The organism is Micromonospora sp. ABR4_055 (assembly GCF_056160425.1).
The window spans coordinates 1-57,671 of sequence record NZ_JBSWXD010000011.1; the positions used below are offsets into that span (position 1 = coordinate 1).

The following is a 57,671-nucleotide window of genomic DNA, read 5'->3' on the forward strand; positions in this document are numbered from 1 at the left end:
GAAATCGGTGCAATGGGTAGTACATCCTAGGATCCCGGTGGCTGGGGTGTTGGGCGGCGCTTCCCCAGCTGGTCTCGGATTCCCAGTCCAGCAGGTCCGCCACCGCCACGGCGGCCAGCGGGAACTCGGCCAGCAGCTGCGGTGCCGGCCCGGACATCGCGTACCGGGCAGCCTCCGCCGCCGATCCCGCGACGTCGCCCGGCGAGCCGGTCCGCGTGGCGGTCGGGGCGGCTGCGGCCCACGGCGGGGCCCAGGAGTCCAATGCCGGCAGCGACGCTGGGAAGGTACGGCCCGCCTCCCGGACCAGGATCGGCACCAACTCGCCGGCCTGCTCCCGCAGCGTGGTGATCAGCGTCGGCAGCCAGGGCAGCAGCACCGGGTCGGGAAGCTGGCCGAACGCCGCCGACAGCACCTCCACCACGAACGGCGCCAACGTCGGCACCGGCTCCAGCGCCTGCACGAACCCGCTCAGGTAGTGCGGGAACGCGCCGACGGTGAGCGGGCTGGCCAGCAGATCGGCGCACCGGTCGCGCAGCTCGGCCAGCGGCAGCTGACCGAGCTGGGACTGCGCCGCCCAGCGCAACGCGATCTTCGCCGGTGCCTCCGGGTGCGACTGGCGTACCGCCAGCTCCAACTGGGTCCGGTCGCAGCCCAACGCCATGGCGACGCTCTCCATGGTCATCAGGAAGCCCAGCATCGCCGCCACCTGCCGCAGCCCGGTCTCGTCGTCGACGAACGCGGTCGGCAGCAGGGTGCAGTAATGGGCGTACCCGGTGCTGACGAAGTCCTGGCACCAGGCCGGCAGCTCCGGCTCACCGCTGGTGCGGTAGTACGCCAGCAGCTGCCGGATCCGCTGCAACACCTCCGGTGCCCCGTCGGCGGTGCGTTCGGCGGCGAGTAACTGCACGGCCCGGGCACCGAGCTCGTCGGTGAGCCGCCGGTTGCTCAGGAACAGCAGTGAGTCCTCGACCGCCGCGAGGGCGTGTGCCGCCGTGGCCTGCGGATCCCAGGCCGCGCGGCGCAGCCGCTGTTCGAGCACCTGCTCGATGGTCACGCCCTCGTAGCCGAGCTCGATGATCGACCGCTGGTGGCGACCGATCGCGACGTCCCAGCTCTCCTGGACCGACTTTTCGCCGAGCCGCCGCTCGCCCATGATCGGCCGGACCACCTCCGGTGGCAGCAGCCGTCGCAGCATCCACAGCAGATCGGAGCAGGGTCGCAGCTCCGGCTGCCCGTGCAGGTCCAGCAGTGCCCGCTGGACGGTACGCCGCTTCGGGTCCAACCCGATGGGTGCCAGCCGGTCGTAGACGTCCCGGGCCAGCGGCGGCATCGCGTCGTAGCCGACCCGACCGATCCGGTCACCGCCGAACATGATCTCGCAGAGCCGGCGGACGTCGCGCCGGCCCGGCACCACGTCCTTCTCGATGCAGGTGACCGCGGCGTCGGCGAAGTCGTACGGGGTGGGCCGGCGCCGGTTGCGCATCCCGGCCAGCAGCACCGCCGTCTCGAAGATGGCGATCGCGTCGGCGGTGCTGGCCAGGTAGCCGTTGCGCCGGGCCAGCCGGACGATGTCGACCGACCAGCCGCGCAACTCGGCCTCGTCGAGCTCACCGGGCCGGCTCGGGGCGGCCAGGAAGCCGCTGAGCCGGTCGTCACCAGGGACCGCGGCCCCCGCCGTACCGCCGCCGTTGCCGGTCGCTGGCCGCGCCGCCTTCTTCGGCTTGCGGGCCGAACTCTTGCGCCCGCCCTGCTGCCCGGCCAGCCGGTACGGGGTGACCCTGCTGCCGGTCAGCGCCTTCTGCCAGGTGCTGGCGGCGATCGACACCGTGCCGCCGGCCAGCCCGAACTGTGCCTCGATCGCCGAGTGGCTGGACGGGATCAGCCCGTACCGCCACTTGGTGCCGGTCGGCGCGGTGATCTCGAACGGCGCGGTCGACCGGACGCCGAACTGCTCGACCCGGCTGGCGGCGTGGAACGCGCCGCAGACGTACAGGCAGTCGGCCGGGTTGGCACCGTAGGCGGCAAGGTGTTCGCGTATCCGGGTCCACATGTAGCGTTCCCGGTCCTCGTCGCGGTCGAGTCGCGCCGCGTCGCTCGGCCGCAGCCGCCGGAACAGACTGCCGATCATGACCATGACCTGCCGGTACGTGTCGTGGTCGGCGCCGATCAGCGGCTGCTCGACGTACTGGTCCCACCATTCCGACCAGTGCCGCACCTTGCCGTGGTGCAGCAGGTACGCCTCCAACTCGGCGAACCCGGGGCGTAGGTCGCCGATGCCGACACCGACGGCGTCGCCGTGCAGCGCCTTCTCGTCGTCCTCGCCGGTTGCCTGGCCCTGCTGCTGACTCTGGCCCTGCTGCTGGTCCTGCCGTGCCGGTTCGTCGTCGCCGTCCGCCGGGGCGGCCGGGTCCGTCCGGTCGTCGGACTGCCACTGGAAGATGTGGTCGGTGGAGCGGTCCACCAGCAGCAGCTCCACGCCCGGTGTCTCCAGCGCGTACGCGATCGCCTGGTATTCGGCGGACGCTTCGGTGATCGGCGCGATCACGCTCAACGGACCGGCCCCGGCGGGGAAGCCGTCCAGGTCGCTGGCGAAGGCCTGCAACGCCACCGGCAGCTCGCAGTTGCGCAGCTCGATCAGCAGCGGCTGCAGGTCCTCGCACAGCTCCACATAGATCACCTTGGGCTGTTTGTCGCGCAGCCGGCGGACCATCGCCAGCGCCGACGACGGGGAGTGATGGCAGACCGGAAAGATCTCCAGCTCCTCGCCGAGCGCGTGGTCGACGTCGTCGACCAGGCCGGCGAGGATGTCGGTCAGCGCGTCGGGCGAGTCGGCGAACGTCGTCGCGGCGTCCGCCAACTGCTCCCGCAGTGCCCCGAACCGGCTGTCCGACGGCGCACCCGTGATCGGCGCACCCGTGATCGGCGCACCCGTGACGGGCTCGCTCATGACAGGGTCGCGATGCTCTGCCGGCCGCCTTCGAGGAAGGCCGGCCACTCGCCACCGTCGGCCTTGCTGCGCGGCTCGATCACCCCGTGCCAGAACTTGTTCAGGATCGCCAGGTCCTCCGGGCTGCGCCGGGCCAGCGAACCGACCATCGAGCTGGCCAGGGTCTCGGCGCGCAGCGTCCGGTCACCGAAGAACTGACTGTGCAGGATCGCGTCCTCCAGCACACCGATCTGCTCGGCGGTGGACAGCGCAGACTCCAGCTTCTCGTCGTCGCTGGTCGCCGAAGCGGCGGCCTTGCGCAGGTCGGCGAAGCTCTGCAACAGCACGTCCAGCAGGGTGGGTGGCACCTCCAGCTCGATCTGGTGGCGACGCAGCAGCTCGGTGGTGCGGAACCGGACGATCTCCGCTTCGCTGCGCCGGTTGGTGATCACCGGGATCCGGACGAAGTTGAACCGCCGCTTGAGCGCCGACGACAGGTCGTTGACGCCCCGGTCGCGGCTGTTCGCGGTGGCGATGATGGAGAACCCGGGCTGGGCGAAGACGATGTTGTCCGAGTCCAGCTCCGGGATGGAGACGTACTTCTCGGACAGGATCGAGATCAGTGCGTCCTGCACGTCGCTGGTGGAGCGGGTCAGCTCCTCGAACCGGCCGATGACGCCCTGCTCCATCGCGGTCATGATCGGCGACGGGATCATCGACTGCCGGGACTGGCCCTTGGCGATGACCATCGACACGTTCCACGAGTACTTGATGTGGTCCTCGGTGGTGCCGGCGGTGCCCTGCACCACCAGGGTCGAGTTGCGGCAGATCGCGGCCGCGAGCAGTTCGGCCAGCCAGCTCTTGCCCGTGCCCGGGTCGCCGATCAGCAGCAGCCCCCGGTCGGAGGCGAGGGTGACGATGCTGCGTTCGACGAAGCTGCGGTCACCGAACCACTTCTGCGGGACCTCGCGGTCGAGGCCGTCGGCGCGTTCGGAACCGAGGATGAACAGACGCACCATCTTGGGGCTCAGCCGCCACGAGTACGGCTTCGGGCTGTCGTCGATCGATTCGAGCCAGTCGAGCTCCTCGGCGTACTTGATCTCGGCGGGGGCGCGCAGCATCTCTGCGGTCATGGTGCGGTTTCTCCTAGATTGAGGCTCGGGGGATCGGTACGGCGAGTCGAAAGGGTGAGCGGGCGAAGAGTCAGGTCAGGTGAGGAAGTTCTTGAGCTCGACGACGAGTTTGCGGACGTGCCCGGACAGCACCGGGGTGCCCTGGTCCTTGAGCCGTTTCCGGAACCACGGGTTGACGCTCTGCTGGCCGCCGCTGGAGACCGAGCCGACCGGGATCAGCCTGGCTCCGCTGCGGTGCACCGCCTGCAGCCCGTCGAAGACCTCCTGCGACTTCCACTCGTAGAAGTCGGAGATCCACACCAGGACCGTGTTGCGCGGGTCGGCGATCTTCGGCCGGGCCAGCTCCAACGCGGCCATGCCGTCGGTGCCGCCGCCCAGCTGGGTGCGCAGCAGCACCTCGAACGGGTCGTGCACCCACGGCGTCAGGTCCAGCGCCCGGGTGTCGTACGCGACCAGGTGCACGTCGACCTTGGGCAGTCCGGCGAAGATCGAGGCCAGGATGGTGCAGTTGACCATCGCGTCGACCATCGAGCCGGACTGGTCGACGACGACGATCATGCGGGCCGGGGTGGTCCGCTTCGCGGTCTGCTTGTAGTAGAGCCGGTCGACGTAGAGCCGCTCGTCGGCCGGACTCCAGTTCGGCAGGTTCTTCCAGATGGTGCGGTTGAGGTCGAGGTTGCGGAACACCCGCTTCGGCGGGACCGACCGGTCGATGGTGCCGACGCTGGTCTGCTGCACCTGGGTCTTGAGCACCTCGGCGACCTCGTCGACGAACCGCCGGATCAGCGCCTTGGCGTTGGCCAGCGCCACCCCGGACAGGTTCGACTTGTCCCGTAGCAGCTGCTCGATCAGCGACATGCTCGGGGTGAGCTGGCTGGCCAGCGCCGGATCGGCCAGCACTTCGCGCAGCCGCATCCGCCGTACCAGGTCGGCTTCGATGGTGCCGAGCACCCCGTCGCGGCGCCCCGGTGTGGCCCCGCAGGCCTGCTGGTACCAGCCGGCGTCGGCCTGCCAGCCGGCCAGCTGACCGGCCGACACGTCACCGCTGCCGGTGGCGAAGACGTTGAGTAGCAGCTTCGACGCCAGCGCGGCGCGGCGTACCTCGTCGGCCCCGACCTGCACCGACGACTCGCCGGCGGCCTGGTCGTCCTCCGAGCCGCACGCAGCCGGCTGCTCGCCGATGCTCTCGTCCTCAGCCTGCGGCACGAGCAGGCCGGGCAGCTCGTCGGCCAGCTCGGGGAAACGCTGCACGACGGTGTCGATGGAGACCGACGGGTCGAGCAGCGCGGCCGGCAGCCCCAGCTCGTCGACCACCGCCATGCTGGTGCGTTCCAGCGCGGCCTGCTCCTGCCCGTCGAACAGCCGGGCCAGCAGCCGCCAGTAGAGCACCTGGCGCCGGTTCTCGTGATAGTTGATCATCGAATCGGTCATTTCCGCAGCAACCGTCCCGCCCGCTCCCGGAGCATCGCGATACTGTCGCCGGAGCGGGCCACCGCCTTGGCGATCTTGGCGTCGGTCGGCCCCTGCGCCCAGTCGCCGGTGTGCAGGTCGACCTGCTTGCGCTTCACCGTCGTCTGCATGCCGATCGGCTGCACCGACCAGCCGGGGCCGGCCGCCGCGTCACCGTCCCAGCGCAGCAGCCCGATGCAGGCCGACGACTTGGCCAGCAGCTCGGCGGTGATCGGCCCGCAGCCGGGCAGCCGGTCGACGTCGACAGCGACCCGGGTGCCGTCGACCTCGAAGCCGAGCCCGGCGTCGTCGGTGACCACCGTGTAGCCCTCCAGCAGCACCGGCTCGGCGATGGCGACCGGGTGCCGGTCCAGCGGCGGTACGGCCGGGGCGACCGCCTCGCCGAGCTGCACCCGGGCGACGGCGAACGGGTCGGTCGGCTCGCCGGGGCGGGCCTGGTCGTCGCGCCAGAGCAGGTCGCCGCCGGGCAGCAGCGGCAGGTCGGTGACGTCGAGGCTGAGCCGGCCGGCCAGGGCGGCCAGCAGCACCGGATGCTCCGCGAGCAGCTGCCACACCACCGGACCGACGATCGTGTCGACCTTCGCGGCGGACACGCTGACCCGGACCAGCCGGGACCGGTCGGCGTCGCCACCCCCGCCGCCGGCTTCCAGCACCGCGTGCACCTGCAGCTGTACGGCGGTCGCGTGCTCCTGCACGTCGGCACCGACGATCAGCAGCCGGCCGGAGACCGTCTCCGGGGTCACCGGCCCGCCCTGCGGGCTGGTCAACAGCATCGCGCGGGTCCACAGGTCGGCCCAGCGACGGGCCGGGATCCGCTCCATGGTGGCCACCGGGCTGGAGTAGCGCAGCTCGTCGGCGAGCCCGTCGAGCAGCACCGCGATCCGGCGTCGGGCCGGGTCGGCGAGCAGCGCGGTCAGCGCCTGCTGGCTGGCCGACACCAGATCGTGGTCGACGTTGCGCCAGCCGGCCAGCGCCAGCTCGGCCAGCCAGGAACGGGCCGCCAGCAACCGTCCGTCGGCCGGGGCGGCGGCCGTGTTCGGTGCGGTCCACTGCGCCCGGTCGCGGCCGAGCGTGCCGTCGAGCCGGTCCCGCAGCGCGTCGTGCACCGCGCCCGCCACGGCCGTACGGGCGGCGGCCAGCAGCAGCAACTGTTCCTCGCCGACCGAGCCGGCGGTCACCTTGTCGACGGCTTCGGCCGCCGCCGCGCCGAGCGGAGTGGCCGAGACCGCGCCGGCCAGGTCGGCCAGGGCCGCCGTACCGTGCGGGTCGAGTCGGCCGAAGCCGCCGGTCATCGCCTGGTCGAACCGGTCGACCACGTCGAGCGCTTCAGCGACCCCGGCCGGTACGCCGTCGCGCAGGTCGTCGAGCTGTGCCCCGCGCATCAGCGGGCCCCCGCCCCGGCCGGGAACCAGCTCAGCTCGGGCAGCGGCTCGACCGCCCCCGGCAGATCCAGGTAGGACAGGTGGTGCAGGAACCGGCTGAACACGGCCGCCGCCGGCGACGCGCCGGCGAGGGTGGTCCGGCCGATCGCCCAGAAGATCTCGTTTCCGCTGGTCACCTCGTCGTTGGTCTCCAGCCGCAGGAAGCGGGCAACGCGGTCGCCGCCGTACTGCACGACGGCCTCGTCGGCGAGCGCGGTCAGGTGGTTGCACGCGTAGTCGCCGCCGCGCAGCCCGCCGCACGGCCGGTTGTTGTTGGTGCTGCAGCTGACCTCGTAGCTGCCGGCGGCGACCGACGACACGTACACCCGCCCGATGTCGGAGCCGCTGGAGACGACGCCCTGCAGGCGTCCGTCCGCCATCTCGACGAAGGGGACCTTCGCCAGCTTGCGGGGTCGTGCGGTGGGCACCACCCGTACCATGCTTCGCCGCTGCCAGGCGGCGTCGTCCGCGTCCACTGGGTTGCCCTCCAGGAGTGTCGACCGCAGCCGTCGTCAGCCGTCATCTCAGACGGCGGGCTGCGGACCGGTGATCCGTACCCGAAAAGTTGTATCGCCCCGGTGCGACAAACCGGGGTGGCGGGCGGTGACCGGCCCGGATCGTGGTCGGCGACCAGCTGATACGCTAAACTTCCCTGCCGTACATCGAATAGATGCTGATGGGGAAGAATGGCGAAGTCGTGGCTCTCGGTGGAAGAAGTCGCAGAGCAGCTTGACCTGCACGTGCGTACGGTGCGTAGTTACATCCGGGACGGACGGCTGCCGGCCGTACGGATCGGCAAGCAGTACCGGATCGCACCGGCCGACCTTGACGCGTTCACCGGCCGTCCGGCCGGGTCCGCAGGCTCCGCCGAGCCGGCCGACCCGGTGGTCGAGGTCTCCGCGGTGGTCGACGTCGACGGGTTGACGTCCACCGACGCCGACCGGTTGAGCACCCTGCTGGTCGCCGGGGCGCAGGGCGGCAGCCGGGCGTCGGCCACGCCTCCGCTGCGGCTGCAGACCGGGTACGACCCGGCGCGAGACCGGCTGAAGATCGTCGTCTTCGGTGGCCCGGACGCGGTCGCGGAGATCCTGTCCACGATCGACGCGGTGACGCGGGCGGGCAGCGGAATGTTCCGAACGGACAGCGGGGAGAGGGCGGGAGACGATGGCTGACGAGATCGTCGAACTGGCCGGCGTGCCGGTGCTGGTCTGCGCCGCCGACGGGCCGACAATCGCCAGCGAGCAGGATGCGCTGGACGTGATCGGCCAGACGTTCGCCGGTGCCGAGATCGTGGCGGTCCCGGTCGCACGGCTGGACGAACGCTTCTTCGCGCTGCGCAGCGGGCTGGCCGGCGGCATCATGCAGAAGTTCGTCAACTACCGGCTACGGCTGGTCGTGGTCGGCGACATCACCGGCCACACCGCCGGCAGTACGGCACTGCGTGACCTGGTCGTCGAGTCGAACCGGGGCAACCAGGTCTGGTTCGTCGACGACCTCGACACCCTCGCCGCCCGCCTCAGCTGAGCCGGGTGCCTCAGCTGAGCCGGGCGATCGGATGCGCCTGGTCTGACACATCCCCAGCGTGTCAGGTCGACCAGCCGCTGTGGATCATCAGCAAGCGAGTGCGGCGACTACATGTACTGAGCGGCGGTCTGCTCGCCTTCCTGGTAGCGCTTCCTCGTATCAGTTACGAAGGAGGCAACCGCCCGGATGAGGTCCCTCAACTCTTGGTCTCGCCGCAACTTCGCTATCTGCCTACTGGCTATCTGGCCTGTTCTGTGGATCGCGATACGCGCTACGAGGCCCGACAAAGACCAGGTTGCCGGTTGTCGATAGACCGGTTCGCCGAGGTGGGTACGGGCAAGCGCACCAGCCGGGTTCGGGCCAGGTCCGGAGTCTGGCCGCCCACCTGCCGGAGGTGCAGGTCGGTGGCGTTGCGTGACGGGTGTTGCCGAGCCAACTGTTGCCTCGGCTTCCCCTCATGCCGATGTGCGGAACCTCTGTCCGTCAAGTCTCGGTATGCCATCGAGTGGAGGGCTCAGGAACGTTATTCGCGCGAATTACGTGCCTGAGCCCTCCACTCGACGCAACGGCAGCAGCGGCCCGGCGTCCGCACGTGCCGATCAACACACCGATCACCCAGAGTCACCAGCCCGCAGTCAGGTTCCGATAGAGCCGTATGCCCATGTCGCGCATGACCTTCTCGCGTACGCCGGCAACTCGCCGCCCGGCCCGACTCCGCGTACCTCCCGTTCGACCTGGTGGTACGCGACGACGCGTCTCCCCGCGATGTGCTGCGAACAGTCACCGGCGCAGGACGATTGTTGTGCGCCATGCTGGCCGCATCCGACCCGTCGGTACGGGGCTGGCACTGGGGACCGACCGACGCAAGCGGCTTCGCGGCACTGGGCGTGAACGAGACGCTGGTGCACACCTACGACATCGCCGAAGGGCTCGGCATCCACTGGCATCCGCCGAGATCACTCTGCAGCTCCGTGCTGACCCGGATCTTTCCTCACGCCCCAGCCGGCGATCCGGTCCAGGTGCTCCTGTGGTCCACCGGGCGCACTGACCTCCCCGGCCGTCCTCGACCCACCTCCTGGGTCTTGAATGCGGCGATCGAATAGTCCACTTGCCGCACATCGTCACTCATGCCGCAATCCAGGAGCCGGGTCACCTCCACCGTTACTCATCGTGAGTAGCGGATGTTGCGGGCTTCGACGTACACCGTCCAGTCACAGGCGGCCTGGCGTGCCCATGCGTTCGCGTCGTTCTTGCAGCGACCGCCCCTGGTCGTCGCCTCCATCAGGGTCCTCGATGAACAGATCAGGCCAGGCTGACGAGACCTCGGACGCCGACCGGCCAGGATGCGATGGGGACCGGTGAGTGGGGTCTGAGAGTATGTTCGCCTCGTGGAAGTCTCTGGGGACTTTGCGAGGCTCGTCGAGGACCAAGCTTCGTCCGCCCATCCCGCTGCCGCGATGGCGCGGGAGTTCGGACTGCTCGGTGTCTACGGCACCCTGGGGATCTCCTTTCTCATGTCAGAGTCGGGCGAGGTGTTCATCGACGAAGACGACGGTAGGTTGCGCCCCGCCGATGCCAACGAGTACGAGTTCGCCCATGTTCAGGTGGCGCGCCGCTACCCGGAATTGAGACATCTCATGCCGGACCGGCCGCCCTCCGCTTCGACCTGCCAGCTGTGCGCAGGATCCGGCGAGGCTGTGTTCGGAGATGGGCGAAACCGGATCTGTTGCCCTGACTGCAACACCCGTGGATGGATTCCTGGGCTACCGGGGGCCTGCTGGGCTGCTGAGTACTCGTAGCTCGTCCAGGAAGGCTAGCGCCTCAGGGTGCTTCGGGTACTGCTCCTGCAACAGTTGCCCTAGCTCTCGGGAGCACATGAGGAGTGACGGTAGGGACCTGCGGTCGCCCGACAGCGCTTGTCGGCCGTAGGCCACTGCCTCCTGAATTTCCCCTCTCCGCGCCGCTACCACGCCTAGCGTCAAACGAGCCTCGGCGTTCCTCATGGGCTTCCGTTCGGTGCCGTCTGGGTCGGTGGAAGACCGTATGACTTCATGAGCGTAAATCTCGGCGAGCTGATCTTCTCTGGCCAACCGGTAGCAGTCCATCGCGTAAAAGTCGAACTTCGACGGGTCAACCACAAAATGGTGGTCGGTATCCTCTGGGTAGGGCAGTGACTCTAGGAGTGACCGGCCCCGATCAAGTGCCGTCTCTACTTTTCTGCGGTCTCCGATACGTGCCCATGCCTTGGCCTGCTGCGCTGCTAGTTGCACAGCAACGCTTTGACCGGGGACCTTTGTCACCCCTATATCAGCGGCGGCTATCGTTCCCCGGTAGTCACCCTGTGTTAGCGCGTACCATGCGCGCATCTCGTGCGCCCACCCGACAACTGCAGCGTCGCCCGCCTCCTCGCCGAGGGCCAGCGCCGCCTTACGGGTGCTTTCCGCTTCCCGCCGTAGCCCTAGGTCGTATTCGACACACCCGACGAGCAAGGCAACCAGACCAGCAAGCGATAGAACCTCTTTGTGCTGCGCGAGCGTTAAACGGCGATCCATGAGACTCATGAGGCGTCGAAGCCACGCCTTTCCCTCGACATAGAGCTGATACGGGGGAGCGTAGGGGTACTCACAGCAGAGTCGATCGGCCGCAATGCGAAGTGCGTCAAGCATAGCTGCCGAGACATCCGAGGCGCGAATGCGAGAGAGAATCTCCAGGGTTTCCAGGCCACTGTCTGCCAGCAGGTCCGCTTCGATATTTGCCCCACCCTGGCGAGGGAAGAACGCTGCCGTGACGGTACCGTAGGTCTTGGCAATCAGCGTCTTGTAAAAGACGTCGGGCTCGGAGCTACCAGCTTCCCACCGCTTCCAGTTGCGCAACAGGGCGATGTCGGAGGGCAGTGGTTCGGATGCGTGCGCCCTGAGCGCCCGTACCGCGTCACTCTGGGACCACCCCCGGGCAGTTCGCTCCGAGCGAAGCCGTTGCGCCCACGCCGGCCGGGAGTCTTCCTCAAGCTCATCCCTCATGGCTTCGAGTATCCACCACCCAGGGGTGATATGGCAGGGGACTCTGCCCTGTCACCGCCGTGACACCTGCCGCCTATCAAGATCGAGTGGGATCGTTGCTCTATGGACATCTGATGGTCAACCAGAAGGCGCGGAAGATCTGGCTTGGTGCCAGGTGAGTTGGTGCTAAACACGGCGGCGGCCAATTGGCCGCCCCAGCCAATGGGAAGGGTTGATCATGGTGGCGCTTGGTGCCCTGGTTTCCGGAATCCTGCTCGGGTTCTTCGTGGGGTTGTTCAGTTTCAAGGTCAAGTCGCGGTGGTGTCCCGACTGCGGTCGGACGACGGTGCCGGCGGCTGATCGGTAGCGTGCCGGACGACCGGTCCCCGGCCGATCCCCGCCCCGGTGACGAGTTGATCATCGATGGTCGGGCGAGTGTGCAGTTCGCGGCCGGGCGGGGTTTCCGGTTCCGGGTGACGACAGTAGACAAAAAGCTGACGTACGACGGCTGGGTCTGGCTCACCGGCTACGTGTTGGCAGCCGACGGCGAGGCCCGTGAACGGCGGGAAATCTTCGTCCAGCGTGACGGTCTCCGCTGGGCGCCCCGCCCGCGCCGGCACCGCTGACCAGCGCGGCGGCACCACTGCGACGCGAACCGTGTGCTCTCCATCCGTACCCCTTGAAGGTTTTCGACTGTGTGAAAGGTGGTTCCTGCTGTGCGTAGGTTCTTTGACCTGTTCCGCCGGGTTCCGGTGCGGAGTCGGCGTAACCGGCGGTTGCTCGCCGAGATCGCCCGCCACAATCGGCGGCCGACCGACGTCGCGGCCGGGCCGCGTCCGTCGGTGCGGTCCGCCCCGAACGCTGCCGGTCACTTGTACGGGCGGGCGGTGCGGCCGTCGATCAGCCCCGGCCTGGTCCGCGACCGCGCGTTCGGCGACCGTGTCCGGCGTGGTTGCGACCCGGTCGAGGTGCGGGCGTTTCTGCACCTGGTCGCCGACGAGTTGACCGCGCTGCGCGCCGAACTTGGCTCCACCCGGGAGGAGAACGCCCGGCTCAAGCAGGCGTTGCGGGACTGGCAGTCGGAGCAGTTCGAGCGGTCGCACCGGTTCGGGGCGGGGGTGGCGGCGTGAACGGCGTCAACAAGGTGCCGCCCGGCTCGCTGCACATCGTCGGCGTCGGCGCGGACCGGCGGCGGGCGCAACGCGTGTTCACCGTCGCGAACCTCGACACCGGGCAGGTGGCCTCGACCAGTCTCGTCCCGGGCTCGTTTACCCCGTTGCCGACTCCGGGTGGGACGTGGTGGTTGCCGTACGCGCCGATCGTCGCCGACCTCGCCGCCCGTGCCGGGGTGGCCGCCGCGACGTTGCGTGACCCGGACTTCCCCGACGAACCGGGCCGGCTGCCGTCGTCCGGGTTGACGCTGCCCCGGCAGTGGCAGCCCACCGTTCCGCAGTCCGACCGGCTGCGGTGGGAGGCTGCGGCGCTCACCAACCGGCTGGTGTCGCCGTGGCTGGTGCTGATCGGCCGCAGCGTCGAGCCGCCGCCACCGGGCGACCCGGCCCGGCTGCTCGGCCGGTTGTGTGCGCTCGCCGACCAGTTGCACGTCGACCTGGTCCTCGAAGTCCGGCCCAGCTCCATCGGGCGTGGGCTGAGCTGGGACGTCCGGTTCGAGCATGCCGGCGGTGCGGTGCCCGACTACCAGCACCGGTGGATCGCGGACCTGCCGACCGCGCTCGCCACCATCCCCGCCGAACGGGCGGTGACCGGCTTGACCGTCGCGAACCCGCTGCTGCCCGCCCACTACCTCACCGAGGCTGCCCTCACCGGGCGTGCGGTGCCGGTCGGGTTGGACGGTCACCCCGGCGGCCACGACCTCGACCAGGTCGAACGCCGCATGATCAGTGATGCCGAGCAGCACGGCGGGGCGCAGGCCATCTGGCGTAACCGGCACTGGTGGCACACCAGCCTGCGACCCGCCGACACCGCCGGCAGATTCGTGCGCGGCTGGGAACCGCCGGCACCGAAACACTGGGGCGAGGCGATCCCCGCCCACCCCTGCGGCCGGTGCGCCGACCGGCCCGACCCGCCGTACTGCCTGGACTGCTACGGCACCCGCCAGGTGCGGCGCGGCGCGGTGCTCACCGTCACCGACCTGCGTGGCCGGACCGTGCACCGCAACTGGCGACCCGACAGCGAACCGACCGGCGACCCGGAAGCCGCCGTCGGCCCGCAACCGCCCACGCTGGTGCCCGCCGACCGGCTGTCCGGCTCCACCGTGTGGCAGCTCGACGAGCACTACCAGATCGGGGCGCTCGCCGCCGGCTTCGGCGTTCAGCCGACCGACCTGACCGACATCGACGGCGAACACGTCATCGACCAGCACCTGCGCAACGGTGTCAGCCAGGTCCCCCACGGCGGCGGCGACCCGCTCGGCGCGTACCTCGGTGAAGTCGGCGCCACCTACGACGGCGCCCGGATCATGGTCCTGGCCACCGGTTGGCCCGGCCCCACCCTCGACGAACTCGCCGCCCTGGTTCGCGGCCTCGGCCTCGCCCTGGACATCACCACCGTCGACCACCGCAACACCATCGGCCGACCCGAACTGTCCCAGGGCCACAGCTGGTCGGTCCGGGTCGTCGACCCGGCCACACGCTTGGCCGTCGACCCCGTGCCCACCAGCGCCGCCCTGCCCGAAGCCGTCGCGCTGTGCTACCGCTACCTGCACGGCGCACTGCGCGCCACCATCCCCACCGACCCGACCACGCCGATCCCCGTGCCGCAACAGACCGCAGCGGCCGGCACCCCCACCGACACCACAACCTGCATCACGCAGATACGCCGCCACGCCGCCACCCGGCCCGGCCAGCCCGTCGCCGTCCGACTCCACCCCGACGGCACCCACACCCGCACCACAGACCACCCGAGGAAAAGTTGATCGCAGCAATAGTTCGTCGGCGGCGTGGTCGAAGGTCGGCTCAGAGCACCGTCGCGCCGACGAACTGCCCGATGGCGAAGGTGACGGCCATGGCCAGGGCACCACCGGCAACGAGTCTGACCACCGCCCGCCCCGCGTTGGCAGAGCCCAGTCTCGCGCTCACCGCACCCGTCACCGCGAGTGTGAGCAGCACGACGGCGAACGTCACGGCCACCCGCGCGTCGGGTGGTGGCAGCAGGATCGCGATCAGCGGCAGCAGTGACCCGAGGGTGAAAGCGACCGCCGAGGCGGCGGCTGCGTGCCAGGGGTTGGCCAGCGAATCCGGGTCGATCCGCAACTCGACGTCAGCGTGCGCGGCGAAGGCGTCCTTCGCCGTCAGTTCCTCCGCTACCATCCGGGCGGTTCCGACGGTCAGACCCTTCGCGACGTAGAGCGCGGTCAGCTCGTCCAACTCCTGCTCGGGGAACCGTTCGAGCTCGGTGCGCTCCTTCGCCAGCAGCGCCCGTTCGCTGTCACGCTGGCTGCTCACCGACACGTACTCACCCAGGGCCATGGAGACGGCGCCCGCCGCCACCCCCGCGACGCCCGCTGTCAGGACGGGGCCGGTGGCGATGGTCGCGCCGGCCACCCCCACGACGAGACCGGCCGTCGACACGATGCCGTCGTTGGCACCGAGCACCCCGGCCCGTAACCAGTTCAACCGGGTGGAGATCCCGTTGCCGTGCGGTTCACCCACGTGAATCGCGCTGGGCCGGCCGGCTCCCGTACCTTCGGCTTTCATTCAGATCACCTGCCTCCGCCACCGTACGGCGGGCGTCCTGGCACGGCAACGAAGCTTAGCCTGTCCTGTCGCAGGTGGACGCGTGGTGCACAGGGTTCCTGTTGTTACCACAGTGGCACGGGCGACCGCCTGCGGACATGGGCACCGAGTTAGCTCGTCCGAGCACCGGGTACGCGGCAGACCATGCGGCGAATCTGGAGTGGGCTGCTGGCCGGTGCCGCCGGCACCAGCGCCCTCAACATGGTCACCTACCTCGACATGGCCGGCCGGGCCCGGCCGGCGAGCAGCACCCCGCAGCGCAGCGTCGGTCGGCTCGCCGAGACACTGCACGTCGACCTCGGCGACGACGAGACCGCCAGCAACCGCCGGGACGGGCTCGGGCCGCTGCTCGGCTACGCGACCGGCCTCGGCGCCGGCGCGCTGTACGCCGTGGCCGGCCCCCGCCGGGCACCGGTCTGGGCGGCAACCGGGCTGCTCGCCATGCTGGCGATGGCCGGCTCGGACGCGCCGATGACCCTGCTCAAGGTCACCGACCCGCGGCAGTGGAGCGCTGCCGACTGGGCGTCGGACATCGTGCCGCACCTGGCGTACGGCCTGGTCGCCGCCGCCGTGCTGCACCGCCTCCGGGCCCGCGACTGACCTGCCCGGCCACCCGGATCCGCCCGGCCACCCCTGAACTTCCCGGTCAGAACGTTAGCCCGTGGCCGTACCGGAACAACGGGTCCGGGTCGTCGAACGGGGCGTCCGGCTGCCCGGCGAGCACGGCCCGTTGACTGGCCGGCAGATCGACGGGTAGCCGGCCGGTCGGTGCCGGCTCCCCGGCGAGTACGTCGACCAGCGCGGTGTCCTCGACGCCGAAGCTGACCAGCAGCGTGCCGACCCGGTCGGCGAGCGGGGTGAGCACCGCCGGCCGGTCCAGGTAGACGTCCACGACGGTCGGCACCGCTGCCGCGACCGCCAGCACCCGGTCCAGCGCACCCGCCGGGAACTCCAACGGTCCGGCGTGGAAGTACGCCTCCACCGGTCCGGGCCGCCGCTCGTACGGTGCGGCCAGCCGCAGCACCGCCACGTCCGCCTGACCCGGCTCCGACACCACCGTCCACCTGCCCCGCAGCGCGGCACGCAGCGGGCCCTCGGCGTACACCCGCAGGCCGGGGGCGAGTGGCAGCCGGGCCGGGCTGTCCGGCGGAGCCTGACGCAGCAGCGTCACGCAGGCCCGTTGGGCGGCCAGCCCGGCGGCACGGGCCGGCGGGCCACCGACCACCTGCGCGGCGTGCTCCGGGTCGACGTAGCGGTGCTCGAACAGGCCGAGCCGCAGCTTGTCGTGCAGGACGCGACGGGCCGACTCGTCGATCCGGTCCTCGGTGACCTGGCCGCTGCGGACCAGGTCGACCACCAGGTCCGGGCGGGCCTCGCCGCCGAACTGGTCCACCCCGGCGTGCAGCGCGGCACGCAGCCGCTGCGCCGGTTCGAGGTGTTCGACGCCCCAGGCCCGGGCCGGCCGGTCCTCGCCCCGGAAGCAGGCGTCGGTCAGCACCCCCCAGTCGGCGCAGATCACCCCGGTGAAACCCAACTGCTGGCGGAGCAGCCCGGTCACCACCTCGTGGTTGAAGGCGAACGCCACCGGCGGCAGCTCGGTGCCGACCGGCAGCCCGTAGCCGAGCATCACCTGCGCGGCGCCGGCCCGGACGGCCGCCACGAACGGCGCCAGGTGGGCGGCGAGGCGGCCACCCGGGTAGGCCTGCTCGGCGCCGTACCGGAAATGGGGGTCCTCGCCGGTGCGCACCGGGCCGCCGCCGGGGAAGTGCTTGACCAGCGCGGCGACGCTGTCCGGTCCGAGCGTCGGACCCTGCAACCCGGACAGGTACGCCACCGTCAGCCGGCTGACCAGCTCCGGGTCCTCGCCGAAGGTGCCCAGCACCCGTGGCCAGCGCGGGTCCGTGGCGACGTCCGCCTGCGGGTGCAGCGCGGCCCGGATGCCGACCGCCAGGTACTCCCGCCGTACGGTGTCGGCGTGCCTTCGCACCAGCTCCGGGTCGCCGGTGGCGGCCAGCCCCAGCGGTTCCGGCCAGGTGGAGAAGGCTCCGGCCAGCGCCGCCGTGTTGGGGTTGGCGGACCGGGCGTGCCGGGGATCGGTGGAGACCGTCACCGGTACGCCGAGCCGGGTCGACGCGGCCAGGTCCTGCAGCTGGTTGTGCCAGCGGGCAAGGTCAGCCGGTGCCGCAGTGCCGACCAGGTTGACGTGGCTGATCCGGTGGTGCAGCACGAGGTCCTCGGCGGCGAGCAGGCCGGCGTCCGGGTCGGCCGGCGCGAGGGTGCCGCCCGGACCGATGCCGATCATCGGGTGGAACAGCAGGCCGGCTTTTTCCGCCAGGGTCATCCGGCCCAACAGGTCGTCCGCCTGCTGCTGCGATGGCCGTGATCGGGTGACGGTCGGCTGCTGGGTGGTCACCGGCCGACGGTAACGGGGTGCGCGCCGTCTGGTAGGCGGTTCGGCCCGGTATCCGGGGTGGTTTATCGGGCCGGCCGGCGGGAAAGGTGCGGGATGCCGCGACGACGGGTGCTCGTATTCAGCATCCCCAACGAGGGACACCTCAACATTCTCAAACGGCTGATCCGCCGGCACCGGGCCGAGGACAGCTTCCGCCTGGTGCTCGTCGACCGGCAGACCACCGTGCCCCGGCTGGGTGACCTGGCCGGGTCGACCGTCGCTCTGCCGGGTTGCCGCGAGTTCCGCAACACCCCGGCGGACCGGGTGTTCGACCGGGCGTACCGGTTGTTCGGCGAATGCCTGGCGGTGGCCCGCGCCTACCGTCCCGACCTGGTGCTGTACGACTTCTGCGCGATCGAGGGCGCACTGGTCGCCCGTTGGCTGGGCGTGCCGGCGTGGTGCTCGGTGCCGGGACTGGTCGGGCCGATGACGGACGCCGGATACCTCCGGCACTGTCTGACGGCACCGCCGAACACGGCGGCACTGGACGCTCTGGACCGGCGGTACGGCGTCACGCTCGACCCGGCCACGGTGGAACTCGTCTCGAACTGTCTGCATCTGCCGGCCGAGCAGAACATCCTCTGGTCGTACCGTGCGGTCACGCCGCCCGACTTCCGGGACAACCGCGCGGCGGTCGGCTACCGCTTCGCCGGCTACCTCTCCGACGGCTGGCCGTCCCGGAACCGGCCGGACAGCCAGGACGGCCGGGGCACAGGCCGGCAGCGCCGGGGCACCGGACCGGCCCGGTCGGTCGTCTACCTGTCCTTCGGCACCGAGGTGCTGGACAACCTCTGGTACGCCGAGCCGGAACTGGTCGGCGCGCTGCGTCGGTGCGTCGCGGGTCTGGCCCGGCACTGGTCCTCGCCGGAGGTGACGGTGGTGTTCCCGACCCGGGGCCGCCGTATTCTGGACCGCTACCCGGCGAACTGGGTGATCCGGCACGCCGTCGACCAGCAGCGGGTGCTCAGCCGGGCCGACGTGTTCGTCACCCACGGGGGCAGCAACAGCTTCCACGAGGCGATCCTCACCAGGGTGCCGATGGTCGTCGTGCCGTTCTTCGGCGATCAGCCGCTGGTCGCCCGGCAGGCGGCCCGGCTCGGCATCGGGATCAGCCTCGACGCGGGTGCCCGCACCGGGCGGGACGCCGCGTACCGGTTGTTGGATGTCGGCTGCGCCGACCGGATCGCCGCTGCGGTGTGGCGGATTCTCGACGATCGACGGTACCGGGCGAACCTCGCCGGCCTGGACCTGACGGCGGTGGCCGCGTTGCCGCCGACGGACGCCAGACGCCCGGTCACCCGACGGGTGGGCCCGGGGGTTGCGACGCCTCCCCGGTCCGGGACAGCGTCCACGCCGCGTTGATAAGGCCGATGTGTGACAGCCCCTGCGGAAAGTTGCCGATCAGGGTGCCGTCGCGGCGGTCCACCTCCTCGGCGAGCAGACCGAGATCGTTCGCGCATCCGGTGGCCGCGTCGAAGACCTGGCGGGCCCGGTCGCGCCGGCCGGCCAACGCGAGGGCCTCGGCCAGCCAGTAGGAGCAGATCAGGAAGGCTCCTTCGTCCTCGCCGCCGGTCCACCGCTGGACCAGGCCGTCGTGGGTCAGGTCCGTCTCGATGGCGTCGATCGTGGCGACCACCCTGGGGTCGGTGCCGGGCAGGAAACCCATGATCGGCATGATCAGGACGCCGGCGTCGAGGTGGTCGGAGCCGAACGCGCCGGTGAACGCCTGGCGCCGGGCGCTCCAGCCTTCGTCGAGGATCGCCGCGCGGATCTGTTCCCGGGTCCGGTGCCAACGGTCGACGTCGCGCTCGGCGTGCAGCGCCGGTGCCAGCCCGATGGCCCGGTCCAGCGCCACCCAGCACATCAGCTTCGAGGTGAGGTAGTGGCGTTCGCCCTCCCGACCCTCCCAGATCCCGGAGTCCGGCTGGGACCAGGTGCGGCAGGCCCGGTCGGCAAGGCCCCGGAGCAGATGTACGGTGCCCGTCGCCAGGTCGCCGAGCCGGTCGCGCAGGATCCAGGCACCGTGCATCACCTCGCCGAGTACGTCGAGCTGCCGCTGTCGCCAGGCGTCGTTGCCGACCCGTACCGGCGTCGAACCCCGGTAGCCGCGCAGGTGCTCCAGATCGTGCTCGGTCAGATCCCGCTCGCCGCCGACCCCGAACATGATCGGCACCGGCTGGTCGGTGGGCAGCTCACCGACCGAGTCGGCGATCCAGTCGAAGAACCGGTGCGCTTCGTCGGGGCAGGCGGCCACCCACAGCGCCTGCATGGTGAACGCCCCGTCGCGCAGCCAGGCGTACCGGTAGTCCCAGTTCGCGCCGCCGCCGACCTCCTCGGGCAGCGAGCTGGTCGGCGCGGCCACCACCGCACCGGTCGGCTGGTAGGTCAGCGCCTGTAGCACCAGCGCGCTGCGCCGTACCTGTTCCTGGTAGAGCCCCTGGTAGCTGTGGTGCTCGTCGGCCCAGGACCGCCAGCCGGCGACGGTGTCGTCCACGGTGTACCGCTGGTCGTCGGCCGGCGGCGCGGTGTCGTCGGCGCGCAGGTGCCGCAGCGCGAACCGTACGGTCTGTCCGGCGGTGAGGGTGAGCCGGCCGGTGATCCGGTCCACCCCGACGGACAGTTCGGCCGGCAGCGGGTCGCCGGTCAGGATCAGCCGGTCACTGCCGCCGACCAGCTCGATCCGCCCGTCGTCGCCGGTCACCACCGGAACGACCCGGCCGTACTCGGGCCGCACCACCAGGTCGACGTCGACCTGCACGGTGCCGGTCAGGACCTCGACCCGGCGCAGCAGTACGTGCGGCGAGGCGTCGCCGATGCGGTGACCGCGTTCGCCGGGGCCGAGCGCGAGCGCGTCGGTGAGCCGCAGCTCGCCGTCGGCGGTCCGGAAGTCGGTCTGCAGCACCATGGTGTCCGCCAGGTAGCGGCGGGCGGTGCGGTGCCCGTCGACCGGGGAGATGGACCAGTGTCCGGCGTCGGGGTCGAGCAGCCGGGCGAAGACGCTCGGCGCGTCGAACCGGGCCGGGCACCACCAGTCGACGGAGCCGTCCGCGGACAGTAACGCCGCTCCCTGGCAGTCACTCAGGAGCCCGTAGCTGGCAATGTCGGGCATCGTCACCGGGTACCCGCCCGCCGGAGGCTCATGCCGGCCGTTCGGGTCGGATATCCGGTGACGGGTCAGTCGGTCGGTTCGGCGCCGAGTCGACCGACCCGGCCGGAGCGCAGGAACACCAGGTAGTAGGTGACGGTGCCGGCCGCCGCGCGGTCGTCGGCGGGTAGGGCCACCCGCTCGTAGCTGAGTAGCCGGCCGGTGGCGGTGTCGATCACGGCGGTGTCCCGCACCGGGCGGCCGTCCATGTCACCGGTCGCGCTGACCGCGACGCCGGACCGGCCGGCCCGGTCCAGCACCGGACCGTGGGTGACCAGCTCCGCGTCGGCGAGGACGGCCAGGGCGGCGGCCCGCTGGTCCGGGGACAGGTCGTGAAACCGGTAGAGGCCGACGACTGCCCGCAGCGCGGCCTGCGGGCCTTCGTGCATCGGCTGTTCCTCGGCGAGCTGGCCGGCCAGCACCGTCCGGTCGGCGGCGGGATCGGGTACGGCGACACCGAGCGCGCCGGGCGGGTACTCGACCACTTCGGCGGGCCGGTCCGGGTTCGCCGGGTCGATCCGGGTCTCCTGCCCGGACCGGTCGGCGGCCCACCACAGTCGCCGGTCGTACGCTCCGCCGTCCTGCCCGGTGGCGGGATCGTCGCGCCACCAGGCCCGCAGGTGGACGTAGGTGTAGCGGTCGGCGGTGGCCGGCTGGTCCGGCACCGGTTGATCCAGTGCTGGTTGGTCGACTGCTGGTTGGTCGAGTGAGTGGACGTGCCGGGCGATCGCCGCCAACTGGTGGCGGGCCGGGGCGGTGCCCGCGCCTGCGGTCAGCGGCAGGGGCTGTTGCGGGTCGGCGAGGACCGGGTCGGTGGCGTCCGGTCCGGCCGGCCCGGGCTCGCTGTACGAGCGGACCACTTCGACCCCGACGATTGGCAGCACGACCAGAACGACCGCAGGGACCGCGACCCGCCACAGCCTGGGCCGCCACCGCCTGGACCGCCACAGCTGCGGCCACCACCGCCTGGACCGCCACCGCCAGCGGGTCGATTCCTGCGACGACTGGCGCTGGTGCGCAACGGCTATCAGGTCCGTGACGTCGATCTCGGGTGGCGGCGGAATCCGTCCCTGCCTGGGCAGCAGGGCCCGGACAGCCAGCTGCACCAGCTCGTCGCGGCGGAACTCGTCCTCGACCGGCTCCTGATCCATGGTCAGTCCTTCCCATGTCTGGCCGGGATGCGCCGGGTACGCCGGCCCTGCACCTTGTCCCGTAGCTTGTGCAACGCGCGGCGGGTCCGGTGTAGCGACCGCCGTACCGCTGCCGGGGTCATCCGCAACATGGCGGCGATGTCGGCCGTGCTGACGCCGTAGCTGGTCAGCAGCAGGCACTCCCGGTCCTTGACGCTGAGCCGTCGGCCGAACCGGGCCACGTCCTGACGCAGGACGCTGGCGCCGGGTTCGCCGTCGTTGCTGACCACCAGGGTCAGTGCGGTGGTACGCCGGGCCTGCTGGCTGCGAGGGTCCTTGTCGAGACGTTCCTCGGCCAGTCGTCGGGCCAGCCGGTAGAGCCACGCCCGCGGATGCCGGATCCGGTGACCGTCCCGACGGTGCAGCCAGGCCCGGACGAATGTCTCCTGCAGAAGTGCTTCGGCGACTCTGGTGTCATCGAGGCGCTGAAACAATACCGTCCACAGCAGCGCATGATGCTGACTCACCTGTTCCCCGAGCCATGCATCGAGTTCTGCCGCATCCTCTGCATCCACAATGCTCCTCGGTGCTCGTTCCGGTGGCGCCGTGGCAATAGGGGGTGCCGGTGCCGGCATCCGCCCTGTAAGAGGCGTCAGCGTGCCAGATCGTGCCCGAAGATTTTTGTCGATCATGGTCGATTATTCCAGGATGTGGAACATGAGAAAGTCGCGCTTTGCGTGGTGGTGGTTGCTGGCCGAAAGTTGCAGCTCACTCTGGGCCCAAAAATGTGATTGCTGTTCGTTTATTCACTGACGCGGATATGGCGATCTCGTTGGTTGATTGGCTATCGTCGGCGGTGTCGTGTCGCAAAGTTCCTGACTGAGTACTGAGGGTGACACCGGCACTGCCGGTACACCCAATCCACTACTGGACGCCACCTGGAGCAACTGGAGCCCGCCATGACGCCACCCACCCGGATCCGTCGCCGGACCCCGCACCTGAGTCGGCGGTTGGCGCCCGCCGTACTGGCCGTCGCCGTACTGGCCACCGGCCTGCAGCCCGGCGTCGCCGCGGCCGGCCCCACCGCCGTCCAGTCCCGGGTGGACGCCTATCTTGCTACCCACCCCGGCGGCAGCCAGATCAGCCAGACCGACATCGCCTACTCCGGCGGGGTGTTCATCGTCAGCGTTGCCCGCCCCGCCGGAATCGCGCCGCTCGCCGGGCCGGACTGCCCGGGTGGCTGGTTCTGCTTCTACGACGGCACCAACTACACCTATCCACGGGGCCGGCTCAGCGACTGCGGATGGCAGGACCTCGGCCACTGGGGGTGGCGCAACCGGACCGAGTCCGTGCACTACAACCTCAACTACGGCAGCACCACGTTCCTCGACGAGACCGGCCCGACCGACACTAAACTCTTCGTGGTCGACACGGCCCGCCGGACCATGCCCGACGTCTCACCGCACCGCAACCGGGCCGACTACGTCTACCGCGCGTGCAGCTGATGTTCCGTGCGGTGACGGGCTGCCGGTGAGCCGGTACCGCCACCCGGGCCGGGCGGGTAGATGTAGGGAAATGTCCATGTCCGATGGCCAGCGGGCCGACCTAGCGTCGAGACGTCCAACGTCCGCTGCCCGCCGGCACCGGTACCGCCCAGCCTTCGACCCGGTCGTCCGGTGCGGCCATCCGACAAGGAACCGCTGTGTCCCGTACCCTCGCCTCCCGCCTGGCCACGGCGGCGCTCACGCTGGCCGTGACGGCCGGCCTCGGCCTGGCCGCCGCCGGGCCGGCCAGCGCCGTCGCCAACGGCAAGGTCGTCCCCGACGGCAGGTACCAGTTCTCGGTGAAGTTGACGATGACCGGGATCCCGACGGCCGACGGCGGCCGCCGCAACAGCGCCTGCTCCGGAGCCCTCATCGATCCGCAGTGGGTGGTCACCGCCGGGCACTGCTTCCGGACCTTCGACGGCGTACGGGTCGACCGCCCGGTCGCCGACCTGACCACCGCGACGGTCGGCCGGGCGGACCTCACCGGCGACGGCGGCCAGGTCGCCACCGTGATCGCGGTACGCCAGTCGCCCACCAACGACCTGGCGCTGGCAAAGCTGGACCAGCCGGTACGCGGCATCAAGCCGATCGCCCTGGCCCACCGGCCGCCGCGGGTCGGTGCTCTCGTCCGGCTAACCGGATACGGCGCCGACACGTCGGTCGACCCGGTGCCGTCGACCGTGCTGCGAACCGGGCTGTTCGCCGTCACCGAGGTCGCCGACTCGACCATCGGCGTGACCGGTCGGTACCCGCACCCGGACACCAGCGCCTGCGCGTACGACTCCGGTGCCCCGTACTTCGTCGAGCGGGGTCGCCGCGGTCCGGCGCTGGTGTCGGTGGAGAGCTTCGGCCCGGACTGCCCGCACTCCGACGTCGAGACGACGTCGCGGGTCGACAACATCACCGACTGGATCCGCCAGGCGATCCGGGGCTGATCCCCGTCCCGGTGGTCGACCACCCGCCCCGGTGGTAGACCACCGGGACGGCACCGGCTACCGGCCGGGCAGGGTGATGGTCACCCGGGTGCCGGCACCGGAGAGGTCGAGCACCAGCCGGCGGGCCATCCTGTTGATCAGATCGAGCCCGCGTCCCCGGTCGGACCCGTCGTGCGAGTGACCCCGCCAATGTCCCCGGTCGGTGACCTCGATCCGGACCTGCTGCCGGTCGAGCAGCATCACCTGCAGTGCGACCGGGCCGCCCGGACGCCCGTGGTAGGCGTGCTCCAACGAGTTGATCAAGGCTTCGTTGCAGGTGGCCAGCAGTGCGTCGGCCTGATCCGGAGTGAGGTCGTTGCCCGCGGACCAGTCCCGCAGTGCCCGGCGCGCGGCGGACAGGTCGGCGGGGGAGGTCAGGGTCAGCCGCAGCACCGGGGAGCCGTCCGTGCCGGTGGGCAGCCCGTCCAGATGTACGCAGGCCACCACCGTGTCGTCGGTGATCACCTGGCCGTCGGTCATCGCGTCCAACAGCCGGTCGCACCAGACCTGTGGCTCGGTGCCGGACAACCCGGCGGCGGCCCGGCCGAGTCGGTCCAACCCGGCGTCGATCACCTGACCACGCCGCTCGACCAGCCCGTCGGAGTACCAGACCAGCATCGCCGAGTCGGGCACCGCGATCTGGGCCTGGGTCCGGGGCTGCGCGGTCAGCCGCAGCGGCAGCGACCGGGCGTCGGTCAGGTAGCGGCTGTCCCCGCCGGCCACCAGCAGCGGCGGCAGATGACCGGCGCAGGCGTAGGTGAGCAGCCGGTCGGTGGGGCTGTACTCGGCGTACCCGACGGTGGCGAAGTCGGCCCCGTCGATCGTCTGGCAGGCGGTGTCCAGCGCCTCCAGCACCTCGACCGGCGACGCACCGGTCTGCGCCACCGAGCGCAGCGACTGCTGCAGCCGGCCCATCGTGATCGCCGACGACAACCCGTGGCCGACGACGTCTCCGACCGCGATACCCACCCGGTTGCCGGGCAGCTCGAACACGTCGTACCAGTCGCCGCCCACGTCGCGGCCGTGCTCCGCCGGCCGGTAGCCCACGGCGGCCGTGACGCCCGGCAGGTCCGGCGAGATCTGCGGCAGCAACGCCCGTTGCAACTGGTGCGCGGCGGCGTGCTCGGACTCGTACATGGCTGCCCGGTCGACGGCCTGGCCAGCGAGTTCGGCGAGGGTACGGGCGATCGAAACCACCTCCGGGGTGATCGCGTCGTCCCGACGAAACGCGAACGCCAGCGCACCGAGGCACCGGTCGCCGACCTTGACCGGCACCGCCAGCAGACTGCGGGTGCCGGTGCGAGCGTGGGCGTCGGCGAGCGCGGGGTAACGAGCGTCCAGCGCCGCCCGGGTCGGCAGTTGGACCGGCCGGCCGGTCCGGACCACGTCGACGACCGGCAACCGGTCCGACCCGTCGAGCGGGAACGTGGCGAAGCCTCCGGCGACCTGGTCCGCGAGGGCCGCCGTCGGCCAGCTTCGGACCGAGCCGCCGGCCAGATCGGTGAGCGCGACCGCGCCGTGGTCGGCGACCAGGCCGACGCCCCGGTCGACCAGCACCCGGATCACCTGGTCGGACGTCGCGGAGGTGGCCAGCCCGGCGGTGACGTCCTGCAGCGCCTGCAACCGGCGGCGGGCAGCCACCTCACGACGCGACTCGGCCTGCGCCCGGTCCCGTTGCGCCACCGCGATCGCCAGCGCCCAGGCGCCGAGCACCACCACCGCCAGGTAGATCTGCAGCGACGCCGCCTCCAGCCGGGGCTGCCCGGCCAGCACCGACCACGGCCCGTGCCCGGCGGCGCTGAGCAGATTCGCGGCGAACGCCATCACGAATCCGGCGGCCCCGACGGTCGCCACCCGGCCCAGGAAGCCGACCGCGAGCAGCACCGGCACCGGCAGGTAGGACAGCGGCACCTCCCGGGGCCAGAAACCGATGACGGTCAACGCCCCGGTGCCGGCCAACGCCGTACCGCCCCGGACCAGCTGCCAGGGTCGGACCCGGCCGCGGATCGCGTCGAGGCCGACCAGGGCGGCACCGAGGGTGAGCACCGCGAGCCCGTCGCCGGCCCAGAACCGGCCCAACGCCGGCCACCAGGCGCCACCGGTGCCGACCGCGCTGGTCGTGGCCCCGATCACCGCGCCGACCAACGGGCCGATGCCCACCGGGTAGAGCAGGAACGCCGCCGCGTCGCGGTACCGGGTCAGGTCGATCCGGCCCGGCCGCAGCCATCGCAGCCCGGCGGCACCGACCAGCGGTTCGGCGACGTTGGTGAGCGCGAAGCCGAGTGCGACCGGCGGTCCGATCCCCTGCCACAGGTCGATGCCGAACTCGGTGAGACCGACGGCACCGAGGATCCACGGCCAGTGTCGGCGGCGGGCCAGCACCAGCGCGCCGAGGGTCACCCCGGCCGGCGGAAAGAACACCGCGCCGACGGCCGAGGCGTGGAACAGCAACCAGGCGCAGCCGGAGCCGAGCGCGTATGCGGCAGCGACGCAGAGCGCGATCAGCGCCGACCGGCCCAGCCGCCCGGTCCGGTGTCGCCAGCGTGCCGGCTCGCCGGCGACCTGTGTCAAAGCTGTCATCCTCCCCGGCCACGCACCAGGAGGACTACCTGGTTGCGCATCAGACGATAATGACAGCGTCGGGTGCCGTACGGCTCACAGGTGCCGTCGGCGCCAGTTGGTCTCCTCGCTCTCCAACGCCTGCTGTTGAGCGAGCTGGCTGCCGCGTAGCGACCGGCGATGGCTGCCGCCGCGTAGGTTGTCCACCGCGGCCGCGGCGACGGCGATCAGGCTGAGCAGGGCGAGCGCGGCGAGCGGCGGCATGAACGGGGCCATCGGCAGCAGCGCGGTGATGACCAGGACGGGCAACGCGCCGAGCGGATCCACGGATCGGACCGTCCGCGCCTGGAATGCGAGCAGGGCCAGCAGGTAGAGCACGACGCCGCCGTACAGCACCCACAGGTGGACCGGATCGAGCACCGCCCTTTCCTGGTCGCCGGTGTCACTGGCCAGGTAGGCGAGGACCTGTTTGGCGCCCAGGGACAGCAGAATGATCCCGAGGACCATCGGGAAGTGCAGCAGGGTGTACGCGTCGCGGGCCAGTCGGAGCCGGGCGGTGCCCTGGGTGCGGTGCAGCACATGTTCGGCCGCGATCGAGCGGGAGTCGAAGTACCACCACCAGAGGGCGCAGATCAGCGCGATGCCGAGCACCACGCCTGCGACCAGGGGCAACGTCAACGGTGTTCCTGCCAGAAGTTCGGCGCCGATGCCGATCGAGATGACCGACTCGCCGAGAGCGATCAGCACGATTTGGGCGTGTCGTTCCGCCCAATGCCCGGCCGAGACGACGGCGAGGGCCTTGGTCCGGATCACCACCGCGTAGGCGATGGCGACGGCAAGTCCCCACAACGCGACAAAGGCAGCTATCCGGGCATTGCCGGTGAACTGTCGCGGCAGGAGCGCGGCCACCACCAGCAACCCGCAACTGAGGAGCAGCGCCGGTGCGCTTCGCCACCACATCTCACGCAACGAAGGGTGGTTTCGCGCGGCATGCCGCAGCGCCACCATCTCCAACGCCCAGATGATGAAATAGCAGGCCGGGAACACGAGTTGCCCGGGGATCGAGAGCGGCGCGGACGACGACGGCACCGCGACGTCGTCTTCGGTGCCGGGCAAGGTCGCGACGGAGACGAAGACCGCCGCCATGATCGCGAAACCGATGATCGGCATGATGCCCTGGTCGGCCCGCAGGTTGTTGCCGAGTACGGCGAACCGCGACCAGGCCAGCCAGAGCGCGGCGAGCAGCAGGATGACGCCCAACAGGATCAGGGCGTCGAGGTCCTCGACGGCCAGCGTGTTCAGGTGGATGAAGGCGAAGACGAAGACCAGGTCGAAGAAGAGCTCCAACCGGGTCACCTTGGCACCGGGCGCCGCCGGCTGGACCCGGGACCGCCCTGCGTCACTCACCCCACCATGATGCGGAGCTGACCGAATTTCATGGCATTTTTCGACCTATTTCATGACGATCATCGTTCACCTTTCGGGCCGAGACCCCGTTCGGTGCGCAGCACGCCCTGGCGGTCGGCCTGCTCCTGCAGGATCTCGTTGGCGAGCTCGTCGGCACCCGCGTCGTTGGCCGTACCCGAGTTCTCGAGATCCTTACGCAGCCGGGCGCGCTGGTTGTCGTATCCCTTGCTGCCTGGTCGTTTTCCGGACATCGTGCCTCCTCGTGGTGACCTGTCCGATTCGTGTGACCGGTCGACTCGGTGTGGACGGTCCGACCGGGCGGGTACCCGGGATCGCCACGGCTATCCGTCGGCCGGCCCCGGGTACCCGACCCGTCACGGCTCCGGGAACTCGACCAGGTAGACCGGCGCGCCGACCCGGGTCGTGTCGGCCGCCTCACCGATCCCGTTGACCACGTGGTCGATGGCGCCCGCGCTCAAATTGACGGTCATGATGTTCCGCAGTCGTACGCCGGGACGGTGCGGCACCTCGAAGCCGTTGCGGGTGCGGATCGACGGGTCGTTCTGGTTGAACACGTACACCCCGCCGCCGTACAGCTGGTGGTGCCGCACGTGGTCGGCGACCTTGTAGCCGGCCCAGCCGGGGGTGTCGCCGTTCATCCAGTCGGCCTGGGTGGGCGGGTCGTACGGCAGCTCGTTCTGGTACAGGACCGTGGTGCCGTGGTCGCCGTTCCAGACCGTGTTGTACCGCTGGAAGTGCTCGACGAACAGTCCGGTCGCGGTCACGTGGTCGCCGTTGACCACGACGCCGTACCGTCCGGTGTTGGTGTGCCAGCGGTCGGTGTCGCCGTTGACGCCCTCGGTGAACCCTTCGACTCCGTGATCGGCCCGCCACACCCAGGTGTGGTCGATCAGCACGTGGTCGCTGTTGATCTGCAACGCGGTGTCGGTCCGGCCGATGTGCGGGCCGCCGAGCGTGAGAGCGCTCTCTCGGTGTCGCCCGCCGGCACCTACCGGTGCCGTCGGGGAATCATCTGTTTCTACCCGCTGGATCGGTCTTTGGCTATGGGGTGCTGGCCGGTCGCCGGCCGACGACGGTGCCGGATCCGGCGAAATACGCATTCCCGGTAGGGGTAGGCTCAGCGGTCGAGTCGGATCGCAACGAGTCGCGAGGGAGAGACAGATGGCGGTCAGCACCTACACCGTGCAGGGGATGACCTGCAGCCACTGCGTCGGTTCGGTGTCCACCGAGATCGGCGGGATCGCCGGGGTCACCGAGGTGGACGTCGACCTGGCCACCGGCAGGGTCACCGTCACCAGCGAACAGCCGGTCAGCGACCAGGCGGTGGCCGCCGCCGTCGAGGAGGCCGGCTACGAGCTGGTCACCGGCTGAGCACCACCGGCCGGAACCGGCGCAGCCGCAGACTGTTGGCCACCACGAACGCCGACGACATCGCCATCGCCGCACCCGCGATCATCGGGTTGAGCAGGCCCGCCGCCGCCAACGGCAGCGCCGCGACGTTGTAGGCGAACGCCCAGAACAGGTTGCCCTGGATCGTCCGCAGGGTGCGGCGGGACAGCCGGACGGCGTCCACGGCGGCGGTCAGGTCGCCCCTTACCAGGGTGAGATCGGCGGCCTCAATGGCGGCGTCGGTGCCGGTCCCCATCGCCAGGCCGAGATCGGCCTGGGCCAGGGCGGCGGCGTCGTTCACCCCGTCACCGACCATCGCGACCACCCGACCGTCGGCCTGCAACCGCTTGACCGCGTCCACCTTGTCGGCGGGCAACACCCCGGCGATCACCTCGTCGACCCCGACCTCGGCGGCGACCGCCCGGGCGACGGTGGCGTTGTCCCCGGTGAGCAGGACCGGGGTCAGTCCGAGCCGCCGCAGCGCGTCGATCGCCGGCCGGCTGGTCGGCTTGACCCGGTCAGCGACGGCCAGCACGCCCCGGGCCCGACCGTCCCAGCCGACCATGACCGCGGTCCGGCCGGCGGCCTCGGCGGCGGTCAATCTGCCGGCCAGCGCCGCGTCCACGGTCAGGCCCTCGTCAGTCAGCAGCGCCGGCCGACCGACCAGCACGGTACGCCCGCCGACGGTGCCGCGTACACCCAGTCCGTGCCGGCCGGCGAAGTCGGTCACCGCCGGCAGCGGCCCGACCCGCTCGGTGGCGGCCCCGGCGATCGCCCGGCCGATCGGGTGCTCCGACCCGGCCTCGACCGCGCCGGCAAGCCGGAGCAGTTCGTCGGGATCCGGGTCGGCGCCGTCGACCAGCACGTCGACCAGCGTCATGGTGCCGGTGGTGACCGTGCCGGTCTTGTCCAGTAGCACGGTGTCCACCCGACGGGTGGACTCCAGCACCTCCGGGCCTCTGATCAGCACGCCGAGCTGGGCGCCGCGTCCGGTGCCGACCAGCAGCGCCGTCGGGGTGGCCAGGCCGAGCGCGCACGGGCAGGCGATGATCAGTACGGCGACCGCTGCGGTGAACGCCACCGCGACGCCCGTCCCGGTGGCGAGCCAGTAGCCGAGGGTGCCGACGGCGAGCGCGATGACGATCGGCACGAAGACACCGGAGATCCGGTCGGCCAGCCGCTGCGCCGCTGCCTTTCCGGTCTGCGCCTGCTCCACCAGCCGGACCATCTGGGCGAGCTGAGTTTCGGCACCGACCCGGGTGGCCGTCACCATCAGCCGGCCACCGGCATTGACGGTGGCGCCGACCACCGGGTCGCCGGGAGCGACCTCGACCGGCACGGACTCACCGGTGACCATGCTGGCGTCGACCGCCGAGGACCCCTCGGTCACCACGCCGTCGGTGGCGATCTTCTCGCCGGGCCGGACGACGAACCGGTCACCCACCGCGAGCTGATCGACCGGAATCCGGGTCTCCACGCCGTCGCGCAGCACGGCGACATCCCGCGCGCCCAGCTCGAGCAGGGCCCGCAGCGCCGCACCGGCGCGGCGCTTGGCGCGGCTTTCGAAGTATCGGCCGAGCAGGATGAACACGGTCACCCCGGCGGCGACCTCCAGGTAGATGTTGGCGGCGGCTGTGCCGTGACCGATGGACAGGCTGAACGGGTGGGTCACGCCGGGGGTGCCGGCGGTGCCGAAGAACAGCGCCCACAGCGACCAGCCGAGGGCGGCGAGGGTCCCCATCGAGACCAGGGTGTCCATGGTCGCCGCGCCGTGCCGCAGATTCGTCCACGCGGCGCGGTGCAACGGCAAGCCGCCGTAGAGCACCACCGGGACGGCCAGCACCAGACTGACCCACTGCCAGTAGGTGAACTGCCAGGCGGGCACCATCGCCAGGACGACCACCGGCACGCTGAGCACCAGCGCGACCCGGAGCCGGGTACGCAGCGAGCGGAGGTCGTCGGAGACGGCCGGCCGCTCGTCGCCCGCCGAACCGTCGGAAAGCGCTGCGCTGCGGGCATCCTGCGGCGGAGCGGGCAGCTGGGCGGTGTAGCCGGTACGGCGTACGACGTCGATCAGCTCGTCGGCGGTCACGGCCGGATCCTCGACGGTGACGCTGGCCTTCTCGGTGGCGAAGTTCACCGTCGCGGTCACCCCGTCGATCCGGTTGAGCTTCTTCTCGATCCGAGCCGCGCAGGACGAGCAGGTCATCCCACCGATGCTCAACTCGATCCGGGTCGCCGTCTTGGGCCGGCCCGGTGCGGTGCTGCTCATGCCGTCCTCCTCGCCTGCGGTGATGGCGGGACCCACCATACCCCTAGGGGGTAGATCGTCACGGGTCGGGCAGTGGGTGTGACAAGGTCAGCCGCGCTTCATCAGCCGACCGACCGCCGCCATCATCTCGGCGGCCATCTCGTCCGCGCGGCCCTCGGCGGAACCCTCCTGCATGCAGTGCCGGGCGTGTCCGTCCAACAGGCCGAGAGCGACCTTGTCCAGAGCCGCCTGGATGGCGGAGATCTGGGTCAGCACGTCGATGCAGTACCGGTCGTCGTCGACCATCCGCTCGATCCCGCGGACCTGCCCCTCGATGCGGCGCAGCCGGGCCTGGAGCTGGTCCTTGGACGCGGTGTAGCCGCGGGTGGTCTGGCTGGTCATCCTCGTAGGCTAGCAACCCCCAGGGGGTATATGCGAGGAAACCGCCGTCGGGCAGGTACGGTTGCCGGACATCGTCGGACGTCGGATACCGGGACGGAGCAGACATCATGCGGGTGCGGTCGATGATCATCAGCCTTGTCGTCGCCGGCTCGGTGGCGTTGGCCGGCTGCGGCACTTCGGCTGACGGTGACGGCACGCCACCCCCGTCCGGCGGGGACACAACCGGTGCCGGCACGCCAGCCGGGGACACCGACCCCGAAACCGGTGCAGACACCGACAATGGTGCCGGCACCGACGGTGGCGGTGTCAGCGCCAGCTATGCCTTCACCGCAGACACCCTGGCCGGCGACACTTTCGACGGGCGCAGCCTGGCCGGCAAACCGGCGGTGCTGTGGTTCTGGGCACCGTGGTGTCCCACCTGCCTCGGCCAGGCCGCCCGGGTCAACTCACTGGCCGCCGACTACGCCGACACCGCCGGTGTGGTCGGCGTGGCCGGGCTCGACGGGGTGCCGGCCATGCACGAGTTCGTCGAGCTGGCCGAGCTGTCCGGCTTTCCGCAACTGGCCGACGAGCAGGGCGCGGTGTGGCGGCACTTCGAGATCACCGCGCAGAGCACCTTCGTCGTCCTCGACGCCGATGGCGAAGTCGTCGACAAGGGACATGTCGACGTCGACTCGCTGCCCGGCATGCTCGACCGGCTGATCGCCGGCTAGCCGACCTCCGCCACCCGATCCGATGACCGACGCACCGCTCGCGCTCGCCCTGGCGGCAGGCACCCTCGCCGCCGTCAACCCGTGTGGGTTCGCGCTGCTGCCCGCGTACCTGTCCTTCCTGGTGAGTGGCGACGCCGCGGCCGGCACCGGTCGGAGTGCCGCCGTCGGTCGGGCACTGACCACGACGGCCGCGATGACCGCCGGATTCGTCGTCGTCTTCGGGGTGTTCGGCCTGGTCGTGGCCCCGGCAGCCGGGGCAGTGCAGCGCCACCTGCCGTGGCTGACCATCGGCATCGGGCTGCTGCTCATCGGGCTCGGCGGGGTGCTGCTCGCCGGCCGGCAGCTGCCCGGCATCGGCATGGTGCCGTCCCGCGCCCCGGCCACCAGTCGGTCCGTACTGTCCATGGTGGTTTTCGGGATGGCCTACGCCGCCGCGTCGCTGTCCTGCACGATCGCTCCGTTCCTGGCGATCGTGGCGGCCAGCTTCCGCGCCGGCTCGGTCGCGTCCGGGGTGGCCCTGTTCGTGGCGTACGCCGCCGGGATGGGGCTGACCGTCGCGGTCGCAGCCGTCACCGTCGCGCTGGCCCGCGACGGGCTGCTGCGCCGGGTCCGCCGCGCGGCCCCGCTGCTGTCCCGCGTCGGCGGCGCGTTGCTGGTGGCTGCCGGCGGCTACGTCGCCTGGTACGGCTGGTACGAGATCCGGCTGCTGCGCGGCGGGTCGGGCGGGGACCCGCTGATCGACGGCGCCGGCATGGTCCAGCGGTGGCTGGCCGCCACGCTCGACCAGGCCGGGGCGGCCGTCCTGGCCACGGTCCTGGTCGTGCTACTGGCCGGTGCCGGCCTGCTCAGGCTGGCCCGGTCCCGTCATCGGGGCCGCAGGTAAGAGAACACCACGGTCCGGGCGTTGGCCGGCAGCTGGCCCGGTCGCTGAACGCACCGCGACCGACAGCAGGTCGACCGTGGTCGGTGCCGGCGACGACAGTTGATCGTCACGGGCAGCGGACGACCTGGCCTCCGTAGGACAGGCCACCGCCGAAGCCGAACAGCAGGATCGGTGCGCCGGACGGTATGTCGCCGCGCATCACCAGCTTCGACAAGGCAATCGGGATGCTGCCGGCGGAGGTGTTGCCGGACTCGATGACGTCCTCGGCCACGATCGCGTTCGGCGCACCGATCCGTTCGGCGAGCGACCTGATGATGCGCAGGTTCGCCTGGTGCGGCACGATCGCGGCGAGGTCTGCCGGGGCCACCCCGGCCCGTTCGCAGACCTGCCGGGCGATGGTCGGTAGCACTGTGGTCGCCCACCGGTAAACCGCCTGGCCGGCCTGCTGGAACGTGCCGGCACGACCCTCGATGCGTACCGCGTCGGACATGTCGGGGACCGAGCCCCAGACGACCGGACCGATCCCGGGCTGGTCGGCGCCAGTCAGCACCACGGCTCCCGCGCCGTCGCCGACCAGCACGCACGTCGTACGGTCGGTCCAGTCGGCGAAGTCGGACAGCTTCTCCACCCCGACGACGATGGCGTTACGCGCCGCGCCGGCGCGTACTGCGTGGTCGGTCGCGGCCAGCGCGTAGGTGAACCCGGTGCAGGCGACGTTGACGTCGATGACCGCCGGGTGGTTGAGCCCGAGGCGGGCGGCGATTCGGGCGGCCATGTTCGGCGACCGGTCGATGGCGGTGCAGGTGGCGACCGAGACGTAGTCGATGTCGGCGGGGGACAGGCCGCTCTGGGCGAGTGCCTTGCGGGCGGCGTGCGCCGCCATCTCGTCGACGGTCTCGTCCGGCTCGGCGATGTGCCGGGTCTGGATCCCGACCCGGGACTGGATCCATTCGTCGCTGGTGTCGACCATCTTCGACAGGTCGGCGTTGGTGAGGATCCGGCTGGGCTGGTAGTGCCCAACGGAGAGAATGCGTGAGCCAGTCATCGATCTATCTCCCTTGGGCTGCCACGAGTGATGCCAGCGACTGGGCTCGACTATAGTGCCTTTTCGCAGTACAGCCGGGATGAACTCCATTGTGGTTGAGGACGGTCGGCCGATCGCGCAGACGACCCACCACCCCCCCCACCACTCCGCTCGGGAAGCACCTGCGGTCTTGACCGTCCCCCGGGCGCTCCCCGACGTCGCGGCAAGTCCACCGTCGCGATCGCGGGCCGCCGGTGGCTAGCAAGGATCTGCCGGACCTATCCGCTCCGGGTCCTTGCGGACGATCAACATCAGGTAGCGGGCGAGTTGTGCGCTCCAGCAGGGCAGCCGGTCTTCGACCGCCGCGACTCCGGCCACCATCGCTCGGCCCGCCCACCCGCCGGGCACCACCGTGCGGGTGATCTCCGGCGCGAGAACCGACCAGCTCCGAACCTCGATGCGCGCCCGACCACGCAGCCCGGCCTGCAGCAGGCGATGGTCGACCGGGTGGTAGGGCAACGGTGGGAGGTCCGCCACCGGCCGGGAGTCCAGCCGTAGCCGGCGGGCCAGGTTCTGGAGGCGGGCGAACGCCTGGATGTACACGAGCACGGCGACGACGCCCGGCCGCAGGACCCGGCAGATCTCCGTGAGTGCCAGCGTCTGTCGCTCCGGAGTGAGGTGGTAGAGCACGTGGGCGCACAGCACCCGGCTGAAGGTGTCCGCCGGAAAGGGCAGCTGGCAGATGTCGGCCTGCAGGTAGCTGGCGGTGTCGCCGAGGGTCTGCCGTGCGCCGTGTAACGCCGCTGCCGCGAAATCGAGATTGACCCGTAGGCCGCCGTCGGACGCAACCGGCACCGGCGCTCCACCGCACCCAGGTCCAACAGTGGTCCGTCGCCCGCCAGCAGTCGGGCGACCCGCTGGTCACGGCGCCGATGGTAGCCGTCCATCACCGGTCGCAGGTCGACGAAATGCTTCCGCGTCCCGGTACTTCCCGGATGATCCGCGCTGCCAGCCGTAGGTCTCGTAGAACTGCCGTACCGCCACGTCGTCTTCACGGGTCTGGTCCATTGATCGATACTGGCCTACCTCCACAAGAGAATCAATCCGCTTGTCGGGGTGTTGGGGCCCGGAACCTGGCGCGGTATCGTGCCGCCGGTGAAGTGGACCGCGCCGTTGATCGCGTCGTCGCGGGCGGTGACGTCGACGGTGCCGCCGGAGATGGTCACCTGCCGGCTCTCGATCGCCTCGTAGGAGCTGGTGACGGTGACCGTGCCACCGGAGATGTCGACAGTGTTCTCGCCCTTGACAGCGTCGTCGCCGGCATTCACCCGCACGGTGCCGTTGGTGACGGTGAGCCGGCCCCGGCCCGGATCGGTGTCGTCGGATCTGATGCCGTCACCGCCTGCGAGCAGTTGGCGTTGAACGTCCGGTCGTGGGTCTGTCCGTGTGGCGGTCACCACGACCGGGACGTCGACCCTGACCGGGTGGCGGTGGACTGGGAGCGGTCACTCCGACTGACCTGACCGGAACTGCCCGGCCTGAGTCGGCCAGCTGACCGGCAGCGCGAGCGGGCCGCGCACGATGGTCCCGGCGCGCCACCGTACCCCGTCCGGGTCGGCCAGCCGCAGACCCGGCGCCGCCGCGACCAGCGCGCCGACCACCTCCTGGATCTCCATCGTCGCCAGCCAGGCCCCGAGGCAGCGGTGCGGACCGTAGCCGAAGGTGACATGCCGGGCCGTCGGGCGCCGGTCCGGGTCGAAGGTGTCCGCGTCCGGGAACACCTCGTCGTCACGGTTGGCGGAGATGGTCGAGGCGAACACCGCCTCCCCGGCCCGGACCGTCACCCCACCCAGCTCGACGTCCTCGGTCGCCACCCGGGGCAGCCCGCTGCCGCCGTTGAGCGGCACGAACCGGAGCAGCTCGTCGACCACCGCCGGCACCCGGTCCGGCTCCCGGCCCAGAAACTCCCAGAGGTGCCGGTGGCGCAGCAGCAGGTACGCCGAACTGGCCAGCTGGCTGGCCGTGGTCTCGAACCCGGCGGCGAGCAGGGTCACGCCGAACGACACCAGCTCCTGCTCGGTCATCCGGTCGCCGTCGTCGGTGGCCCGGACCAGCATGCTCAGCAGGTCGTCGGTGGCGGACTCGCGGCGGTGCGCGATCAGCTCCCGCAGGTAGTCCTCCAGCGCGGCGGCGACCGACCGGAACTCGTCGGCCGGCATCGGCCCGGGCATCAACAGCGCGTGCGTCCAGGCGCGGAACCGATCACGGTCGGCCAGCGGTACACCGAGGACGTGGCACAGCACGGTCAGCGGCACCGGCAGGGCGACCGTCGCGTACAAGTCGCCCGGCACCGGGCCGGCCAGCAACGCGTCGATCCGTTCGTCGGCGACCTGCCGGACGTACGGGCGCAGTCGCTCGATGCGCCACTGGGCGAACGCGCTGGCGGCGATGCGTCTGAGTCGGCCGTGCTCCGGCCGGTCCAGGTCGAGGATGGTGGTGGCCACCGGCGGCGACTCGGTCTGCCGGGGCACGTCCGGAGTGCAGGCGGCGGCCCGGCTGAACCTGGGGTCGGCGAGCACCGTCGTCACGTCGGCGTAGCGGGTGGCGAGCCAGGCGTCACCACCGTACGGCAGCCGGATCCGGGACACCGGGCACTCGGCGCGCAGCCGGGCCAACCTCGGGTCCAGCCCCAGCTCGTCGTAGTCACGGAACGGGTACAGCGGCGGCTCGTGCGGCTGCGGCTCGTGCGGCGGCGGCTCGTGCGGCGCGGACGCGGTCATGGCCGGGGCTGCCTCAGACCGCCACATGCGGCACCGGCCAGTGCCGCATCCGGTAAGGCAGGATCAGTATCGCGTCGCCGGCCGCGCAGGCCAGCCCGGCTTCGACGGCGGCGGCGGCCGCGTCGACGTCGCCCGGCGCCGGCACGCCGGACGGGTCTTCGGCCAGCCGCAGAAACGCGTCGGCACCGTCGGTGATCACCATCCGGCTGGCCTCGACCCCGGGTCGGACGTCCTTGACCGTCACCATCCCCGGCCCGCGACGGTAGTAGCAGCTGCCGTACCGGTAGGCCAGGCCCCATTCGCCGGCATAGGCCCGGCTGGCCCGGTCGGTGCCGGCCGACGGCGCGACCAGGTGCACGTGGGTGTCCAGCGGGAACGACGGCCGCCCGCGTAAGGTCCAGCGCAGCCGTACCGCGTGGCTGGTCACCGCGCGCAGGAACCGCAACTGGGCCAGGTCCTGCTCGGGGGAGTCGCCGAAGTCCAGCGGCTCCGGCAGAGTCACCGTCCGCAGCGACCAGGCGGCCAGACCGGTACGGTCGGTGAGCAGCATCGCCGTACCCATCTCAAGCCACCTTGACCGGTTCGACGGTGGTCGCCAGGCTGATCCAGCGGCCGTTCTCCTCGAAGACCAACCCGGCGTCGTCGAGTTCGGCCAGCCACCGCGCCAGCCGGTCGGTCTCCACCGGCAGTCCGGCGGCGGCGAGCCGTGCGGCCAGGGCCGTGACGGTACGGCCGTGCTCCAGCTCGGCGTACGCACGGCGCAGCCGGGGATCGGCGATACGGTGTTCACACTCCGGCCAGCCGACCCGCCGGTCGGCGATCACTATCTCGTCCGCGTCCAGGCCGGTGAGCAGCTGCAGCGCGCTGGCCGGATAGCCGTCGGTCCAGCGTTTGAGCAGCTCGTTCAGCGGCTCGGCGTCCTGCTCGGACAGGCCGGCCGGCTCGGTGTCGAACAGGTAGACCAGGTCGGCCAGCTCGTTCTCGGGCAGGTCGTAGACATGCTGATAGAGCCGGGCGGCCCGGCGGGTCGGGAAGCCGAGCACCGGGTTCTCGAAGTACGGGCTGAACCGTTCGAGCAGGATCCGCGACGAGCCGGCCGGTGGCTGCAGGTGCACCAGCCGGGGAAGCTGACGCAGCACCGGGTCGTAGTCGACCCGGCGTTCGCCGGGGAACCCGTACAGCCAGTTCCACGACACGGTGAGCCCGGCGGACTCGCAGTCGCGCAGCGTCCGTACGTTGTGGACGCCGGAGACGCCCTTGTCCATCAGCTTGAGCACTGGGCTGACCAGCGATTCGATGCCGGGCTGTACGTGGGCCACGCCGGCGGCGCGCAGCGCGTCGATCTCGGTCGGCCGCAGGTTGGACTTGACCTCGTAGTGCAGCCGCAGGTCCCAGCCGAGCGCGGCGACGCGGGGCAGGAAGTCTGCGTAGTAGTGGTTGTCGATGATGTTGTCGACCATGATCACGTCGAGGGTCTGGTGCCGGCCGACCAGCTCGGTCATCTCGGCGATCATGCGTTCGGCAGGCTTGGCCCGGAACGTCATCGCGGTGCCGTTGAGCCCGCAGAAGGTGCAGTGGTGCTTCTCGCCCCACCAGCAGCCCCGGGCGCCCTCCAGGACCAGCTTGGGTTCGATGTACTCGCCGACCGGCGAGGCGGCGAGTTGGCCGAACCAGTCGTCGAAGTCCGGGGTGGGGATGCGTGCCGGCGGCAGCAGCGCGCCCTGCGGGTTGTGCCGCGCGGTGCCGTCGGCCCGGCGCCAGGACAGCCCGGGTATCCGCGCGAGCCGGGCGTCACGCTCGTCGCCAGCGCCGAGGTTGTCGCCAGCGTCGAGGTCGCGAGCGTCGAGGGCGTCCAGCAGCATCGGGAACGCGACCTCGCCCTCGCCGCGTACCACGAAGTCGACGAACGGGAAGTTGCGGTGCAGGGCGATCCCCATCGCGCCGTCGCAGTTGCCGCCCCCGAACGCGATCCGTACGCCCGGGTCGAGCTGGCGGATCCGTCGGGCGACCGCGAGGCTCGGCACGTTCTGCATGAACGTGGTGGTGAAGCCGACCAGCGACGGACGGGTGGCGAGGATCTCGGCGGCGGCCAGCTCGACGAAGTCGGCGGCGTACTGGCGCATCGCGGTCGGGCCGGCGATGCCGGTGCCGTACTCGGCCGCGTAGCGGCGCAGCGTCTCCACGCCGAACTCGGGGTCGTCGTGCAGCACCCCGGCGAAGACCCAGTCGCCGAGGCCGTCGAAGAGGCCCACCTCGGCGACCTCGGTGTAGTCAGCTGGGCTCAGCTCGCCGTCGCTGCGTTCCATCAGGAACTCGGCCCAGCGCAGGCTGCCGTGGTAGGCGGTCGGGGCGGGCCGCCCGGTGGCGACGGTCACCGCCTTGAGCAACCCGATCGGCAGTGATGGTGATTCGATGGCCTGCCAGGGCATGGCGACCAGACATACGGACATCGGCCGGGCCTTTCAGCTGGTGAGCGCGTCATACCGAGGTGCGCCGGATGGGGCGGGACCGCCCCATCCGGCCGATCACGTCTTCGGCCCTCCACGCGGACTTACCCGCGCCTCGCCGGCCGCGATCACTTCTCGGCCTTCCGAGTCGGGACCAGGTACTTGCAGGTGCCGTGGGCCGGCGTCTTGATGGTGACCTTCTTGATGGTCAAGATGTTCACCTCCCTCCGTCCATGTCGACTCCACCGGCACTCAGGCGGGCCCGGTGCCGGCGGAGAAACCAGTGCCGCAGCCGGTCGGGCTCACGGCCGGTCAGTTCGGCGAGGGACACCGAAATCTTGTCTAGGTAGGTCAGTCGCATGCCGATCTCATGCCACTGCGGCCCGTACTCGCGCCACAGCTCGCGCCCCTCGTCCGTGGCGGACTCGCGGGCCAGGTAGTTCAGCCCGATCGCGACGTGCTGGATCTCGTCGCGGCGTACGTGGTGGTAGAGCTGGCCGAGCGGGTCGCCGGCGAACACCTCGCGAAGTAGGATGAACTCGTCGGCGGCGAAGCCCTCCAACATGGTGTGCACCAGCGCCCGGCCCATGTACGGCAGCTGGGTCAGCGCCGTGTCCAGCGGTTGCATCAGCTCGGGCGACTCCGGCTCCGGCTCACCGCCGCCGACCAGGCTCGCGTACTGGTAGAACGCGTCCGCGTGCCGGGCCTCGTCGGCGGTGGCCAGGGCGAGACTGAACCGCAGCGGCGCGTCCTCGGTCTGCGCGGCCAGCGTCGCGGCGGCGACCAGCCCGGCCTGCTCGGCGTAGTAGCCGCGGGAGGACATCCGCCAGGCCAGCTCGGCCCGCTCCCAGCTGGGGTCCGCCGGCCCGTCAGCGATGATGTCCGCGGCGCGCCACGGCGTCTTGTCGCGGGTCACGCCGAAGACACGGTACGCCAACTCGTTGCGATCAAGATCATTGGCATCGATGAGTGCCACTGGCAACTCCCCAACAGGCTTGCCGCCCAGCGTCGGCCACGGGATTCCGGCAAGCGGGAGATTCTCGGTTCACTGATTTGGTTCAGTCGATCCGTGTCAGTCGATTGATTGCGTCGGTGAGGATGTGCGCCGGCGGTGGTGCACGATGTGATGAGCATAAATGACCTCGCGTCGGTACGGCAAGCATTATCGTCCGGGGTGGTGGTCGGTTCGCGACCGGTGGAACGGGCAAACGGTATTTACCTTGGTCACCGTAGCTTTCGATGGTGACCGCAGCTGTGGGAAGGTGACTCGACCGACCGAGCCGAGGAGTGGTGCCCATGCCCGGCCGTCTCGCCACGTCGATCGCGGTGGACCGACCGCTGCGCCCGGCCGTCGCCGCCCAGGCCGCCAGCGTCGTCGGCACCCACGTCGCCGCGCTGGCCCTGCCGACCGTCGCGGTGGTGGCGCTGCACGCCTCGCCGGTGGCGGCGGCCACCCTGTTCGCCCTCGAGTACGGCGCCCAGGCGCTCGCCGCACCGCTGCTCGGGGTGGTCGTCGACCGGGTCGTCGACCGGCGTCGGCTGCTCATGGCGGCCAGCGCTGGCACCGCCGCCGTGGTGCTGGCCGTACCGGTAGCCGCGCTGGCCGGAGCGCTCTCCCTGCCGCTGCTGTACGCCGTGGCCGGCCTGTCCGGCGTCCTCGGTGGGCTGGTCACCATCGGCCTGCAGGCCACCGTGCCGCAACTGGTCGAACCGGACCGGCTGGTGCCGGCGAACGCCGCGCTGGCCGGTGCCCAGTCGGCCGGCCAGATCGCCGGGCCGGCGCTGGCCGGCTGGCTGGTGCAGACCCTCGGCGGGGCGCTGGCGATGTCGGCGAACGCTGCGGCGCAGGCGCTGGCCGCCGTCGGCTTCGCCGCGCTGCGGCCCCGGCCGGGCGGGCCGCCGCCGGCACCGGAACATCCACTACGGGCATTGCGCGACGGGGTGGCCGCGCTGCGTGGTCGTCCGGAGCTGGTCCGGATCGCGGTCACCGCCGCCGCATTGAACCTAGGCGGTTCCGCGATCGGTGGCCTCTACGTGCTGTACGCCTACCGGGTCCTCGACCTGTCGCCCTGGGTGCTCGGGTTGACCTTCGCGGTGAACAGCGTCGCCGCCGTCGCTGGTGTGACCACCGCACGACGGGTGATCGCCCGGCTCGGCCATCCCCGGGTGGTCCCGGTGTTCGCCCCGCTCGCCGGGGCCGCCCTGATGTTGATCCCGCTGGCCGCCGTCACGCCGTCGGTGCTGACCCTGATCGTCTACGAGACGATCTTCGGGTACTGCGCCACGGTCTGGCTGATCGCCTCGGTGTCGCTGCAGCAGTCGGTGGTCCCCGGCCCGCTGCTGGGTCGGGTGCTTGCGTTGAGCCGGGCGCTCGCGGTGCTGGCGGTACCGATCGGTTCCCTGCTCGCCGGCGTCGCGGCACAACTCTGGGGGGTGCTGCCCACCCTGATCTGCTTCGCCGCCGTGGCCTTTCTCGGCACCGTCGCCGTCGTTTCCCGGCGGGTGGCCGCCCACAACCTGACCACATCCTGACCGGACTCCGACCAATTCCAGTATTGCGACCGGCGTCGATCGGGTACCTATAATTGGCGGCATTCAGCAGGCGATCATGATAGCTTCCGATGCGGCCGGTGAATGAATCTCCGCCGGCGCAGGGACGGGGAACTCCCAGACGATGGACCTGTCGGACGCGTACCGCGAAATGGTTCGGATCAGGGTCTTCGAGGAGCAGGTTCTGCGGTGCGCCGCCGCCGGCCAGGTGCCCGGATCAGTCCACCCGTACACCGGGCAGGAAGCTGTCGCCGTCGGGGCGCTGGCCGCCCGACAGCCCGACGAGTGGGTGGTGAGCTTCTACCGGTGCCACGGGCATGCGCTGGCCGCTGGGGTGGCAGCCGCCGGGCTGGCCCGGGAGATCCTCGGCCGGACCGGCGGGGTCTGCGGCGGCAAGGCCGGGTCGATGCACATCGCCGACCGGTCCCGCTACCTGCTCGGTGCCAGCTCCATCGTGGCCGCGCAGCTGCCAATCGCGGCCGGAGCCGCGCTGGCCGAGAAGACCGCCGGCAGCGGCCGGGCGGTCGTCGCGTTCTGCGGTGACGGCGCGTTCGGCGCCGGCGCCACCTACGAGACGCTCACCGTCGCCGCCGTGCTCGGGTTGCCGCTGCTGCTGGTCTGCGAGGAGAACGGCTGGCAGGACCACACCCCGAGCGACCTGGTGCGGCACCGTGCACCCGGGGAGATCGCCCGCGGCCTGGGGCTGGACTGCGACGAGGTGGACGGCAACGACGTGACCGCAGTGCACCGGGCCGCGGCGGCGGCCCTGGCCCACTGCCGGACCGGCCGCCCGCAGGTCCTCGTCGCCCACACCTACCTGCGGCACTTCCACGCCCAGCTCGGACCGCAACCGCCGGGTGAGTACCGCCCGGCCGCCGAGCGGGAGCACTGGCTGGTCCGGGATCCGCTGACCCGCGTCGAGGCGACCCTCGCCAGCCCGACCGTCGCCAGCCCGGTCGCCGCCAGCCGCGAGCAGGCCGCCAGCCCGGTCGTCGCGATCCGGGAGCAGATCACCGTGGAGCTGGCCGAGGTCTTCGCCGACGCGCTGGCCGCCGACCGGCCGGACCCGGCGAGCGCGGTCACCACGGTCACCGCCGCGCCCTGGCCGCCCGGCGCAACCTGGCCGGAGGCCGTCACGGTGCGGGAGCCGGTGACATGACCCGCCGGCACCCGTCCGTCGGGGCGGTCCGCGGCGCCTTGGCCGACCAGCCAACAATGAGCATGTTCTGCACCTACCAGCAGCCCGACCTCATCGAACTGTTCGGCGCCGATCGGATGGTCCGGCTGCCGATCGCGGAGAACACCATGCTCGGCATGGCGGTCGGGATGGCACTGCTCGGCCGCCGGGTGCTGGTCAGCATCGCCCGCGCCGCCTTCCTGTTCACCGCCTTCGACCAGCTGGTCAACGAGGCCACCAAGTGGCGGTACATGTCCGACGGGCAGTTCACCGTACCGGTGGTGGTGCGCGGGCTGACCCAGGGCGGTGAGCAGCTCGGCGCCCAGCACGAGCACGCTGCGCACGGCCTGCTCAGCCAGATTCCCGGGCTGGTAGTCGCGGTCCCCGGGTCACCGAACGCCGCCGCCGGGCTGCTGCGCACCGCGCTGGTGCACCCGGATCCGGTGGTGGTGCTGGAATCGCCCCGGCTGTACGCCGCCGACTGGGCGTCGCTGCCCGAGCCGGAGCCGACCGACGCCGCGTTGCCGTTCGGCGTCGCCGGTTGCGCCCGTCCCGGCCGCGACCTCACCCTCGTCGGTATCGGCAACACCGTCGCCACCTGCCTGCGGGCCGCCGCCGTCCTCGACCGGGACGGGCTGCACGCCCAGGTGGTCGACCTGCGTACCGCCGCACCGCTGGACCTCGACGGCGTCACCGCCATGGTCCGTGCCGCTGCCGGCGGCCAGGTGATCCTGGTCGACGAGGCCCCGGCCGGCGTCAGCGTCATGTCCGCACTGGGCCTGCACCTGGTACGCACCGGCGCGGTCGCGCCGCACCGGCTCGACCTGATCGCCGGTGCCCCGGTGCCGGCACCGGTGAGCCCACCGCTGAGCGCCGCCCTGCTGCCGGACGAGGAGCACGTGGTGTCCGCCGCCCGCCGAGGAGCTGCCCGATGATCGACCGGTCCACCTACCACGCCTGGCACGGCATCACCCCGATGGGCGAGTTTCTCGCCGAGTCCGATCCGGACATGTTCCTCGTCGGCGGCGACGGCAGCTACGCCGTCGACCAGGCCGGCCGGCGCTACCTCGACGCCCGCTCGTCGATGTGGAACGTCACCCTCGGCTACTCATGCGAGCCGGTCAAGGCGGCGATGCGCCGCCAGCTCGACGAGCTGCCGTCCGGCACGGTCATGCGCTACGAACATCCGCCCCGGGTCACCGTGCGGTACGCGGCCGCCCTCGCCGCGACGCTGCCACCGACCCTGCGGCACATCCGGTTCGGCAACACTGGCAGCCAGATGACCGAGGCGGCCGGCATGCTGTCCCGTTTCCACCGGAGGATGACCGGCGAGACCGGCCGTGACCGGATCATCGCGGTGCATGGCAGCTACCACGGCACCGGGCCGTTGGCCACCGCGCTCACCGGTGAGCAGATCCTGCACGAGTGGTCGGCGCCGCTGGACGACCGCGTGGTGCACGTCGCCGGCGGCGACGAACTGCTCGACGCCGTCGCCGGTGTCGTCGACCGGGTCGGCGCGTCGCAGGTGACCGCCGTCATCGTCGAACCGGTGATGGGCAACTATCTGCACGCCGCCAGCATCGACCAGTTGGCGGCGCTGATCGACTACTGCCGGGCCCGGGACATCCACATCGTCGCCGACGAGGTCACCACCGGCGCCGGTCGGGTCGGGGCCATGACGGTCAGCGAGCGGCTGCCCGAACCACCCGACATGATCGTGCTCGGCAAGGGCGTCAGCGCCGGCTACTTCCCGCTCGCCGTGCTCGCGGTCGCCGACCCGATCTACGACGCGCTCGCCGAGCCGCCGTTCCGACTCGGCTTCCCGAACGGCAGCACCACCGACGGGCACCCGCTCGGTGCCGCCGCCGGACTCGCCGTCCTGGACATCCTCACCGCCGACGGGTTTCTCGACGGCGTCCGCGACCGTGGCCGGCAGCTGTGCGACATCCTGCGTGACACGCTGGCCGACGATCCACACGTCGGCGACGTACGCGGTGAGGGGCTGCTGCTCGGCCTGGAGCTGCGCTACCGCGACGACGGTACGCCGTGGACGGTGCGCGACGTCTACCGGCTCCGGCTGGCCTGCCGGGACAATAGGCTGCTGACCAGCTACTCCGACGGCGTGATGCCGCTGCTGCCGCCGTTGACCATCAGCACCGACGAGTGCGCAGAACTCGCCGGGATCCTCGGAAAGACGATCACCGCGTACGCCGCCGAGCACCTCGGCGCGCGCTAACCGGCACGGCCCACCATCGCCGCCGTCGCAGTTACCCGGACGGAGTGGCCAACCTGGCAGGGAACGACCATTCGGCCGATGTCCGGGGATCGTCCGGAGAACCGTAGCGCGGTACCGCCGACAAGGTCGCATTTATTCGGGGTACGACTGGCAGACGGTGCTGTCGTGCAGTCCTCCACCAGCCTGCCACTGTCCACGTAGGTAATGGTGGCGGTGGCAGGTCCGCCAGCACAACGCCGTGATCCTGGTGGTGCGGCTGACCGTACACCTTCAGGAAAGCGCGTTCATATGACGTATTCCTACAGTGCTCTCATGCGGGGCGTTCCCGTCATTGGCCACGGTGTCCCATAGCCTCGGCAAGATTTGATCGGCATCGATGTATAGTTCATCGGCAGGTAGTTGCGGGTCGCTGGTGACCTGCCGGGGCAACGCCGCCTCACCGGAACCGACGATGTCTGGGAGAACAGGACATGAACGAACACCAGGAGAGTTGGCTGCGGATGCGATGGCGGCAGGCAGCCCGAACCGCTGTCGCGGTGACGGCCTCCGTCGGGATCACCGTGTTGGCCATCGGGTTCACGGCGGGCGCAGCAACAGCAGGTGTTGGCTCCGCCGACCGGAACGCGCGGGAGGTGGCGATCGCCGCCGCGCCGGTATCCCAGGTCGCCGCCGGCAATCTGCACACCTGTGTGACCCAGACCGATGGAACCCTGTGGTGCTGGGGCAACAACTTCTACGGCCAGCTCGGCGACGGGACCACCACGAACCGGACCGGTCCGGTTCAGATCGGCAGCGCCACCACGTGGGCGGGTATCGACGCCGGTAGCGGCAACACCTGCGGGGTACGCACGGATGGGACGCTCTGGTGCTGGGGCAACAACTCCAGCGGGCAGGTCGGCGACGGCTCGACCACCAGACGGACCAGTCCGGTGCAGGTAGGCACCGCCGCCACCTGGGCGAGCGTCAGCATCGGCAGCAACCACACCTGCGCCGTTCGGACCGACGGAACCCTGTGGTGCTGGGGCCTGAACCGTCACGCTCAGCTCGGCGTCGGCTTGTCTCCCTACAAGGCGACGACCCCGCGGCAGGTGGGTACGGCGACTACCTGGGCGAGCGTCACGACCGGCTACGCCCACACCTGCGCCGTTCGGACCGACGGGACCCTGTGGTGCTGGGGCAGTAGCTCGGACGGCCAGCTCGGTCTCGGCATCCTGAGCTACCGGGCGACACCGACGCAGGTGGGCACCGCGACGACGTGGGCCGAGGTGACGGCCGGCTACGTACACACCTGCGCGGTCCGCGTCCACGGGACGCTGTGGTGCTGGGGTGAGGACGGGTACGGCCAGGTCGGCGGGGGCGTCGGCTCCCAGACCACCCCGCTGCGGATCGGCACCGCCAGCAACTGGGCAAGTGTGGACGCGAGCCTCGATTCGTCGTGCGCGACCCGTACCGATGGCAGCCTGTGGTGCTGGGGCAAGAATTCGTTCGGGCAGCTCGGTGACGGCACCACCACTCACCGGTCGACCCCGGCACAGGTAGGCACCGCGACCACCTGGACAGTCGGCTTCTCTGTCACCTACCACGCCTGCGCGGCACGCACCGACGGCAGCCTGTGGTGCTGGGGTGACAACACGTTCGGGCAGCTCGGTGACGGCACCACCACCCACCGGTCGACCCCGGCACAGGTGGCAATGCCGGGCTGAGCACCGCCGGTTCCGCGCCGAGCCGCAGTGAGGAACCGCCGTACGGGCCGCGCCGCTCAACCTGAGCAGCGCGGCCCGTACCGGCACTACGGCCTTGCTCAGATTGCCTGATCGTCAACATAGATGGATGGGCGTATCGACTGACTTCACGGTGGCGATCGCCGGCGCCGGGCTCTGCCTCGCCCAGTCGTCTGGCGAGCCATCGGCGTCTGACGACGCTGAAGCCCTCGGCCTGTGGGTCCATGGTGACGATCTCGACGTCGACGCCGGATGCGGCAGTGGGTCGACCGCGGTGGGCGGCTCGCGGACCCCCGAGTGTGGGCCCAAGCCAGCCAGTGGGCGCTATACAGGCACCGTTCAATATCGAAGTGTGACAAGGTGCTACTAGGGACATCCCTCGAAGTACATGATCTACCGAAGTGCCCTCGTAGACTGGCCAGGTACGGCGTCGACGGCAGCCGTCGGAGACAGGTCGTCCGAGCGGAGCCGGGGCGGCACCCTCACCCTCGTTGGAGGAGCAACCCGTACAGCCATCGATTTACGCAGAGTTCATCGATGGTTGGGTATGATCGCTTGTGTTCCACATTGTGTGCATCTAGCTTGCAGCAGGTCCACTCCGACTTACCGGTACCTCCGCCTCGGGCGGGCACGGCGAGTTGGCTTGAGGTAAGGCTGAGAAGGTTGGTGGCCAGAATGGGCATGTCGGCCAGGTTTCGCAACCGGGCGTTCATGGGGGTGGCCCTGGGCATGGTCGCGATGGTCACCCTGACGGCCTCGCTGGCACCTAGCCCGGCCGATGCGCGAGAACCACTACCCGGCACGCCGATCACCGACGCGGATGTCCGGCTGCTGACCGAGGCCGCAGCCTCATGTCCCACCCTGACCCCGGCTCGGCTGGCCGGTCAGGTGATGGCCGCGTCCCGGTTCTCGGCGACCCCGGTCGAGGCTGTGCAGGCCGTCGGCGGGCAGGGCACTGCCGGGCTGGTGCCGACCGTGTGGCAGAAGTGGGCACCGTGGGACGGGGCGCGGCCGGCTGATCGGCCGGCCAGCATCACCGCGCTCGCCCACCACATGTGCCAGTTGGTCGGCCAGTTGCGGGTGCTCGAACTCGACGGCGACAAGTGGCTGTTGGCACTGGCGGCGCACCGGCTCGGTGTCGAGCCCGTTGTCGAGGCCGGCGACGTGCCGGTCGGGGCCGCCGAGTACGTCGACACTGTGGAACGGTACGCCATCTGGTATGCGTCGCAGCCAGCCTTCGGCGGCAGCGGAAGGGCCGCAGCCGAGGCCACCCAACCGGCGGTCGCGCAGCGGATCACCAGGGCCGCGCCGTTGCCGGTGCCCGACGTGTACCTCGAGCTGATCCTGGCCGCGGGCGCAGTCTGCCCACAGATGCCCCCGACTCGGGTCGCCGCGCAGCTCATGGCCACCTCCGAGTTCGACCCACAGCGGCTCGGCCCGACCGGCGAGCAGGGCATCGCGCAGTTCCTACCCGAGATGTGGGTGGCCTACGTACGGCCGTCGGCGGAGGCCTCACCCTGGACCCCGGCCGCGGCGGTGCCGGCCCTCGGCGAGACCATGTGCGCGCTGCTGGAAGCGGTGCCCGGCACTGGCCCCGACGCCTATTCGCTCGCGTTGGCCGTGTTCCTACGGGGCGACCCGACGATCCGGTCGCTGGCTGACGTACCGGGTGTTGAACGGGTCGTTGCCCTGGCCGAGCAGGTGGGCCACTTCGAGACCGAGTACGGCAAAGATCCTCGGCTGGCCCCGTCGGCCGATCCCTCACCGTCGGCCGCTCCAGTGGCGAGCCCGACCACCGAGTCCGAACGATCAGCGGAGGCGAGCACCGCCCCGACGACCGCAGCGCCCCCGCGGCCTTCGCCGCCGGCGACGAAGCCGAGCACCCCGGCACAGACCGACTCTGACCAGCCGCCGGTCAGGGCCAAGGACGCCGATGGGACAAACCGATCGTACGGGCCCTACTTCATCCACAACCTCGGCACCGACAGGTGTATCGACATACCGGGTGTCGGCCCCGGTCCACGCGACGGGCCGGTCCTCCAGGACCTCTGCTACCCGCACACCCCGGACAACCAGGAGTACGCCTTCGTCCCGCGCCGGGTCGACAGCTCTGGGAACCAGCTGTACTGGATTCGTAGCGTCACCTCTCAGTACTGTCTGGACCTGCCAGGCAAGGGCTCGGTTGCGCCGACCACGCCGCTGAACGAGACCGGCTGTTACGACGACGAGAACCAGTACTGGCGGTTGCAGCCCACGGTCAAGTCCGGCGACATCCAGTACTACTGGGTCATCAACACCGCCTCGAACCTCTGCCTCGACGTTCCCGGTTACGCGACCGGAGGAATCGGCCTTCGTCTCGAGGTTTACGAGTGCTGGCCCGACGACGACCACGACTGGGCGCTGATTCGAAAGGCCAACTGGTGAACAGGCACCTGGCCAGGGTGGTCCTGACCGGGCTGGCGACGCTTGTCGCGGTGACGGCGGCGACCACGGAGATGGTCACCGAGCGTCGGCCCGCACGGGCCACGCCGGCCGATTCGCAGGAGCAACCGTACGTCCTCTACTACACGGTGATGGCGTCGTACCAGGGCAAGCCGGAATCCCTCTGGTCAGTCGCCGAGCGGTTCCTCGGCGACGCCGAGCGCGCCGGCGAGATCCTGGCACTCAACGCCGGGCGGCAGCAGCCGGACGGCGGGCGGCTGAGCGATCCCGGGCAACTGAACGAAGGCTGGCACCTCGTGCTGCCCTGGGACGCGATCGGCACCGGACTTCGACACGGTGCACTGCCGACGACAACGGCTGCGGAACCTGGCGCGACGGCATCGCCGGAACCGGCTGGTTCGCCCAAACCGGCTGATTCGCCCAGGCCGTCCGGATCGCTCAACCGCCCGGCCGGCCCGGCCAGCGCTCCGGTGCGGAGCACGGCGCCCCCCGCCGGCGAACCAACGGGTTCCGGCTCCACAGCGTCCGACCACACCGGCTGCCGGCCGGCTGCGGTAGCGGACCCACCGGCCGACTCGAACTGGGGACAGCAGTTGGTCGCGCCGCAGCGGGTGTGGCGGACCGCCACCGGTGCCGGCGTTTCGGTGGCTGTCGTCGATTCGGGTGTCGCAGCGGGTCGGCCGGAACTCGGTGACCGGCTCGGCCGAGGCGTCGACATCGTATCCGGCAGAGGTCAGGGCGACACCGACTGCGTCGGCTCGGGTACGGCGCTCGCGGGTATCGTCGCAGCCGACGACGGGAGAGCCGGCGACCTGGTCGGGGTGGCGCCCAAAGCCGTCGTCATCCCGGTGCGGCTGGTGGACCGGGGCGTCGCGGCGAGCCCACCGGCAGCCGTGACCGCCATCGAGGTCGCGGTGGCCACCGGGGCGAAGGTGATCCTGCTCGGTGTGTCCGTCGATGTCGCTGACCCTTCGGTCCGTTCCGCGATCGACGAAGCGATCGGCTGGGGCGCAGTCGTGGTGGCACCGGCCCCAGCCGCCGAACCGGCGATCACTTCCGGGGACGGCCTGCTCCGCGTTGGCGGCCTCGGCCCCGACCAGCGACCGATCGCCGACTACCCGGCCGGCTCGGTGGACCTGCTCGCGCCGGCGGCCGGCATCCGTAGCATCAGCGCGACCGGCACCGGAGCCCACGTAGGCACCGGTCCGGAGTACGCCGCCGCGTTCGTCGCCGGTGCGGCGGCGCTGGTGCGTTCGGCCCATCCCGGACTGTCCGGGGAACAGACCGGCCGGCAGCTCGTCGTGTCCGCCGACCGGCCGGCCGATGCCGGCCCGGAGAGCGTCGGGCGGCTCGATCCGTACGCGGCGGTCACCGGCCGGCTGGTCGATGAAAGGCTGCCCGCAACTGTCCTCGAGCAGGACGAACGGTCTCAACCGGTTCCCTGGTCGGTGGTGTTGGCGGTCCTCGCCGTGCTCGGGGCGCTGTTTGCCGGCGGTCGGCTCTGGGGCCGCTACCAGGCGGCGCGCAGGCGGCGTTGGCTGGCGCTGGAGCGGGCCGACGACCCGTTCGACAGCCGTGCCGAGGACGCGGATCAACTGGTGCACGCGCACGGTGGAAAGACGTGAGTACTGGCACCGACGGTGTGTGGCTGGGGTGGAGATGGTGCGACTGAAGGGCCGCCGGGCGGGTGCCGATCCGGACGTCGTCCGGGTGGCGCCCGGCGAACGGGGAGCTGCGCAGAACATCGCGGCCGGCCTGCGCGCAGCCTCGGCTGGGCAGACCGTGCTGGTGGCACCCGGCCGGTACCACGAGGATCTGTTCATCGGCACTGCGGCACGGGTCCGTGCCGAGCAGGGGCCGGGCAGCGTGTCGTTGGCGCCGCGTACCCCGGTGCGCATTACCGCTGCGGCGACGTTGACTGATTTGACGGTGGTCGGTGCCGACCCCGGTGATCCGCTGCTGCGGATCGAGGACGGCAGCGTGGAACTCGTCGGCTGCGACCTGCGTGGCGGCAGGATCGAGGTCATCGGGCACGCCCGCTCGGTGCTGCGCGAATGCCGGCTGACCGGTGCCCGGCTGGCCGGGCTGTATGCCACCGGAAACGCCGCAGTCCTACTCGAACGGTGTGTCGTCACGGACGTCGACGGCATAGGTGTGGTGGCCGGCGAATCGGCGCAGACGACTCTGCGTGACATGTGGATCGACTCCGTCACCGGGTCGGGCGTTCGGGCACGTGGCACCGCCCGGATCGAGTTGCTCCGCTGTACGGTCGTCGCGGCTGGACGCAACGGGATCCGGGCCGAAGAGTCGGCGTCGGTCACCGGGTTGGACGTCACCGTGAGTCGCAGCAGTGGAGACTCGGTGTTCACCTTCGGGTCGGCGCGGACGGAGCTGACCGGGTGTCGGCTGATTGACCCCGCCGCCGCAGGCGCAGTCGCCGCCGACCGGTCGCAACTGGTCCTGAACCGCTGCGAGGTGGACCGGGCTGGCGCGACCGGAGTGGTGTGCCGGGACGAGGCCGAGGTCAACATCTCCGCCGGATCGGTGCGCGGCTGCGCCGGCAACGGGGTCTTCGTCACCGATAGCGGTACGGTGACTCTCACCGACACCCTGCTGGGCGACTCGACGTACAGCGTGCTGCACGTCGGCGGCACCGGCCGACTGACCGCCACCGGCGCCCTGGTGGGGCCATCGGCGGAGCATGGGCTGCACGCCATCGGGGCAGGTAGCGTCGAGTTGGCCGGCGGCTGGGTGCGTGGCTGCGGGCTCGCCGGACTGAGCACCGCCGACAGCGCCGGGGTGACGGCCACGGGCACCGTGCTGGCCGGCAACCGCAACGGGGTGGTCGTCGGCTCGGACCGGCCTGTGCGACTGACCGGCTGTGTGGTTGACGCCAGCAGCCGAGCCGGCGTTCAGGTCGGCGTCGGTGCCGCCGTGGAGCTGGACGACTGCCGTATCGACCGGGCCGGCACCGCCGGGATCGTCTTCGAGCAGGACAGCGGGGGCACCGTGGAGCGGTGCGCGGTGCGTGACGCCGAAGGCTCCGGCATCGTGGTGTGGACCGGGGCCAGCCCACAGGTGACAGCCACGTCGTGTACGGCGGGTGCGAAGAACGCGTTGTTCGTCGCCGAGGGCGGCGGCGGCCGGTACGTCGACTGCGTCTTCACTGACAGCGCATATCCGGCGATCCATATCGGGGCCGGGGCGACACCGACCATCACGCGCGCCCGGATCCGCGACACCGAACTCGACGTCGATGTGGACCCGCAGGCCCAGCCGGTCTTCGAGGAGATCCGGCTGACCGACGTGGCCAGGTCATTGTTGCCGCCGAGCGCACTGGCCGCCAGCGGTGATCCCGGCGTCCCGGCGGTGGCCGGGGCTCCGGCTGCCGGTGCCGTGCTGGCCGAGGCAGCTCCGACTGAGGCGGCCCGACCTACCGAGGCAGACCTGCCGGATCTGCTGGCCGAGCTGGACGCGTTGGTCGGCCTGGACCGGGTCAAGCAGGATGTGCAGGCACAGATCAAACTCATGCAGACGGTACGTCGACGCCGGGAGGCCGGGCTCGCCGCGCCGCCATTGAGCCGGCACCTGGTCTTCGCCGGAAACCCCGGCACCGGCAAGACCACTGTGGCCCGCCTCTACGGCCGGCTGCTCGCCGCGTTGGGCATGCTGGAGCGCGGCCACCTCGTCGAGGCCGACCGGACCACGATGGTCGGCGAGTACGTCGGGCACACCGGCCCCCGTACCCAGGCGGTCTTCCGCCGGGCACTCGGCGGAGTCCTCTTCATCGACGAGGCCTACTCGCTGGTTCCACCCGGTCACACCAACGACTTCGGGCAGGAAGCCATCGCCACGCTGGTCAAGCTCATGGAGGATTACCGCGACGACGTGGTGGTGATCGTGGCCGGCTACCCCCTCGAGATGAGCCGCTTCATCGCCTCGAACCCGGGCCTGGCCTCCCGGTTCTCCCGGACTCTGACGTTCGAGGACTACGGGTCCACCGAGCTGACCGACATCGTCGAGGCACAGTGCCGGCAGCACGAGTACCAGCTCGCCGACGACGCGCGGGCCGCCGTCCACGACCTGTTCGCTGCGATCAACCACGGCCACGGGTTCGGCAACGGCCGCGCCGCGCGCCAGATCTTTCAGCGGATGACCGAACACCAGGCGCAGCGGGTGGCCGATCTCACCGACCCGTCGACCGATGACCTGCTGAGACTCACCGCGTCCGATGTGCCGGCCGCCGGTTCGGTGGCCTGACCGGTTTCCACGGCCAGAGATGAGGTATCCGATGGAGATCATCGAGGGCGAGCGTCGGCCGACCCACGCCGACCTGGTCACCTGGTACGAGCGGGTACTGGTGCCGCAGAGCCGGCCAGCGCTGCAGCGGTACGCCCGGCGGCTGATGCCAGGCGATCCGCACCGGGCCGAGGATCTGGTCCAGGAAACGCTGCTGCGGGCCTGGCGTAATCTGGCCTCGGTGGCCAGCGCCCGGTCGCCGCAGGCCTGGCTGTCGCGGGTCGCCCACAACCTCAGCGTCGACCAGGCCCGGCGGGTGACGGCTCGCCCTGCCGAGGTCAGCGAGGACGTCACCGCCATGGCCTGGCAGCCGGCGGAGAACCTCTTCGACGCAGCTCTGGACCGGGTCGCGCTGGAGCCGGCGCTGCGTAGCCTCTCGGCCGTGCACCGCGAGGCGCTGCTCCTGGTCTACTACCAGGACCGTACGCATCGCGAGGTGGCTGGGGTGCTCGGCGTACCCCCGGGCACGGTGAAGTCACGCACCCACAACGCCACCCGCGAACTGCAACGGGCGTTGAGCCAGCATGGCGTGACCGGCCGCGCCGCTGCCTGACCTGACTCGGCGCGGACGGCACCGGCGACTGGTTCAGGCAGCCGACGCCTCCGGTGCCACCTCGTCGAACTGGACCGGGACCGCACCTCACGCCTCGGCGTCGCCGGGGATCGGCTCGATCGGCCTACCCAGGGTGATCCGATCGACTCGGTGCCGGTGCAGCGCGGACAGACCCTCCGCGAGGTGACCGGCCAGGTCGGGGTCGACCGGTGTGTCCACCACCGGAACGAGGCGGACCCAGGCACCGGGAACGCGGCTCCCACCGATCCTGCCGGCCAGCAGTGTGCCGAGCTCAGCCAGCAGCGCCGGGCTGGTCGGGACCAGGACGTGCGCCGGGGAGCCGGCCGGTGGCAGCGGTAGCAGATCTGCTCCGGCCCGGTACACGACGACCAGTTCGCCGCCGGCGGCGGGCGGGACGAGACCCCCGGCGGCACCGCCCATCGACCAGATACCTGCCGCGCGATCGATCGGCCGGAGATCACGCGGCCAGATCGACAGCCACATGTCGTCCCGTGCGACGAGATCTTCCAGGTCGTCCCTGTCCAACCCATGGTCGAGGTTCAACTCCACCAGTCGCTGCAACCGCGTCGGATCGACGTCGCCGTACCAATCGGAACTGACGGTCTGTAGCAGCCGTTGCAGCCCAGCTTCTCCGGTGAGGAACCGGCCGTCATAGTGGTAGGCCGCCAGCACCCGGTGCGCTGCCTCCAGCCGCTGCGGTGTCAGCTCGAACACTCCGTACGCGCGGGCCGCCAGGTAACCGGCGGCGAGCAGGTTGTGCCGGGCCACTCGCTCGCCGCCTGCCCCGGCCGTGACAGGCGCGGCCGCCGCGAGCCGCGTGGCCTGCCCGTCCAGCGCCGCGACCAGGACCGACGAATTCTGCTCGGCCGCTGCGGCGCCGGCCACGTCCAGCAGCCTGGCAATCAGATCATGGCCGGTGAAGCCGAGGCCGGGGCCGGCCGGATCCGGCGGTGCATAGCTGACCTCGTCCACCACCGCCTCCGAGCCGAAGGCCGCTACGACAATTCGACGCTCGACGTCGCTGACCGGATGCAGTAGGTCGTCGGTGGCCACCGGAAGTGCCTCGGGTCGGGGCTGCGGCCTGTGTACCCGGACGAATCCCGATTCGGTCGTGGCCCCGACGTGGCTGGCCAAGGCTCGGCCGACCCACACCCCGAGAACCCATACCGGCCAAGGGGTCTGCCGGGACGGCAGCCCGATCACCACCGGCGGGTCGTCGTCGCGTACGGCCGGCGACACCTCGGCCGGCCCGATCCACACCCGTTGACCGACCGCCTGCACCTGCCAACCCGATGCCAACTCGTACCGGCCCCAGCCGACGTTGCGCAGCGCGACCACATCGAGATCGAGTACCGGTTGCTGCGGATCGGCGTGCACGGTGTAGTAGCGGGCACCAGGGCCGAGTGAGGCACGGTGGTCTCGGCTGTAGGCCACGAAGTGATGGGCTGCCGCCCCGGTCGGCTCCACCAGGTCGACGTCGAGGGCGAGCACCCGTTCGCCGCCCAACGTACGGGCAAGTTCCACCGCCCGTGGAGCGCTGATCGGTGCGGCCGTCAGCAGCTCCACCATGGTCCCGACGGGTAGGTCGTCGCGCAGCCGGCGCAGCAGGTGACCGGCCTGGTCGACGTCGGTGATCTGAACCGCCAGGAGCATGCCCTCCCGTCGCGGTAGCCGGATCGGCGGCTCCATCGACGAGGACGATGGACGGAGGAAGACCCCTGCGGCTCCAGCCGGCATGTGGGGGTACCTGTCCGGCGCCGTCAGCGGGACGCTGTCGTACCCGTGCATCGGGGCCAGTTGAGCGGCGGCCGCGCCCCAGCGGTGCACCGAGCCCGCCTCCTGAATCCACAGGCCGAGCAAGATCGCCTGAGCCTCGTGCAGCAGGCTCAGATACAGGGCCCGCACTGTGTCCGAGAAGGTCCCGACCTGGCCCACCGCACGTTGCACGCGTTCACCTAGCCGTCCTCCGGCCCCACTGACCCTCGCCGCCGCCACCCACTGGTTACACCGGGTGATCAGATCCTTATCCTGACCGAGAAGCTTGTAGATCGCTTCTCGGTCAGGGTGGGCCAGCCCGTGTCGCGACAGTAGCTCCGCCACGTGTCGCTGCGCCGCGTCGAGCTGGCGCGCCGGCCCGTGCAGCAGCTGGCGGTGCACCTCCGGATCCTTGATCAGCTCAGTCAGCACTCTCGGGTCGCCGGTCTCGGCTACGCGCCACCGGGCGTTGGTTGCCCACTGCACAGAGTGAAACTTCTCGTGCACCAGCGCATCCCGCGAACGGTCGGCATCCATGTCGTACCGCAGCCGCAACCGCCAGCGC

General features: G+C 70.9%; 45 protein-coding genes and 2 pseudogenes (1 of these 47 running past the window's edge). 22 read left to right on the top strand and 25 right to left on the bottom strand.

Going from position 1 to position 57,671, the window contains the following annotated elements; genetic code table 11:
• From ACXAHD_RS05280 to ACXAHD_RS05300, 5 genes are all read right to left on the bottom strand, one after another.
• On the bottom strand, positions 1–2,947 hold a 2,947-nt coding region (locus tag ACXAHD_RS05280; protein ID WP_475048921.1), incomplete at its 3' end, for a DUF5682 family protein.
• Positions 2,944–4,059 (bottom strand): ATP-binding protein, encoded by a 1,116-nt coding sequence (locus ACXAHD_RS05285; RefSeq protein ID WP_281552650.1) that lies wholly within the window; start codon positions 4,057–4,059, stop codon positions 2,944–2,946. The genes ACXAHD_RS05280 and ACXAHD_RS05285, both read right to left, overlap by 4 nt.
• Positions 4,060–4,134: 75 nt before the next feature.
• Entirely contained in the window at positions 4,135–5,490 is a 1,356-nt protein-coding gene (locus ACXAHD_RS05290) for a vWA domain-containing protein (protein ID WP_281552651.1), read from the bottom strand.
• Complete coding sequence (locus tag ACXAHD_RS05295) at positions 5,487–6,911, bottom strand: hypothetical protein (RefSeq protein WP_475048926.1); 1,425 nt, start codon at positions 6,909–6,911, stop codon at positions 5,487–5,489. The genes ACXAHD_RS05290 and ACXAHD_RS05295 overlap by 4 nt, the downstream gene beginning before the upstream one ends.
• Entirely contained in the window at positions 6,911–7,390 is a 480-nt protein-coding gene (locus ACXAHD_RS05300; protein ID WP_475048975.1) for a hypothetical protein, read from the bottom strand. Before ACXAHD_RS05300 ends, ACXAHD_RS05295 begins: the two co-directional genes overlap by 1 nt.
• Before the next feature lie 267 nt (positions 7,391–7,657).
• Here ACXAHD_RS05300 and ACXAHD_RS05305 point away from each other — a divergent pair, with 267 nt between their 5' ends.
• The 3 genes from ACXAHD_RS05305 to ACXAHD_RS05315 all read left to right on the top strand — a co-directional run bounded on the left by ACXAHD_RS05305 (position 7,658) and on the right by ACXAHD_RS05315 (position 9,577).
• Positions 7,658–8,122, top strand: a complete 465-nt coding sequence (locus ACXAHD_RS05305; RefSeq protein WP_281552653.1) for a helix-turn-helix domain-containing protein — start codon at positions 7,658–7,660, stop codon at positions 8,120–8,122.
• Positions 8,115–8,474 (top strand): DUF4180 domain-containing protein, encoded by a 360-nt coding sequence (locus tag ACXAHD_RS05310; RefSeq protein WP_281552654.1) that lies wholly within the window; start codon positions 8,115–8,117, stop codon positions 8,472–8,474. Before ACXAHD_RS05305 ends, ACXAHD_RS05310 begins: the two co-directional genes overlap by 8 nt.
• Before the next feature lie 809 nt (positions 8,475–9,283).
• Positions 9,284–9,577 carry a hypothetical protein gene (locus tag ACXAHD_RS05315; protein WP_475048929.1) on the top strand — a complete coding sequence of 98 codons (294 nt, stop codon included), beginning with the start codon at positions 9,284–9,286 and terminating at the stop codon, positions 9,575–9,577.
• Positions 9,578–10,237: 660 nt separating this feature from the next.
• Here ACXAHD_RS05315 and ACXAHD_RS05320 read toward each other — a convergent pair.
• A complete protein-coding gene (locus tag ACXAHD_RS05320; protein ID WP_289211883.1) occupies positions 10,238–11,494 on the bottom strand; it encodes an NsdA family TPR-like regulatory protein in 1,257 nt (418 codons plus the stop codon).
• Between the two features lie 347 nt (positions 11,495–11,841).
• On the opposite strand from ACXAHD_RS05320, the gene ACXAHD_RS05325 reads away from it, so the two are divergent.
• The 3 genes from ACXAHD_RS05325 (at position 11,842) to ACXAHD_RS05335 (ending at position 14,408) form a co-directional block, all read left to right on the top strand.
• Positions 11,842–12,099 carry a hypothetical protein gene (locus ACXAHD_RS05325; protein ID WP_281552657.1) on the top strand — a complete coding sequence of 86 codons (258 nt, stop codon included), beginning with the start codon at positions 11,842–11,844 and terminating at the stop codon, positions 12,097–12,099.
• A gap of 90 nt (positions 12,100–12,189) precedes the next feature.
• Positions 12,190–12,603, top strand: a complete 414-nt coding sequence (locus tag ACXAHD_RS05330) for a DivIVA domain-containing protein (protein ID WP_475048932.1) — start codon at positions 12,190–12,192, stop codon at positions 12,601–12,603.
• Entirely contained in the window at positions 12,600–14,408 is a 1,809-nt protein-coding gene (locus ACXAHD_RS05335; protein ID WP_475048935.1) for a hypothetical protein, read from the top strand. Before ACXAHD_RS05330 ends, ACXAHD_RS05335 begins: the two co-directional genes overlap by 4 nt.
• A 40-nt stretch (positions 14,409–14,448) precedes the next feature.
• On the opposite strand, the gene ACXAHD_RS05340 is transcribed toward ACXAHD_RS05335, so the two are convergent.
• Entirely contained in the window at positions 14,449–15,144 is a 696-nt protein-coding gene (locus ACXAHD_RS05340; protein WP_289211885.1) for a VIT1/CCC1 transporter family protein, read from the bottom strand.
• Between the two features lie 228 nt (positions 15,145–15,372).
• Here ACXAHD_RS05340 and ACXAHD_RS05345 point away from each other — a divergent pair, with 228 nt between their 5' ends.
• On the top strand, positions 15,373–15,828 hold the full coding sequence (locus tag ACXAHD_RS05345) for a hypothetical protein (RefSeq protein ID WP_281552660.1): 456 nt from the start codon (positions 15,373–15,375) through the stop codon (positions 15,826–15,828).
• Between the two features lie 46 nt (positions 15,829–15,874).
• Here the strand turns inward: ACXAHD_RS05345 and ACXAHD_RS05350 are convergent, their stop codons facing one another.
• On the bottom strand, positions 15,875–17,641 hold the full coding sequence (locus ACXAHD_RS05350) for a glycoside hydrolase family 3 protein (protein WP_475048938.1): 1,767 nt from the start codon (positions 17,639–17,641) through the stop codon (positions 15,875–15,877).
• Between the two features lie 93 nt (positions 17,642–17,734).
• On the opposite strand from ACXAHD_RS05350, the gene ACXAHD_RS05355 reads away from it, so the two are divergent.
• Positions 17,735–19,042, top strand: a complete 1,308-nt coding sequence (locus tag ACXAHD_RS05355) for a glycosyltransferase (RefSeq protein WP_475048941.1) — start codon at positions 17,735–17,737, stop codon at positions 19,040–19,042.
• On the opposite strand, the gene ACXAHD_RS05360 is transcribed toward ACXAHD_RS05355, so the two are convergent.
• From ACXAHD_RS05360 to ACXAHD_RS05370, 3 genes are all read right to left on the bottom strand, one after another.
• Entirely contained in the window at positions 18,975–20,789 is a 1,815-nt protein-coding gene (locus ACXAHD_RS05360; RefSeq protein ID WP_475048944.1) for a glycoside hydrolase family 15 protein, read from the bottom strand. The two genes, ACXAHD_RS05355 and ACXAHD_RS05360, sit on opposite strands and share 68 nt — an antisense overlap.
• 65 nt (positions 20,790–20,854) lie before the next feature.
• Positions 20,855–21,976: a hypothetical protein gene (locus ACXAHD_RS05365; protein ID WP_281567168.1), complete on the bottom strand. Its 1,122-nt coding sequence runs from the start codon at positions 21,974–21,976 to the stop codon at positions 20,855–20,857.
• A 2-nt stretch (positions 21,977–21,978) separates the two neighbouring features.
• A complete protein-coding gene (locus tag ACXAHD_RS05370; protein ID WP_289211888.1) occupies positions 21,979–22,530 on the bottom strand; it encodes an RNA polymerase sigma factor in 552 nt (183 codons plus the stop codon).
• Positions 22,531–22,914: 384 nt separating this feature from the next.
• Between ACXAHD_RS05370 and ACXAHD_RS05375 the strand changes: the two genes are divergently transcribed.
• Both ACXAHD_RS05375 and ACXAHD_RS05380 read left to right on the top strand, forming a co-directional pair.
• Positions 22,915–23,460 carry a peptidase inhibitor family I36 protein gene (locus ACXAHD_RS05375; protein WP_281552666.1) on the top strand — a complete coding sequence of 182 codons (546 nt, stop codon included), beginning with the start codon at positions 22,915–22,917 and terminating at the stop codon, positions 23,458–23,460.
• Between the two features lie 197 nt (positions 23,461–23,657).
• Positions 23,658–24,437 carry a S1 family peptidase gene (locus tag ACXAHD_RS05380; RefSeq protein ID WP_281552667.1) on the top strand — a complete coding sequence of 260 codons (780 nt, stop codon included), beginning with the start codon at positions 23,658–23,660 and terminating at the stop codon, positions 24,435–24,437.
• Between the two features lie 57 nt (positions 24,438–24,494).
• Here ACXAHD_RS05380 and ACXAHD_RS05385 read toward each other — a convergent pair whose 3' ends face one another.
• The 4 genes and pseudogenes from ACXAHD_RS05385 to ACXAHD_RS05400 all read right to left on the bottom strand — a co-directional run.
• Complete coding sequence (locus ACXAHD_RS05385; protein WP_289211891.1) at positions 24,495–27,047, bottom strand: SpoIIE family protein phosphatase; 2,553 nt, start codon at positions 27,045–27,047, stop codon at positions 24,495–24,497.
• A gap of 84 nt (positions 27,048–27,131) precedes the next feature.
• On the bottom strand, positions 27,132–28,442 hold the full coding sequence (locus tag ACXAHD_RS05390; RefSeq protein ID WP_289211892.1) for a low temperature requirement protein A: 1,311 nt from the start codon (positions 28,440–28,442) through the stop codon (positions 27,132–27,134).
• 59 nt (positions 28,443–28,501) lie between these two features.
• The gene (locus ACXAHD_RS05395; protein ID WP_289211893.1) at positions 28,502–28,693 is read right to left on the bottom strand and encodes a phosphatidylethanolamine-binding protein; all 192 of its coding nucleotides are present in this window, start codon (positions 28,691–28,693) and stop codon (positions 28,502–28,504) included.
• 123 nt (positions 28,694–28,816) lie between these two features.
• Positions 28,817–29,416 (bottom strand): annotated as a pseudogene (locus ACXAHD_RS05400) (adenylyl cyclase); the annotation flags it as partial.
• Positions 29,417–29,624: 208 nt separating this feature from the next.
• Here ACXAHD_RS05400 and ACXAHD_RS05405 point away from each other — a divergent pair.
• Positions 29,625–29,834 carry a heavy-metal-associated domain-containing protein gene (locus tag ACXAHD_RS05405; protein WP_281552671.1) on the top strand — a complete coding sequence of 70 codons (210 nt, stop codon included), beginning with the start codon at positions 29,625–29,627 and terminating at the stop codon, positions 29,832–29,834.
• On the opposite strand, the gene ACXAHD_RS05410 is transcribed toward ACXAHD_RS05405, so the two are convergent.
• Together ACXAHD_RS05410 and ACXAHD_RS05415 are read right to left on the bottom strand one after the other, a co-directional pair.
• Positions 29,824–32,124 (bottom strand): heavy metal translocating P-type ATPase, encoded by a 2,301-nt coding sequence (locus ACXAHD_RS05410; protein ID WP_281552672.1) that lies wholly within the window; start codon positions 32,122–32,124, stop codon positions 29,824–29,826. The two genes, ACXAHD_RS05405 and ACXAHD_RS05410, sit on opposite strands and share 11 nt — an antisense overlap.
• An 87-nt stretch (positions 32,125–32,211) precedes the next feature.
• A complete protein-coding gene (locus ACXAHD_RS05415) occupies positions 32,212–32,505 on the bottom strand; it encodes a metal-sensitive transcriptional regulator (protein ID WP_278172303.1) in 294 nt (97 codons plus the stop codon).
• 122 nt (positions 32,506–32,627) lie between these two features.
• Here ACXAHD_RS05415 and ACXAHD_RS05420 point away from each other — a divergent pair, with 122 nt between their 5' ends.
• Together ACXAHD_RS05420 and ACXAHD_RS05425 are read left to right on the top strand one after the other, a co-directional pair.
• Positions 32,628–33,218, top strand: coding sequence for a redoxin domain-containing protein (locus tag ACXAHD_RS05420; RefSeq protein WP_475048951.1), 591 nt, complete (start codon positions 32,628–32,630; stop codon positions 33,216–33,218).
• A gap of 22 nt (positions 33,219–33,240) precedes the next feature.
• Positions 33,241–34,101, top strand: coding sequence for a cytochrome c biogenesis protein CcdA (locus ACXAHD_RS05425; RefSeq protein WP_281552674.1), 861 nt, complete (start codon positions 33,241–33,243; stop codon positions 34,099–34,101).
• A gap of 106 nt (positions 34,102–34,207) precedes the next feature.
• Here the strand turns inward: ACXAHD_RS05425 and ACXAHD_RS05430 are convergent, their stop codons facing one another.
• The 7 genes and pseudogenes from ACXAHD_RS05430 to ACXAHD_RS05460 form a co-directional block, all read right to left on the bottom strand.
• The gene (locus ACXAHD_RS05430) at positions 34,208–35,146 is read right to left on the bottom strand and encodes a beta-ketoacyl-ACP synthase III (RefSeq protein WP_281552675.1); all 939 of its coding nucleotides are present in this window, start codon (positions 35,144–35,146) and stop codon (positions 34,208–34,210) included.
• A 237-nt stretch (positions 35,147–35,383) separates the two neighbouring features.
• Positions 35,384–35,995: pseudogene (locus ACXAHD_RS05435) on the bottom strand (class I SAM-dependent methyltransferase); the annotation flags it as partial.
• A 212-nt stretch (positions 35,996–36,207) separates the two neighbouring features.
• Positions 36,208–36,585 carry a carbohydrate-binding domain-containing protein gene (locus ACXAHD_RS05440; RefSeq protein ID WP_281552676.1) on the bottom strand — a complete coding sequence of 126 codons (378 nt, stop codon included), beginning with the start codon at positions 36,583–36,585 and terminating at the stop codon, positions 36,208–36,210.
• Between the two features lie 45 nt (positions 36,586–36,630).
• A complete protein-coding gene (locus ACXAHD_RS05445; protein ID WP_475048954.1) occupies positions 36,631–37,905 on the bottom strand; it encodes a cytochrome P450 in 1,275 nt (424 codons plus the stop codon).
• A 13-nt stretch (positions 37,906–37,918) separates the two neighbouring features.
• Positions 37,919–38,467: a DUF5825 family protein gene (locus ACXAHD_RS05450; protein ID WP_281552678.1), complete on the bottom strand. Its 549-nt coding sequence runs from the start codon at positions 38,465–38,467 to the stop codon at positions 37,919–37,921.
• Position 38,468: 1 nt separating this feature from the next.
• On the bottom strand, positions 38,469–40,355 hold the full coding sequence (locus ACXAHD_RS05455; RefSeq protein WP_475048957.1) for a RiPP maturation radical SAM C-methyltransferase: 1,887 nt from the start codon (positions 40,353–40,355) through the stop codon (positions 38,469–38,471).
• 214 nt (positions 40,356–40,569) lie between these two features.
• Positions 40,570–41,328: a ferritin-like domain-containing protein gene (locus tag ACXAHD_RS05460; RefSeq protein WP_281552680.1), complete on the bottom strand. Its 759-nt coding sequence runs from the start codon at positions 41,326–41,328 to the stop codon at positions 40,570–40,572.
• A gap of 320 nt (positions 41,329–41,648) precedes the next feature.
• Here ACXAHD_RS05460 and ACXAHD_RS05465 point away from each other — a divergent pair, with 320 nt between their 5' ends.
• The 9 genes from ACXAHD_RS05465 (at position 41,649) to ACXAHD_RS05505 (ending at position 55,330) form a co-directional block, all read left to right on the top strand.
• Positions 41,649–42,884: an MFS transporter gene (locus tag ACXAHD_RS05465; protein ID WP_475048960.1), complete on the top strand. Its 1,236-nt coding sequence runs from the start codon at positions 41,649–41,651 to the stop codon at positions 42,882–42,884.
• Positions 42,885–43,026: 142 nt separating this feature from the next.
• Complete coding sequence (locus ACXAHD_RS05470) at positions 43,027–44,061, top strand: thiamine pyrophosphate-dependent dehydrogenase E1 component subunit alpha (RefSeq protein WP_475048963.1); 1,035 nt, start codon at positions 43,027–43,029, stop codon at positions 44,059–44,061.
• Positions 44,058–45,014, top strand: coding sequence for a transketolase C-terminal domain-containing protein (locus tag ACXAHD_RS05475; RefSeq protein ID WP_281552683.1), 957 nt, complete (start codon positions 44,058–44,060; stop codon positions 45,012–45,014). The genes ACXAHD_RS05470 and ACXAHD_RS05475 overlap by 4 nt, the downstream gene beginning before the upstream one ends.
• Positions 45,011–46,315, top strand: coding sequence for an aminotransferase class III-fold pyridoxal phosphate-dependent enzyme (locus ACXAHD_RS05480; RefSeq protein WP_475048966.1), 1,305 nt, complete (start codon positions 45,011–45,013; stop codon positions 46,313–46,315). The genes ACXAHD_RS05475 and ACXAHD_RS05480 overlap by 4 nt, the downstream gene beginning before the upstream one ends.
• Positions 46,316–46,785: 470 nt before the next feature.
• The gene (locus ACXAHD_RS05485) at positions 46,786–48,018 is read left to right on the top strand and encodes an RCC1 domain-containing protein (RefSeq protein ID WP_281552685.1); all 1,233 of its coding nucleotides are present in this window, start codon (positions 46,786–46,788) and stop codon (positions 48,016–48,018) included.
• 699 nt (positions 48,019–48,717) lie between these two features.
• Positions 48,718–50,460, top strand: a complete 1,743-nt coding sequence (locus tag ACXAHD_RS05490; protein WP_281552686.1) for an RICIN domain-containing protein — start codon at positions 48,718–48,720, stop codon at positions 50,458–50,460.
• Entirely contained in the window at positions 50,457–52,103 is a 1,647-nt protein-coding gene (locus tag ACXAHD_RS05495; RefSeq protein ID WP_281552687.1) for a S8 family serine peptidase, read from the top strand. The genes ACXAHD_RS05490 and ACXAHD_RS05495 overlap by 4 nt, the downstream gene beginning before the upstream one ends.
• 34 nt (positions 52,104–52,137) lie before the next feature.
• On the top strand, positions 52,138–54,738 hold the full coding sequence (locus tag ACXAHD_RS05500) for a right-handed parallel beta-helix repeat-containing protein (protein ID WP_281552688.1): 2,601 nt from the start codon (positions 52,138–52,140) through the stop codon (positions 54,736–54,738).
• A gap of 31 nt (positions 54,739–54,769) precedes the next feature.
• Complete coding sequence (locus ACXAHD_RS05505) at positions 54,770–55,330, top strand: sigma-70 family RNA polymerase sigma factor (protein WP_281552689.1); 561 nt, start codon at positions 54,770–54,772, stop codon at positions 55,328–55,330.
• An 87-nt stretch (positions 55,331–55,417) separates the two neighbouring features.
• Here ACXAHD_RS05505 and ACXAHD_RS05510 read toward each other — a convergent pair whose 3' ends face one another.
• On the bottom strand, positions 55,418–57,671 hold the end of the coding sequence (locus ACXAHD_RS05510) for a hypothetical protein (protein ID WP_475048969.1). The gene runs 6,971 nt beyond the window's last position; 2,254 of the gene's 9,225 nt are visible here — the last part of the coding sequence; its start codon lies off the right edge, out of view; it ends in the stop codon at positions 55,418–55,420.

Excerpts from the sequence above, each read along its gene's own strand:
- ACXAHD_RS05285 (WP_281552650.1), bottom strand. The coding sequence starts at position 4,059 with ATGACCGCAGAGATGCTGCGCGCCCCCGCCGAGATCAAGTACGCCGAG.
- ACXAHD_RS05315 (WP_475048929.1), top strand. The coding sequence starts at position 9,284 with ATGCTGGCCGCATCCGACCCGTCGGTACGGGGCTGGCACTGGGGACCG.
- ACXAHD_RS05360 (WP_475048944.1), bottom strand. The coding sequence starts at position 20,789 with ATGCCCGACATTGCCAGCTACGGGCTCCTGAGTGACTGCCAGGGAGCG.
- ACXAHD_RS05310 (WP_281552654.1), top strand. The coding sequence starts at position 8,115 with ATGGCTGACGAGATCGTCGAACTGGCCGGCGTGCCGGTGCTGGTCTGC.
- ACXAHD_RS05320 (WP_289211883.1), bottom strand. The coding sequence starts at position 11,494 with ATGAGGGATGAGCTTGAGGAAGACTCCCGGCCGGCGTGGGCGCAACGG.
- ACXAHD_RS05445 (WP_475048954.1), bottom strand. The coding sequence starts at position 37,905 with ATGACCGCGTCCGCGCCGCACGAGCCGCCGCCGCACGAGCCGCAGCCG.
- ACXAHD_RS05480 (WP_475048966.1), top strand. The coding sequence starts at position 45,011 with ATGATCGACCGGTCCACCTACCACGCCTGGCACGGCATCACCCCGATG.
- ACXAHD_RS05375 (WP_281552666.1), top strand. The coding sequence starts at position 22,915 with ATGACGCCACCCACCCGGATCCGTCGCCGGACCCCGCACCTGAGTCGG.
- ACXAHD_RS05410 (WP_281552672.1), bottom strand. The coding sequence starts at position 32,124 with ATGAGCAGCACCGCACCGGGCCGGCCCAAGACGGCGACCCGGATCGAG.
- ACXAHD_RS05500 (WP_281552688.1), top strand. The coding sequence starts at position 52,138 with ATGGTGCGACTGAAGGGCCGCCGGGCGGGTGCCGATCCGGACGTCGTC.
- ACXAHD_RS05415 (WP_278172303.1), bottom strand. The coding sequence starts at position 32,505 with ATGACCAGCCAGACCACCCGCGGCTACACCGCGTCCAAGGACCAGCTC.
- ACXAHD_RS05475 (WP_281552683.1), top strand. The coding sequence starts at position 44,058 with ATGACCCGCCGGCACCCGTCCGTCGGGGCGGTCCGCGGCGCCTTGGCC.
- ACXAHD_RS05490 (WP_281552686.1), top strand. The coding sequence starts at position 48,718 with ATGTCGGCCAGGTTTCGCAACCGGGCGTTCATGGGGGTGGCCCTGGGC.
- ACXAHD_RS05355 (WP_475048941.1), top strand. The coding sequence starts at position 17,735 with ATGCCGCGACGACGGGTGCTCGTATTCAGCATCCCCAACGAGGGACAC.
- ACXAHD_RS05430 (WP_281552675.1), bottom strand. The coding sequence starts at position 35,146 with ATGACTGGCTCACGCATTCTCTCCGTTGGGCACTACCAGCCCAGCCGG.
- ACXAHD_RS05425 (WP_281552674.1), top strand. The coding sequence starts at position 33,241 with ATGACCGACGCACCGCTCGCGCTCGCCCTGGCGGCAGGCACCCTCGCC.
- ACXAHD_RS05455 (WP_475048957.1), bottom strand. The coding sequence starts at position 40,355 with ATGTCCGTATGTCTGGTCGCCATGCCCTGGCAGGCCATCGAATCACCA.
- ACXAHD_RS05295 (WP_475048926.1), bottom strand. The coding sequence starts at position 6,911 with ATGCGCGGGGCACAGCTCGACGACCTGCGCGACGGCGTACCGGCCGGG.
- ACXAHD_RS05395 (WP_289211893.1), bottom strand. The coding sequence starts at position 28,693 with ATGTCCGGAAAACGACCAGGCAGCAAGGGATACGACAACCAGCGCGCC.
- ACXAHD_RS05290 (WP_281552651.1), bottom strand. The coding sequence starts at position 5,490 with ATGACCGATTCGATGATCAACTATCACGAGAACCGGCGCCAGGTGCTC.
- ACXAHD_RS05450 (WP_281552678.1), bottom strand. The coding sequence starts at position 38,467 with ATGGGTACGGCGATGCTGCTCACCGACCGTACCGGTCTGGCCGCCTGG.
- ACXAHD_RS05470 (WP_475048963.1), top strand. The coding sequence starts at position 43,027 with ATGGACCTGTCGGACGCGTACCGCGAAATGGTTCGGATCAGGGTCTTC.
- ACXAHD_RS05485 (WP_281552685.1), top strand. The coding sequence starts at position 46,786 with ATGAACGAACACCAGGAGAGTTGGCTGCGGATGCGATGGCGGCAGGCA.
- ACXAHD_RS05300 (WP_475048975.1), bottom strand. The coding sequence starts at position 7,390 with ATGGTACGGGTGGTGCCCACCGCACGACCCCGCAAGCTGGCGAAGGTC.
- ACXAHD_RS05465 (WP_475048960.1), top strand. The coding sequence starts at position 41,649 with ATGCCCGGCCGTCTCGCCACGTCGATCGCGGTGGACCGACCGCTGCGC.
- ACXAHD_RS05505 (WP_281552689.1), top strand. The coding sequence starts at position 54,770 with ATGGAGATCATCGAGGGCGAGCGTCGGCCGACCCACGCCGACCTGGTC.
- ACXAHD_RS05365 (WP_281567168.1), bottom strand. The coding sequence starts at position 21,976 with ATGGATCAGGAGCCGGTCGAGGACGAGTTCCGCCGCGACGAGCTGGTG.
- ACXAHD_RS05420 (WP_475048951.1), top strand. The coding sequence starts at position 32,628 with ATGATCATCAGCCTTGTCGTCGCCGGCTCGGTGGCGTTGGCCGGCTGC.
- ACXAHD_RS05405 (WP_281552671.1), top strand. The coding sequence starts at position 29,625 with ATGGCGGTCAGCACCTACACCGTGCAGGGGATGACCTGCAGCCACTGC.
- ACXAHD_RS05345 (WP_281552660.1), top strand. The coding sequence starts at position 15,373 with ATGCGGCGAATCTGGAGTGGGCTGCTGGCCGGTGCCGCCGGCACCAGC.